The organism is Pseudomonas sp. Leaf58 (genome assembly GCF_003627215.1).
GTDB lineage: Bacteria > Pseudomonadota > Gammaproteobacteria > Pseudomonadales > Pseudomonadaceae > Aquipseudomonas.
Genome location: NZ_CP032678.1, coordinates 1 through 57,671 on the forward strand (window position 1 = coordinate 1; position 57,671 = coordinate 57,671).

Consider the following 57,671-nt stretch of genomic DNA (forward strand, 5'->3'; position numbering starts at 1 on the left):
ATGAAGCAAACGATGGTAATAAGCCTGGTGAACCATAAAGGTGGTGTTGGTAAATCCACCAGCTCGATCAACTTAGGGGCGGCCCTGGCATTCGCCAATAAGTCAGTGGTGATCATCGATGCGGATCCGCAGATGAACACTACAACGCATCTGTTGCCGCACCTGGTCGGCCTTGAAAGCACCGTGACCCTGTCGATGCTGCTCTTCAACCCCAGCGTTGAAATTCAAGATGCCGTCCAGGAAACAAACGTGCCGAACCTATACATGATCATGGCGGATCGTGATTTAGAAATGCTGCTGGAATCCAACAAGCACCGCTGGATGAAGCCCTTTGAACTCCTGAGCGATCGCATCGCGCTGCTCGACGGAGAAGTTGACTTCATCATTATTGACTGTCCACCGAACTTGGGGCTGGCAGTCGAAAACGCGCTAGTTGCTTCAACCCATTTCATCACGCCAATCGACGACTCGGCCTATTCCGAACTGGGTCTAATCCCGCTTGAAGACAACATGCTCAGGAAGGTGTCCCAGGTCAACAAGGGGCTATCGTGCCTTGGCGTGTTGCCAGTGATGATGAAGAAAGGTACTGCGCTCGACAGCAACATCCAGGATAAGGTGACATTTGGCAACATGAAGATGCCGAAAATGGATATTTCCATCCCATTTCGCCAACAAGTACGCAACAACACCCATACGGGCGAGCTGGTCGCCAGCGCCGTGGCCAGGACGGACATCGCCAAAGCCTACAAGGCCTTGGCCAACTTTGTCATTGCCAGTAAGGAGAAATGGTTGAACCAAGCAGGGGAGGGGGTCGCATGACCATGAACTTGAAGGATAAATTGACTGCCAAGAGTGCTGATCTGATCGGCAGGATTGCCGAGGTATCGAGCAATCTCCATGAAGAGCCTAAGCAATGGGAGAAAATCCATACCCTGGACTGCTCGCGGATCCTGCCTAACCCCTATCAGTATCGATTGTACTTCTCCGAGGAAAAAATCGAAGAGCTGATGGAGGCCTTCGACAAGGATGGTCAGCTTCAGCCGATTGGTGTTCGCCGCGTTGGAGACAACTACCAGATCATCTTTGGCGAGCATCGCTGGCGGGCCGCCACCCGGCGAAATGGGAAGGTTTTGGCCATCATCAGAGAAGTCACTGATGAGCAAATGGCCTCGATGTGCTTTGGTGAAAACAAGCAGCGCTCGAACCCTTCGGCTTACGAAGATTACCGGGCCATTGTCATCCAACGACAGATGGGTAAGACGCCGAAAGAGATCATGGCATCCCTGCAGCTGAGGAACCAGGATTACTACAAGCTCGATGCCTTCTCTAAATTTCCTGAACCAGTCATCCAGTATATCGAAAAAAACCTGACGGTCATTGGGAAGACCGAAGCAGAGGCCCTCAGCCAGTTTTTGACTGATGACAAGGGTCGTTATGATTCAGGAAAATTCACGGAAGTTGTCCTGGATGCCATGGACAGGTTTGTTCACGGCAACATCAAAACCAGAAAGCAGTTGATTTCTTACGTTGAGGCCAATCTCAAAATCAAGACCGAAAAGCCCGCGAGGACTTCGCCTAAAAGAGTTGATTTGGAACCAAAGTCAGAACCCGTCAGCTTTGAGGGTAAACCGGTTGGGACACTGACACACTCATCGACAACACTAACCTTGTCGTTGAACAAGGAGGAGTTGCCGCAAGACAAAATTCAGGAATTCCACGATTTCGTCGAAAAATTCCTGAAGTCCTGAAGCAGGGCCGCTTAGGCGGCCTTTCTCCGCTTCGAATCGGCGGCAACTGCCAGTGCCAGGGCATCAATCATCTCCGCGCCATAGCGCGCACGGAGGAGGGTGAAGGCATGGTGCTGCCCATTGTTGCCGTACGCTTCAGCGAATCTCATCCGCAGGGATCTGGCCTTACCACATTGGCGTGAGAAATACGCCTTTGACTTCATCAACGCATGGTTGACACGTCCAAACCAATCCTTCATCTCGTTCGCCCTGGACGCATTCAGCGCCATCTGGTTCAGCATTGACGATTGATCCTGGAAGGACGATTCGAGCTTGCGGTAACAAGTCTCAATCGACTGAAGAATGACGGCAGGGCAGTCGTAGCCTTCGACCTTAAAGGCTTGGCCTGCCAATTCATGCTGAAACTCAGCATTCATTTCCGGGTGGAGGAGGGCAAATGCCTCCAAAACCCGAGTTTCGAAATGGAGTTGTTTTCGAGCCTTGGTGACCGCTTCAGCATCCATGATCCGGTAGCGAAGCATGGCTCTAGCAAAACGAAGCTCTTCAAGCCTCAGGTGGGCGCCAGGGCCAGAATTAGCGAGGGTGGAGCCAGCCTGCAGAAACTCGGCAATTTCGGATTCTACCTCCTGTTCCTGGGCGATAAGCTGCCCCTGAAGCCTGATCAACGAGGAAAATGGAGAGTTCAGCAAATCCATGGAGAGCATCCTGTGTCAATATACGCTTAAATTAAATCGCAATTCTCACCAATATACAAGTAAATCGTGTTGAAACGGCTAAAGCTCCCTGCCAATCTGTAGCTGAAATCTCGCACGCAGGGGGACATAATAATGGATAGCCCTAGACTAGACGCCACCCAGCTCAATATTGGGCCTGATAATGGCGCGATTATGGTTACCCACAAGCCTAAATTTTTCTGGGTTGATCTTACAACTCGGCCTGGTATCGCGCTGACTTATGCGATTGATACCAAGGATTGCTGGGGCCCAAAAGGCTTTGATCCGGGCAAAGCTGTACTGGACAAGCAAATGCCACGACCGCTGTCCATGAAGACGTTTGCTGACGAATTCATGGTGTCTGATATCGATGATGCAGGGAAATCCGGCGTCTATTACATCCAGACAGGAGTGCGATACGCCGTGCGGATGGGCTGCGATTTCTGCGTGCACAATTTTGACCACACCGAATGGCCCAGTGGCAATAAGGGTGATTGGCTGGTCACCAACGGCGAGATGAAAATGCCCGTCTCCGCCAAATCGTTCGAGCAGAAATTCGTCAGGGTGGATTCGTTCAACGCCATGCTGAAAATGGATGGGCCAAGCTGGGCGCGTGATGATTTTGGGTTGCCGATGAAAGATCAGCGCCGGATGCCTGCTCCGGACAACGTGGTGCCTTTCAGGCGCAGGGAAAGCGCGGTATCGCAGCTAGGGCTCTAACAACCCCGGCTGCGACGGAGAGAAGGCTTAGAACTTGTCTTTGAAGGCCTTCAGCGGTTTTGCGCTCGGAACGATCTTTTCAGGGATCTGGATCGCTGCACCGGTCGCGGGGTTTTTGCCGGTGCGGGCCTTACGGGTGACCAGTTTAACGGTGGCAATGCCTGGCAGAGTGACAGCTTGATCGTCACTGGCCTTGATTTGTGCCACCAGCACATCCGGCAGGCTTTTCAGCACAGCCTTGATGGAGGCTTTCGGCAGAGAAGTCGCTTGGGCGAGATCGTCAATCAATTGTTGTTGGCTCATATTACATCCTCATTGGTCATGCGCAGAGTGCGCTTTTCATGGCTGCCAGGGAAAGCTTGGCAGTTTTATCAAAATCGTATCGGCTGATGTCATGATCGGTAAGGTAGTTCGAGGCACCGTCGTACACCTGATGTTCGCCAATTTTTATGAGTAAAGCAGCTTTTCCGAGGGCTGGCAATCGCTCAAAGGCCTGGCCCACGCGCTGGATTTCGGTTTGCATGATAACCAGATCCTCGACGCTATGACCATGGTTTTCACTCACCGTGTCCAGAGGCAAGACATCCGTCATCTCAAATAGACTTGTGGCGAGGGTAAGGTCGATATCCAGGCTTTCGCTGATCGCCTCCAAGCTGTATTTCTGGGAAAGCCCGCGCACCTTCCAGGCCAGATCGCGCATCCGGGTCGGCATGGACAGCTTGATCAGGGAGCTTCGCAAAAAACGCTCGATGTAGGCGCGTATCCAGGGCACAGCATAGGTCGAGAAGCTGAAGCCCAGTTCCACATTGAATTTCTCCAGTGCACGATACATACCCATCAGACCTTCCTGGACGATGTCATCATGCTCAGAGGACAGCCTCGGGTTGCAAAGGTAGCATTGAGCGATTTTGGTAACCAGTAGTCGGTTCTGAATCAGGAAGATATTCTGGCTACGGCGACAGCCCTGCTTCGCTGCCATGAAAATTTCCGGCTTGCTACGGGTTCCGAATGCACTCATGACCATCCATCCTTTCGATCAGTTTTTTCGAATATAATGTAAATTGACAAACTGTCAAGGCCTGGATATATTTTTCTCGTTGTATCCCCCCTTTCTTCTAATTCATAGTGAAGAAAAGAAATAATTTGAAGTGGTCAAAAAATGGCTCGCGAAAAATCCAAACACCGAAAAGCGGCAGCGGCTACAGAGCTTGTCTATGGTTTTCCTGGAAACCTGTTGTCGAAATGGGAAGCGGAGCTCATTGATGAGAACCAGGGCCTCTACAAGGTGCACCGTAAGAACGGAAGCACCCGCATGGTCAAGCTCGATCAAAGCATCGAAACGCTGAACGGATCCACCATCGTGTCAAAAAACCCTAACGGCACCCTGATCGTTGGCGAGCACAGTGTGCTGATCGGGCGGAATCTCAAGCATGGGTTTCAGGCACGGGCCATGGGCAGGGGTAGCGTGACGTTCCTGCTCAAAAGTGACGACGATAAAACCCTGGGGAAGGTGACTGTCGGTCAATCCTTCAACGGAGTGCCGGTGACCTTGATTGCCCCACATCTGCTCAAAGTAGGTGAGGACATCTATCCTGTTACACCGAAACTGCAGGAAACCAAGCTGCTGGTGTATAAGACACCGCTGGAGAATGGCTACCTGTCTTATATCAACGTGATAGAGCCAGACAACCCTAGGAACGGCGACGATGGCACGCCGGGCACCTTTGTACCCCCTGCGTCGCCACAAGACCCTGGTATGTTCTATGAGGAATTTGCTGGCCAGAAAGTCCTGACTGGCCAGTTCTGGCTAGAGAAGGGCGATCAGCGACTGACCTTTCACGGTCGCGATGGCGCTACGGCCCTGGAGGAAATTCGGGTCAAGAAAACCATGCAGGCAGCGCTGGAAATGGCGGTCTCCGTGGGCATCGACCCCATGGAGTACCACGAATACAAGGAAGCCCACGATCAACTTAAGGTGCTGCAGGAGCGCTGGATTAAAAAATCTATGTATGTGCTCGATGGGGCCGAAATCTTCAAACCCCACGACATGCGTGCCGTCATCCAGTCTGGCATGGGCTTCTGAAGCCTTGGGGCTAAGCCAAGCCCCTTTTCGCCAGGAAGCCTGCGAGGCCCTTCGGTTTCTTCCCTGGCGCCTGTGGAGGTGCTGCAGGCTCCATCTTATCCACGATGACTTCTGGCTGCTCCAGCCCATCAGCCTCAGCGCCAGAAGTCAGCATTTGTGGCTCCAATTCGGGCTCAAATTCAAGCGCAGGCGAGGGTTCTGATACCAGCGCCGGCTCACCCACGCCCAAAAGCTCCATGACAGGAGCAGAAACTGGTGGTACAGCAGGAGTGCCGCCCTCTGGCACTGCCATTTCAGCTTCCGCAGGCACCATGGTAGCATTGCCTGATTCGATTGGGGTGGGCTGCATTTCCGATTCCGGGGTCAATACAGGCTCGTCATCGCTGCCAAAAGCCCAGGATGCATCCGGCTCATCCAACGCGACTTCCGAAGGATGGTCGTTAACAGGATCCAGGGCGGGCTCATCATCCATTACCATGATCATGACACCACCGTCCTCACACGCTGTGGCCTGCTCACTTGGCGACTCCACGATAATTGCAGCGACTGGCGCTGGAAGCTGTGCTGGGGCAGGTTTGTTGTCAAAATCAAACGCCTGATCGGCAACGGATTCGCTTGAGGCGGGCATAGCGGAGCTGAGCTCCGGCACCAAGCTTGGAGGCTCGCTGTCAACGCCGGGGGAGGGCGAGACTTCAGTGATGTCATCGACAATCACCAGTTCGTCGAGCATTTCCGGGTCAGTGGCAAATGTGAAGGTGCCAGCATCAAGCGCCGTAGTCTCCTGCGGGGCATCTGGATCAGATTCTTCGACCGTCAGGTCATGCAGCATCGGAAGGTCATTCTCATCGATCAGCACCCTGGTCGGTTCAAACCAGCTTGGGAAGAACATCGGAGCCTTGAAATTAAGCCCAGCAACGATCTTTTCTACCACTTCGCCTGGTTCATCGCCCGCCTCGCCAACAACCTGCGCCAGGAAGTCCCCATGCTCATTGAGCTTCATTGCTGGCCCCATGGGGCCGCCCAAAGGGTGAACCCTAAGCAGCAAGGGGCTGCCATCGTGCAAACTTTGAGAGGCCGCCAACAGTGAAAGCTCAGCGCGCCCGCCAGGGTAGTACTGCTGCTTCAGCTTTTGGAAATTCTTGGGCTCGCCATAGAACTTCTTGAAAACCTGGCCGGCGATATGGCATTCAACGGGCATGATCACCAGGCTCACGTCGTCGCCGATACCTGCAAGCTCTGGAATCAATTTGTGCAGCCAAGAGACGATTTCTGCGCCGTTTTGATAGCGCCTGTCTCTTGGGTTCCAGATGGGAATCAGCTCCGCGTCAATTTCGGGCAGGTACTTACCGCTGCTCAGTCTTGCTCGTACAAAAACACCGGTCACAGTGCTGTTGGTACCGCCCGTGTTGATGACATCAATGATCCACTGCTCCCAAGCTTTGGTGTCTGCGCTTGGAAACATCCGGGTGCGGGCATATTGGTAAAGTCGAAGAGAGTAGGCGAACCGCGTGGCGTCATTGAGGTCTTGTTCAAGCCTGACCACTCGGGCTTCCCAGCCAATCGGCTTGGCTTGCTGCAGGGCCTCGATGTCTGTACGGATGCCACGATTACGTGATGTTTCTTCGGCAACATGAATGCGACCGATGCCGATAATAGGGGCAGGAGAGTCACCATCAGCCACCAGGCGGTACGCCCAGCGTGCAATATAGCTGGTAATGCCTTTTCGGTTTTCCCCGTCAGGTTCGCAGCCTGTAAACAGAAGGATGCCCTGTCGATTTGTCGGAGAATTGTCGGGGGTGGCAATGCACGCATTCTTGGCCCCATAGTCTTCCCGCGCAAACTCTGCGATGCTCGGCGTGCCATCGCGACTGGCATATTTGCTGGCCACGCGCAGCTTTACGTTGACCTCCTCGCCGTCTGCAGTGACCCCTTGCACCGAATGCAGAGACTCGTCCCCGCGCTTGTTGTAGCTATGGGGGTACAGGATGATGTTCTCAGGGGATGACGTATTGCTAGGCATCGGTTGTCAATTTCCGTTTAAATCGTTAGACTGCGAGCCCATTTAGGCCTTTCCAATATTCTATGCAGTACAGGGTGAAAAATCCATGCGCATTCCTGATGAGATTGCTTCGCTGATCAGAGATCAGTTCCCGGCCTTCGATCAACGGGCAGTAGCACGGGAGCTCATTGACCTGATGCTGATGGCCCAGACGCCGGGCGAAATACCGTTCCAAAGCCAGGAATTGTCGCGCTCATGGGGCGTGGACGAGGCGCTGATCTGGGATGTGGTGAATGCCCTGACCGTGAAAGGGGTGATAGAGGTCGGCCAGGGAGTGGTTTCCAATGTGCTCATCTGCGTCGGCTTGAAGTCCTCGGCCAGCGCCGTGAAAAAACGCTCCAAGCGCCTGGACATGGATTCGGTCAAGAAAAAAGCGATCCAAGCACGAGCTGCCGACCTCAAGCTCAAGGATGTCGGGCCTGCGGCCATCACGGAAATTTCGCGCCGAATCCCCTTTGAAGAGCGCAACATCGAACTGGACATGGGCTTTCAGGGGTGGCTGCCAACCGCGCTGTACGGCCTGGATGGGGCCATCTTCATCATCACCCCGGATCAACGCCAGCAGCTGGAGCTGGAACACCCGACCGTGGACATGCAAGCCGCTTTCGCGCTGATGTACGATGATCTCAGGTCGGAGCGTCAATCCAGACCCACCGTGCCGAATGCCCCTTACTGGATTCGGGAGTGGATCAAGAAGCACGGTGCAAACCTGGCCCGGCAGCAGGACGATGAAGCGCCTAACCTTGAAGACATGGTAATCGAGGCAGAATATTGATGAAAATCACCATTCCCCAGGAGTTGGCGGCGGAGTGCCGCACACTCGCAATGCAGGTCGAGCGTCGCTACGGAACCCCCATGTTCCGAAAAATGTACGGGGAAAGTACCGCCTACGCCAACGATTGCGCGCTTGGCTTCATGCGCTCGAACATCGATGCTCAATGTGTAAAAAATATCCGCAGTTGGCTGCTTCAGGGTTTGAAGCCATTTGCTGAATACCCGCCGAATCTTGAAATGCTGATCCAGATAGGTCGTGTCCTGAAAATCTGTCCTGTCACCGATGGGCAAGTTCAATATGCCGAGTTCTGGTACAAGCTCGATGCCCACTTCTGCCAGGGGTATGGTCGCTTCTGGCGATTGGACAGCACCATTGAAAGCCTCCAGCGTGAACGTGTCTGGCTGGCAGAATTCGAAAACGTTCAGGCATCCATCGGCGAGCTGGAGCAGGCCCTGAAAAAAATCCAGGCAAGCACAGTCTTCCGAAGCTTCCCGCCATCCCTGGAGCAGTTCAAGGGAGCGCTACTGTCGCATCGAAAGGGCGGGGCACCGCTGGTCGAAGATGCCTGGCTGTTGGCGCTTAGTGTTCGCCCTGGTCAACCGCTGCACCCATTGATCGTCAAGGCCCGCGCCAGGATCAGTGCCTTTGACCTGAACACCAATGGGAAGAGTCGTGAAAACGAGCAGCGTTTCAAGGATGCCTACTTGAGCCTGTTGGTATCGGTGGAAGACAATGAACACTGGGATTTGTCAGGGGTGGTGCAGGAAGAAGAGGTTATTGAGTATGCCTCTACTGAAGACCTGCTAAGTACACTGCGCCAGTTAGGCAGCTAGACCACCCAGGCCGGCAAGGGTCGGATGTCGTCCGACCTACAGACGCAATGTCACTGCTGGCCTGCATCCTTCACACCCAAATGCCGTTTCAGTCGCGCCACTCCAGCCGCTTCCAGTTGACGCACCCTTGAAATAACCACGCCCAGCATCGCAGCAAGCTCCGCCAGGGTCTTTTTGGGGTCTTCCAGGTGCCTGGCAATGACAATGAGGCGCTCGCGCTCAGGTAAGCTGGCAATGCCTTGTTCCAGGGCCTGGTATTGGCTCTCGCTGTACTGAGGGTCTTCATCCGGCACGCAGGCTTCCTCCAGCACATCGAGACTGCTGGCGCTCAACGCGGTGCTGCTGGCATACCAGTAGGCGATCAATTGGCACAACCTGAACCGGGTGATCCCCGATTCTTCGCTTAGCAAGTCCAGCAGCTTGCAGGAGATCAGTTCGCCTGCGCGTAGATGCTTTTTGAGGTCGCGCAGTACCGAGGTTTCTTTGCGCGATAGGCGGGGCTTGTCAACAGCCGTTTGAGTCAGATAGGTGAGCAGCCGTCTGCGCATACATAACCAAGCATAGTGCGCAAATTTTTCCTGCATGTCCTCACGCCATTCGAACGTGGCTTCCCACAACCCAAGCTTGACCTCCTGCAGTGCATCTTCGGTCAGATCAGCGTTGTAGCAATAGTCTCTCACGAGGTCGGCGGTAAGGTGCAGATGAGCCTGCCAGAGGCGCGTTTGATGGCCAGAATCGATCAAGAGAACATCCCAAATGCATCGTTTGACTCAATATACGGTTAAATGTATGCTCTCACGACCTCGCAATGCTGGCAATCACCAATTTACGCCTAAAGGAGCCGAGCCATGTTCTTCAAGAACCTTAATATTTACCGAATGGGCGAAAAGGTCGACCGTGAGCGTTTGGCCGGATTCCTGGACGCAAACCCCTTCAATCCGTGCCACAAATCCCAGGAAAGAAGCGCAGGCTTCACCGAGGTGGTGGGGTTGAACGAACGCGTCTTCACTGTCAGTGGCTACCACCTGTTTTGCCTGATGGTCGAGGAAAAAAAGGTTCCCCCGGCAGGATCAAAACCGCCTTGAACAAGGAGGTGCAGGAGCGCGAGAAAAAGGAGGGTCGGAAACTCAAGCGAGACGAAAAGAAAGCCTTGAAAGAAGAAATCAAGGCTCGCTTGCTGGTGAATTGCCCACCTCAGGCCAAAGAAACCTGGGCCTACGTTGATACCAACACCCGACTGCTGGTGATCAACTCCTCGTCCAGAAAGACAGGGGACGCAATTGCCCAGGCAATTCGCGGGGCAATGGAATCCAACGTGTTGTATCCCGTTCGTCCGCAACACGAAGTGTCCAAAATGCTCACCTTGTGGGTCAGTGAGGACAAGGCGCCACAGCCGTTTGACCTTGGTCACAAATGCACGATTGGCGACGGTGATGGCACCATCGGATATCGCAATCGTGATCTTGCTGACGAAAAGCTCCAGGAGTACTTGCGCAACAACCTGTTTGTCTCGGAGCTGGCGCTGACCATGGGTGAGCGCAATTCTTTCACCTTGACCGAAGACTTCATGATCAAGGAGTTCACCCTGAGCGAGATCGCTATGGCGGATCACGACTCAGGTGGCGGCGAACCTATGGAAATTCTACAGGCCGACGTCATTCTGATGGCTGCCGAGGTGAATGCTTTGCTGGAACACCTGCTTAACTCGCTCGGTGGTGAGGCAAGCGGCGAAGAAACCCAGCTTGAAATGGATCAAGAATCGCAACTGGACGAGGAGTGAAATCTCGTTCACGCACCTCGCTTTACTTGGATATTGGCATAAAGTTGTTTAAGATAGCTTGAAATGACCAACACCCAAGGTTCAGTCCAAACGACGTGCAATGGCACCTGTGGCTGCTGTGACCATGATGAGGCTGGAAATCCTCGTGGTTCCTAGACTGATGTCGATGGATATCGCTGAGGTTCATCGCCATGAGCATCATACAATCGCGTTTTCCTTGCGGTGGGTTGAATTTCCAGGAGCGCTTTACAAATGAGTCTCGATTTAGATAGAAATTGTGAAAACCCAGAGCGTGCCAACGACAGTACCAGCGCCATCAAGATTCGTATGGCCTTGCGTGAAGCGGAGCATTCCGAGTTGGATGTCACGTTTGTCCGGGCGTCGGCGGAAGGGTCAAGACTCTCAGGATTTGTCAGCTCCTGGCTTGCCGATCCTCGCAATCACCACGAAGGCAAGTTCCTGCTGATGGGCAGGCCAGGTTTGGACAACGACGGGTTCAGAAATCACCCTGAATTCAAGTTCACAGAACTGTCGGATTCCGTAAAGATCAAGGACTTCTCAGAATTTTTGCTGCTTGGCAAAGAGGTGCTGATCGTCGATATGCGTGGCGAAATCAGCATCCATCGGATCAAGCAGCATGTCGACCTGGGGGTGAAGGCGGTTAAGACTTTGCGCCGCATCGGCCTTCTCGAAGCACAAAGGGCGAATTGAAATGAAGAACCAGCTCTTTCTTCTGATGATATTGGCGGCATCTGCTCATGCACAAGCCGAACAGAACCCGTTCCTGCCACCGCAAATGCGCCAGGTGACTGTTACATCAGAAGGGGGCTACCCATCCTCTCCTTCGGGCGTTCCAGGCGTTTCCCGCGCAGGTAGTCCGATCGTAGATCCCGTCGCCCAGCGCAAAATGAATGATCTCGCAGGGGCGAGGATGGTGGCGATCATTGATCGACAGGAGGTCTGGTACAAACCGGAACAGGGCCTCTATGTTCGCTATCCGGCTGACGGCACATCGATCAGCACTCTTGAAGCCCCCAAGCCTTCGGACGATATCCAGCAAATCAAGCAAGCCATCGCGCCTCAAGCGGGCAAACCGACAACAAAAAAAGACGCCAAAGGTAAAACATGGTAATCCACAAATGCTTCAAGCTGACGGCCTTGGCTATCGTGATGGCCCTGACTGGCTGCTCCGGCAACAGGATCCCAGAAAGCTCGGAAATGCCATCGCGGGGCGCGTTGACCGACGATATGCGCAAAGCCTGGGCTACCGAAACCCCAGCCATTCGCACCGTTGGCCTGGGGCATGGGTTTACCATTGAGGCGCCGCAGTCCATCCCCACGGCAGTGGCGAACAAGAAAGTTGAAGTCATGTTCAGCAAGGACTCCACCCTCGACGATCTGGGCGCAGTCATGAGTCATATGGGCTTCTACCTGGTTGTGCCCGACGACGCCCTTCGTCAGAAAAAAATCGTGATCTTCAATTTCCAGGGGCGGTTTGGTGATTTCCTCAACGCCATATCCATCGCCCACGGCCTGTCCTTCAGCTGGCTGCCCGGCAACATCCTGATGGTAACCGAAAGCAAGCCGTACATTCTGCAGATCCCGCAGAATGCGGGTGTGGCAAAAGCGATCGAGGACAATATCACCGGACTTGGCGCAACGGATGTCAAGGTGTCGATACAAGCAGGCACCATCCAATATTCGGCGAACCACCAGAATCAGCAGCGCATCGCAGAAATGATCGAGAAAATGGGGATCAACGCCTCTCTGGTCTCGATGCAAGTGGCGATCCTGAACACCGCGATCGACAAGGAGCGCAACACCGGTTTTGACTGGAGCTCGCTAAAAGCAGGACTCGGTGCCCTTGGGCTAGCCAATGACGAATCGGACGCCAGCGGTGGCACTGGTTCGGGCAATGGCCTCACCAATGGCAATAGCTCCGTAGTTGGCAGCACTACCACCGACACCGATGGCTCCGATGGCTCCTCCAGCAGCCCCAGTGGGCGCACAAGCGGCTTGTACCTGGGGCTTGGAAAAGATGGCTTGCAGGTCAATATCGGCTCGGGCAATTTCAGCTTCCTGTCGGCGTTCAACCTCCTCTCGACCTATGGCGAGACCAAGACAACCCAGTCTGTCTCCATGGACACCATTTCGGGTGAAGAGGTTTCAATCAAGTCGGGGCAGAAGATCCCCTATATCGACTCGATTGGCGTCAATACCGGCAATGGGTACAACAGCAACAACAGCAATGGCTACTCAAATAACAGCCTGGGGTCAACCAGCGTCAAGGACGTGGATATCGGCCTTGAGTTGAAACTCAACCCTTACTTCGACTACCGAACCCGGCTGGTTTCGATCAAGGTTGATTTGAAATTGAGCTCACTGCTGCGTTTTGTCGAACTTTCGGCGGGCAACCAGATCGGCACCCTGAGCCGACCACAAACCCAAGAACAGGCCTTTACCGACAACGTGAAGGTCAGGGCCGGTGAAAGCCTGATCATTGGTGGTTTGACTTACGATCAAATCACCGACACCCGCAGCAACCTGGCGGTAATGGACACGAAGGACACCGCTTCAAAAGAATACAAGATATCGCGAACCGCCATGTTCATTCTGATTCGCCCTACTGTGACCGTCTTCTTGGCCAAAGGAGCTAAATATGATTGATAAGCGCCTGGAGCCAGGTTTCCCCCTGGGGGAGGATGAGCTCATCGAGGTATCACCACGTATTTCGGGAAGATTCGGTGGATTAAACATTGATCAGGGGATCAGCGAAGATTTTCAGACGCGCTTGGCGCAAGCGACTGAGGCAGATTTTACTGAAGAGCTTCCTCAGTCAGCGTCAAGGCAAGAGGGGTTCCCAGCAGCAACCAATTTGAAAGGGCGGCACATGGGTCGCACCAGGGGTATGATGGAGCGGTTCATGCGCTGGGCAGACCCCCTGAACCACCCTGTGGAACCTGAATCGCCTGAAGACCCTGCGAATTGGCCGAAAAAGCTTCACATGGGATTCATGTCCGAAGTGAAGCGCAAAGACCTGCTGCGCTACATTGGCGAGTGGGTCATCGACAACGCCGAGTCGAAGACGGCCTGTTTCTATCAAATTGTTCCATGGTCAGGCGGCTTTGCCTATGAAGTTCAGGAGGGGGGTGCCGGCTTTGGCGTCCTCCGCTCGGCCTTGGAAGCTCTCGATACCCAAGGTGAGGTTACGCTGCCGGCCAATGACAGAAATGTCCAGCTGGTGCGCAAGGCGGTCGGTTTTGCAACCTACATGCCGAACGAGCTGGAGGAGCAGGTGATCAGTCCAAATCTTTTCTTCAGCGATCCGCTCAAGCCTGTGTATTCGCGCCACCATGGCCTGATGGTGTCTGGAGTGCTGGCATCCCTGTTTGGCGTGGTGGCTTTCCTCAGTGCATGGTTTGTCGTTTATCAGATTTATGGCAAGGACAAGGTTCCTGTCTACTCCCAATCTGCACATGAACTTCCATGGCAGCAACTTGGGAAAGTTGAGTCCGTGCTGCAAAAACCGGAAGCGTACCTTCACAAACTCACCTATCAAAACGGTGCCTGGAGGGTTGAGGAGAAGAAGGTTGTCCAGGAACAACCTACAGCCGCTCCAGCGCCCCCTATCAACCAGCCTGCAACGAGTGTCGATGCGGCAAGCCAGCGCATTGAGCGTGCGAACATCCTCAATGAGTTGGAAAAAACCATTTCGGAGAGCAAGTGATGAAGCGCACCAATGCACTCTACAACGCCTTGGTCGGGATTGGGGGGCTGATGGCATGCGCCATTTTACTGGTGTCTGCCACAGCACTACTGCTGAGCCCACGCCAACAAATTGCCCTGCAAGATCTGAAGACGAAAAACATTCAGGCCTGCACTACGGCCATGAAGTCTTCAGGTTTTGAGGTGATTCGCGAGGGCAACAGCCTTCAAGCCAAAATGCCTGGACTGAAGGACTACAAAAACAAGTTACTGCAAGGCTCTCTGGCAATCAGTGCCTGCGATAATCTGAAGCTGGTTAGTTACTGCATGGGCACCTGCAAAGACCCTTCCGACCCTAAGGGTGGATCTGTCAATGGGACGTTCCTGAGAATGTCGTATCTGGATCCTGTCCTTCAATAGCCCTGCAAAGCGGACAAAGCCCTCGAATGAGGGCTTTTTTGTGTCAGCAGGGGGAGCTTGCAGCAGGATGACCAAAAATTACCTGCTGTATATCGCAAACAAAACCACTGTCAATATTGATGTAAAGGAGAATCTTGATAAGATGATGACATTCAGAGACGAAAACCAAATAAAAACAACAAGAAAGAGGTTTTGCCCCCATGTTTGCACTGATTATCGCCATCATCGCCATCGCACTGACCGTCTACCTCGCCGTATCCACCCTGTTCTACGGCGGTGATGGCCTGTCCAACGGCTCGGCGCGTGCCATCGCTTCGACCTTCATCAACCAGGGTCAGCAGATCAACGGCGCCCACGTGCTGTACAAGAACGACAACGCTGGCGCTTCGCTGAGCGCAGCCGATGAAACCGCCTCGGGCGCCACCGCTGTCAGCACCGAGCTGACCAAGCTGGTCACCCAGAAGTACCTGTCCAGCGTGCCGACCCCGCCAAAAGGCAACGCCTACCGCATCTCCGACAACCTGTCGGCCACTGTTCCTGAGGCCACTGGCGTGACCGCGAAGGTGATCTACGACACCAGCGACGCTATTCCGGAAGAAGTCTGCACCATCATCGCCGACCAGGCCGCCAACAGCACCGGCACCTTCGGCTGCGTGACCGGCGCCGACGCCAACACCGTCTGGTACCGCCTGTAACACCAAGCAAAGAGAAACCCGCTCAGGCGGGTTTTTCTTCGTCCTGAATATTTCTCAATAACAGGAATTGACGATATAAAAATCCTAAAAACCCAATGCAAACAAGTTTGATGTCAATATTTACATAACGCGACTTCGTGTTACTATACGATTGTCGCCGCAAACGACCTAATAACAATAACAATAAAGGGCCTCCCCATGTTTGCACTGATTATCGCCATCATCGCCATCGCACTGACCGTCTACCTCGCCGTATCCACCCTGTTCTACGGCGGTGATGGCCTGTCCAACGGCTCGGCGCGTGCCATCGCTTCGACCTTCATCAACCAGGGTCAGCAGATCAACGGCGCCCACGTGCTGTACAAGAACGACAACGCTGGCGCTTCGCTGAGCGCAGCCGATGAAACCGCCTCGGGCGCCACCGCTGTCAGCACCGAGCTGACCAAGCTGGTCACCCAGAAGTACCTGTCCAGCGTGCCGACCCCGCCAAAAGGCAACGCCTACCGCATCTCCGACAACCTGTCGGCCACTGTTCCTGAGGCCACTGGCGTGACCGCGAAGGTGATCTACGACACCAGCGACGCTATTCCGGAAGAAGTCTGCACCATCATCGCCGACCAGGCCGCCAACAGCACCGGCACCTTCGGCTGCGTGACCGGCGCCGACGCCAACACCGTCTGGTACCGCCTGTAATTCACCCGGCTTTGCAAAGAACCCGCTACGGCGGGTTTTTTGCTTAGGGTTTCCATGGACGGGTGATAAAGGTATTTCGATTTCATGATATATTGACGCATCCAGCCCGTTATCTGGGCATACAACAGAAAGGCATTGCTCATGCACCCAGCACAGCTCATCAAACTCACAAAGCACCCCGTGATCGTCTGGTTTGACCGCATCGCGCCCGTCATCTGCCTGGCCCTGGCCCTTTATTACGGCGTGCAGGGCAGTTACACCTCGGCTGCCATTTGGGGGGCTACGGCAGTGCTGGCACTGGTACTGTCCGTCTGCAACCTCACCAAGATCATGCAGAAGGTACTGACCAAGGTCGTCGCCCGCAGGGGGTTCTGATGGTACACCTGATCGTTGTCATCATGGCTATTGTGCTCATGAGCTACATGCTGGTGAGTGGTATTTCCTACACCAATCCAGAAGTCCATGATGCCCGTGAGAAGGTTGAGCATTGGTCAGTGCAAAATATGGCCCTGTCCGCCGCCTGGAGCAAGTACCGCCTACTGTATGGCCGAAACCCCAGTACCCCTGAACAATTGTCATCTGAACTGGCACTGCCACTCGTGGTGCCTGATGGCTTGACACTCAGCCGGCTGACCTCCGCGTTCAGCGGATGGTGCTTTGCAGGCGAAGTCTCAGGCAGTGGGTTGGCGGCGCTCAAAAGCATTAGTACTCGCTTTCCCACGCAGTACGGACTTTCTGATCAATGTGGGTACGAGGGCGGCATTTCTCCTTCCTGGGCCCCAGCCCTTGATGGGCCTGAACCGGTGCCCGTTGTCCTGACTTTCAAGTTTTCTCGATAAAGGGTTATTACCATGCTCGTGATGTTTATTCTGGGCTTGATCTTGATTGCGATGCTAGCCGTTGCCGCGCAATCGCTTTCCGGGATGTATTCCGTGCTCAATGACCTTGAGGTGGCTCGCCAGGAGCGTCAAGTAGAGATGCTTTGGGAGGCCAGTCTTTCGAGTCTGCTGGTGCAGGCGGGCCCCAACGGCGAGTTTGTTGCACCACTAGGAGCGGCGCTGACCGACGTCAATGGTGTGGTGATTGGCCAGGGCCTCCCAAGCGCCGTAACCGGGCCCAAGGTAAACGCACGGGGCTACAATCCTTTGTATTGCGCACTGGGGCGTGCGGATCTTGACGGAATTGGCGACACCCAGGACATCACCCTTGAACCAGGTCTGAGCTATACCGTGCAGACCGTTACGGTTGGCACGCAAGCCTATGTGACCAGATCTTCAGCCATTTCGGCTATGGAGCGAGGATCTACCAGCATTGCCGCATTCATCATCTCGCCATTTGAAGCGGTCGATCGGCTTTCCTGCGCTGATATTCGTTATGACCAAGTCACTGGACAGCATACTGTTGCCGGCATCAGAGCCAAAGTCATTCCGATTTTTGGTGCCAATGGCGGTACATTGAGCAGTGCAGAGGCGGTCAATCGTTCGAGCAATCAGTTCATTGACGCCAGCGCCTATGACAGCATCAACGATGCCCTCGCCCCCTACCTCTCGAATCCCCCTGCGCGGCTGACCCTCAATCTTCCAGCCCGAACAGGTGGCTATCAGTTGACCCAAAGCATTGTTTTGGGGACAAAAACCGGGGGTGTACAAAGCCACCTGGTTATTGCAGGCCCTGCTGAAGGCGTCATCATAAATGGCGCGCAGACCCTTGCGGTGAAAAACGCCAGCCTCACGCTGCAAAATGTCACCCTGGATGGCAATCTCCACCTCGACAATGCCAGCGCGGCGTTCTCTGGATCGACCATTATGGGCATCACAGCGGTTTCCAGTCGTCTTTCGTTTGTTGATGTCAATGCCGTGGACGGGCCGATCTCCCTTGACGCAAGTGAGGTGTACCAGTCAGGCGCACTTTCGCTCAACTATGGCACTTCAAGCCAAGGCCCGCTTACGCTGACCACCTCCCAGTGGAAGACCAGTGCCGGCACCTTGAGCCTGACCTCGGGCAATTCGCTGTACGGCATTTGGATCGACCAGGCCAGTCGGTTTGTTGCAGCGGGATCGGCACTGACCTTTGGTTCGGGATATTCGCAAGCGATCAGGGTTGCCTCCGACTCGATTTTCACGAGTATTGGTTCGAACTTGGTATTGCAGGGCCAGGCCACAACCTTCCTGGATGTCAAGGGCAGGGCAGACATCCAGTCCGGTACCGCCAGTGCAGCAGGGGCCGTTGCCTACGGGGCGGTTTTACGTGACGGCGGTGAACTGATCATGGATAATGGCCAGCAATGGTTTAATGGCGGCACAGCTCCAGCAGTCGGTGTTTCCGACAAAGGCGGACTTGGCGTTGCAGGTTCAGTGGCGCAGATTGGCGGCCAGGTATGCTGGGACGGCTACCTGTTTGAGGATTCAACCGCTGGCCAGGTAACCATCAATGATAATAAGAACTTGAGTGGGAGGACGACGGCCTCCTGGAGCTGCAGCCCATGAGTTTGCTAAAAGCCCGTGCGATCGAGATGACGCCTAAAGAGCGTCTGCTGGAGAGGGTTCTTCTGGAGCGAAATCTCGCCAACGTTCAGAAGATCACTGCCGCCAAGATGCAAAGTGCGGTCACCAATGAATCCATTGGCACCATTCTGGTCAACGATGGGTTTTTGCGTCAAAGCGACCTGACCAGCGCCCTATTGTCGATCAACCCGGATTCCCTGGTTGATGAAGAGTTGATCTTGCCGCATGTCCCCCTGGATCTGCTGATAAACAACAAGATCATGCTGGCGGCGGAGACCATTGAGTGCATTTACGTAGCGTGCCTTTGCCCCACGCCGCAAGCTAAAAACCTGCTGGTCAAGTATTTTCCCAACCAAAAAATCGTCTTCATCCCCGCCTCGGTTGACCGGGTGCGTGGTTATGTTGAAAAGCTGCGCATCATTCACGACAGCGATTCTTCGATTCTTGAACTGCTGCTCAGGGAAGCCATCCTGAACGGGGCTTCCGACATCCATATCGAACCTCAGCGCAATACCTACAGCGTCCTGATGCGCTACCTCGGGGTGCGAACACTTGTCCACGTCAGTGATCTGGATGAGTACCTGGTGCTTGCTGCAAAAATTAAAGACCGCTCCAAGATGGACTTGGCCGAACGAAGAATTCCGCAGGGCGGTGGATTCTCCATCGAGTACAACGGTCGAATGATCGATCTGCGGGTTGAGTCTGTGCCAGGGGTTTTTGGTGAAAAGATCGTTATCCGAATTCTTGACCAGGAGCGTGTTCAGTTCAATCTTGATACGCTGGGCATTTCAGCGATTGAGCAGTGGAAAAAGGGGATCAGTCGATCGGATGGACTATGCCTGATTTGCGGCCCTACCGGTTCGGGAAAAACCACCACGCTCAACGCGACCAATCGCCACTTGGATCGATTCGGGCAAGCTATCTACACCGTTGAGGATCCGGTTGAATACAACACTCCCTACACCACCCAGGTCAATATCAACGAAGCGGTCGGACTGAACTTCCCCCGTGCGCTGCGCAGCTTCATGCGCGCCGACCCGGACGTCATCATTGTCGGGGAGGTGCGCGACGAGGATACGGCGCGCATTGCGATCAAGGCTGCAGAAACAGGGCACCTGGTGTTTGCCACGCTGCACACAGGCTCCATCCAGGCCTCTATTCAGCGTTTGAAAGACCTGGGTATTGATCCACACGAACTCAAGTACATCTTGCGCGCAATCATGGTTCAGCGCCTGGTACGCACCCTGTGTCCGGTGTGTCATGGCCAAGACTGAAGCCACGCATCTGTGCCCACTGTGGTGGACGCCGCTACGCGGGCCGCAGCATTGTCTCTGAGTGCAGTTATTTCCCAGGCATGAAAGACGTCAATGAATTGCTGACCAGCAATGATGTGAGGTGGAAAACCATGCTGGAAGATGCCTACGACAAGTACAAGGCAGGCATGACCGACGAAACCGAGTTTGTTCGCGTCTTCGGTGCCGAGGCGCAGGACATGATCAATCAGCATCGGGGTGGGAAATGAACGCTTGGGCCGTGGTGTACGAAGATCCGGTAAAACGCAAGGTGGTGGAGACCGAGGTCTATGCTGAAAATGCCAAAGAGGCAGAAAACAAGGTTCGACGGCGTGGCCGTGTGCTATCCGTCAAGAAAAAGCGCTCGTTTTCGCTAATCAAGGTTGGGCTCACTCAGGATGAAAGGCAGATACTCCTTCAGCGGTTGGGCACCATGTTGGAATGCCGCATGGGGGCCTCGGCGGCGCTGAACCTGATTGAGCGCACCTTCAAAGGCGCCATCAAGTCAATCGCCGGACGCATGCTGAAATATGTCGAGCAAGGCGATGATATTCCAACTGCCATGGAGCATATTGGCGAGCCCAATTTCCCCCGGCAAATGATTGCCCTGGTGAAAGCCGGGTCGAAAGCTGGTAATACTGGCAAAGCCCTGCTTCACGCGGCTGCCTTTGAAATGGAAATTGATCAGGTCAAGCGTAACAACGTCTGGGCCATGTGGTTTTCCATTATTGGCTTTCTCTTCGCGGCCCTGGTCATCTTTACCACCAAATACTACTTTGCGCCCAAGATCCTGGAGTCCGAGCTGATCAAAATGGCCGGCGACGCCGTAGATACCTCGGGAGCCTTGAGGCTCATGGATTTTTCAGTGGTGCTTATGGGGGTCTTTGGCCTGGGCTTTGTGCTGCTGCTGATTCTCGGAACCTTTGGGCGGCTGGTGCTGCCCTCCGAGTCTGACAAGATTGTAGTCAAAATTCCCTTTTACAAAGACCTGGTGCTGTCGCGCAATAACTACATCACCCTGTACGGCCTGAGCCTGCTGGTGTCCAGTGGCGTGCCAATGGAGCAAAGCCTGAGCCTTTCGGCTGAAGGTACGCCCAAGGGTTTGATGAGGGATGACCTCAACAGCGCCGTTGAGGCAGTCAGGCGAGGTCGGAACTGGGCAGAAGCCATGCGCTACCTGCACCCCACCGACCGTGCATCGCTTGCCTCGGTGCAAGACCGCGAACAGGCAGGGAAATCCTTGAAGGCGCTGTCAGACCAATACAGGACTATTTACGGACAACGGGTGAAAGCCACCACGCCCATTTTGATGTTGCTTGCGGCAGGTTTTCTCACCCTGTCTGGCCTGATTTTGTATAAACTGGGCGTTGAGCCAATTCTTCAGGTGGCGGCCAAGGGCGCCATATAAAAAAAATGATTGGAGTTCCCATGAAAAAAACCATCCTCCTGGCTTCATTGCTGGCAGCCTCCTCATCGGCTTTTGCGGATATTGAATCGCTGCAGATGCCTGAGCTGCAAGTGCCGCAGTTTCTGGTCAATCCCTTTGTCCGTTCTGACGTGCATGCCTTGGCTGCAGACCCTGGTAACGAGCAGGCGGCCCTGAGTGTGCAGGAGCGGGTGATTGAGTCGCCGGAATCAGCACGTACGGCGTTTCGCGTGTGGTCGGAAGATGAAAAGCAGGATCAGTATGCCACCTGGCCCGAAGTCGGCATGAACATGCTTCGTTGGTTGGAACCGGCCCGTGGTTTTGACTGGAAGCATGGCACACGAGCACCAGGTGCCAGCCAGGTCATCTATCAACAAGATTCCTTGGTCGACCTGGAAAGGGCCATGGCTGTTAACGTCACAAGTCCCATCAGTGTTGATGAGGGCTATGGCTATCAGGTGTATGACCCACTCAAGGGCAAGGCAAGAATCCCTGGCATTAGCCGCACCCTGCTGGCTCAAGGCTACGCCCCCATTGGCCCTGATAACATCCCCGTGCAGGTGTGCAGGATTGGCATGGGCAGCCAGGCGCCCTTCGTGGAGCTGAGTCAAACCCAGCGCCTGCGGTTTCAAGTGGCTACCGGGCTCAAGTTCACTGTATGCCTGAACGGTGGCCAGGCGCAAACGTACTGGAAATCGCGCTACGCCGACTTCATGGACAGTTACCATGACATCACAGATCGTCATCAGCCGGCAGGATCCTACTGATGAGCAAGGATCGGCGCAATCAAAACAGGCTGGGGCTGTTCTACGAAGAGGCTCAGCAGGCGCTCTGCGAGCTTGCTGAGCGTCACGGGGTTGAAATCCCCAGGGGGATGGCCACAATTGAGGGCCAGTGCCTACATTGGCGCCTCAGTGTGTACGCTGACTCAGGGAAACAATACTGGGATGAGCTGTGGAGGAGCAAAGTCGAATTGCTTGGCCTGCCCACCCATATCCTTCCCGGCGACGATGTCATCGATCCTGATGGCGAGTCCTGGTTGTTGCTGGGGCTTGATCCGATGTCCGAGCAAATGCCGGTTCGGCTGAAGAGCCCTGTGGGCGTGGATCACTTTTGCTCGATTGGCCAAGCGCAGTTGTTGCAGAAGGTTTAGGGGGAGGGGGCAACCCCTCCTCGGTCAAATCGACGGCTCGCTGACCTCTTTGGCTTTCGCTAGCTGAACGAACAGATCTTCCACGCCCTTGCCGAATTTCTTGATCCACAGTGTCGTAAAACCAGCCTCTACCAACGAAGCTGTGCTGTGATCTGTCAAACGTGCGAGCTTCAGAAGCTTGGCCTCGGTGGCGATTTCTGATTCAGAAATGTCCTCCTGGTAGGCCGTGTGCTTGCGCCAGCGCTTGAGCGCTGTCAGCACACTGGCTGACACTTCCTGTTTCACAGCCTCCGGAGTTTGGTCAGAGTCATGAAGCGACAGGGTCACTTTGCCACTGATCCAAGCTTCACCCCGACTGGTGATGCCATGACTCGCATCAATGAGCGATTCCTTGATCAGTAAATCGCGCCACCGCTCAAGATCGCCTACAGCGTAGTTGGTAAATCGCCCTGCAACCTCCACCTCAAGATTGCTCAGTGCAGCCGTAGGCGTCATGCCAAGCAGCACCTGCTTCCAGTGCACTGTGCCCGCCTTCGCAAGTCGATCAAGGGACTGGGCCAGGTTGATCAGGGTGATGGGGCGAATGTAGCGATGCGCGCCTTTGACCTGGTCTTTGGAAAAGGCTTCTGCCATACAGGTGTCGCATTTTCCACACCGGACATGAGCCTCACGGCGGCCAAAGTATTTAAGCACTGACCAGCGCCGGCACAAGCTGGTCTCGCACCACGCCTGCATGGCATTAACCTTTTGCCAGTTATTGCGCCGGATTTCATCCACCCACAGGTAATCCTCACCCGGCTTCCATTCGCCCAGGGAGTAAACGGTTTCACGCCGCGTCAGTTCCCCTTGGCCGACCAGCAGATTCAGCACAGCTGAGACTTGTGCCGGGGTAATTGCTTCGCGGCAAATGGTTGCCAGCCACCCCACGTTAAGCTCCTCAGGGCCAGAGCTCAGCGTGCGATAAATGATGTCCTTGATTGCCCGAATGGCCTTGGGTTCGGGCGAGGCCATGCCAATGAAGAATTGGTGGATGCCACGATCACCCGCGTTGTAGAACAGAATAGCCCTGGCTGGCAGACCGTCACGTCCAGCGCGCCCAGCCTCCTGAACAAAAGCTTCGAGTGATCCAGGCATTTGAGCGTGGATAACCAGGCGCACATTGGGCTTGTCTACACCCATACCAAACGCAGAGGTCGCCACCATCACCTGAATATCATCGGCCAGGAAGGCCTCCTGTACACGATTCTTTTCCTCGCTCTCCAGCTTCCCGTGGTAGCGTCCCACTTTCAACCCTGCGGTCAGCAGGTGGTGATAGATGCGCTCAACCTCCTTGACCGTCACACAGTAAACGATGACGCAGACACCAGGATTTTCCCGAAGGGTATTTTCAATGTCCTGGCTGCGATCCTTGTTGGCATTCACCACGGCATAGACCAGATTGTCCCGGTCAAAATCCTGCAAATGCACCTGGGCATTGCGCAAACCAAGCAGGTTGACAATGTCCGTCTGAACTTTTTCGGTTGCCGTGGCCGTAACGGCGATCCGCTGGATCGGGCGGCCAATTCTCAGCTCAACCGCGTCGATCGCGTGGCCAAGGCGCGAATAATCCGGCCTGAAGGCATGCCCCCATTGAGACGCACAGTGCGCCTCATCCACGGTGACCATTTGAAGGTTGGTTGCGCACAATGCGGCCAAGAAGTTTTCATCCTGGAAGCGCTCAGGGGACACATAGAACAACTTGTATCCGCCTGTCGAGAGGCGATTGTAACGCTGGCGAATTTCGTCCCCTGAAAGATCAGAGTTGACGAACGCTGCGCTGATACCCAGGCGCTCCAGGGCATCAACCTGATCTTTCATTAGGGAGATCAGCGGACTGACAACCAACGTGGTGCCTGCTCGGTGCAGGGTCGGAAGCTGGAAGCATAAGCTTTTGCCACCGGAGGTCTTCAGGATGGAGAGGCTGTCCTCACCTCGCATGATCGAATCAATGATCGGCACCTGGCCTGGGCGCAGGCCATCAAATCCAAAATAGCGCTTAAGGGTGTCCTGCAGCCGGGGTTGATCGCCACTCATTCGAGTATTACCTATATTGACAGTTTCGCCAATTCATTATATACCTATTGCAGTATTTATCACAGTGTCACCGGAGCACAGTAATGGATAACTCTAATAATACGGCAGTCGTTCACAGCTTCACTGAAAAGCGAAAAACCACTCAGGCTCACGTTGATCTGGATGGTGCCCGCCGCCTGTTGTCCATGCCTACCTTCAGCTGGAGCATGGCTGTACAGCAAATCCTGATGGTCGCAGGCCTGGATGTTTCCGAGGCGCTGCTGGTCGATGAGCCTCCGACCACCCTGACCAGCTCAGCCTATCAGCTCGGTCACAAAAACCTCAAATCGCTGATCACCACCGCAGAGGCCGAAGATGGCCTGGGCATGTCCTGGGACGAATTCCGCGAGAAATTGACCGCTGCGGTCTACAAGAAAAAATACCAGATTTCCGAAAACGATTTCCGTGAAATCAATGCGCTGGTCAGCGATGCCACCGATATTTTGGGGCGCGCTCCGATCGACATTGGCGAATTCCATGCCGCCAAAGAAAAAGCGCTGACCGATCGCATCAGCGCCATGTCCCGCGAGCATGATGCACGGGTGCGAGATCTGACCGAACGCCAGCAGGGCTTGGTGCGCGACCTGACCAAACGCCAACAAGAGCTCGACGGTGTCCGCAGCGACAATGAGCGACTTTCCCAGGAAGTCGTTCAGCGCATCAACGAAATGCGCCGCGAAACGGCTGAAAGCCAAGATCGCATCGAGCGCCAGGCTGATCTGCGCGTTGCCCAAGAAGTGGAGCGCATTGGCCGCGAACGTGACGTTGCTCTGCAGCAGCAGCGTGAAGCAATCAGTGCCGAGGTGCACCAGATCACCGAGCTTCGTAACGTCGCGGAAAACGCCCTGAGCGATATCAAAGCGCAGATTGCCAGCGGCATGTATGTCGAAGCGAGCGTGGTTCGTGGTCTGGAAGACCGCCTGCAGAAGGTCAACCTGGCAGAAGTGGAGCTGAACAACCAGCTGCTGTCCCTGAATGAGCAATTGATCCGGGAGCAGCAGGAAGGCCTGGCCCTGCGCAACCAGCTGGAAGCACTGACGCTGTCGACCGCAGGCGACAAGGAGCAGATTCGGGCGCTGGAGCAACGCTTGCGTGACGTGGTCGAAGAACGTCTGGACGGTTCGACCGAGTTCATGATTCTCCAGGAACGCCTGACCATCAGCCGCAACGAACGAGCCGCGCTGGAAGAGAGCAATGTGCAGCTACAGGACGCCAACCTGGTGCTTGAGCGCAAGCTGAGTGAAGTCAGGGGGGCACATGAGAACCTGAAAGTGCAAGGTCGTGAGTACTGCAATCACCTGCGCTCCATGAACGCCGAAGCGACCGAAACCAACAAGTCGTTGGTCAAACAGCTCGGCCAGGCCAAGCTCACGCTCGGTGTGGTGCTGGTCTCCGGGGTGGGGGCAGCCATTGCGCTGACCTTGTCGATGACCGGAGTTATCTGAGCGGGTTGATTGAAAAAAGGCCGAACCCAGTTCGGCTTTTTTAATGGGGGAGCAATGAATAAAAAAATAATGCCACACTGCCTTGCAATAGTCCTCATGTGCAACGCGATGATTTTCCTAGGTTTCTTTCTCGGCAGGTCGATTCAGGCGGGCGTGCTGGATTGGCAGCGCATGCTGCCCTGCCTGTTATTCGCGGTAGCGGCTGCAGTCTGGAGCACCTGGCTTTACCTCGACGTCAACGACACCAATCAAGCGCTGAGGCGTGAACTGTTTGATACCAAAGACGAACTGATGAAGGCCTTGAGGAAAACCGTGAAACCTTCAACTGTTGTCTCGGCCAGCGCCAGTTCAAAGGATCGACCGCGCAAGACAAGCTGGAGAGCTAACTGACCAAAGATCGACCATCCATCAGCCTAATGGGCTTGCCCTTAATCCAGTTCCAGGCCTCTTTGGTAAAACCCGAGAGGCCCACTACGAACACGCCATGAAAGTGCTCGGCGTGCATCACGCCATACATCTCCCTGACCACGCCCACGCCCACGCGGCCTTTCCAGTGCTTGCATTGCACAAGGTATTTCTTTCCTTGGCGACGAAGCACCAAATCCATCCCACCATCCGCTCCACCCAGGCCCTTAAGCTCCACGTGATAGCCCTGTCTGGAAAAGTACCCGGCACACACGTGCTCGAAATCCTGCCAGCTTAGCGATTCAAGGTATTCGATACCCCGATGGCGAGTGCGTTTATACAATCGTTGCCCGCGCTTTCTGCCCAACAAAAGCTCGATACCCGGCTCAATCAGCAGGAGCAGGGGCGCTAGGCCGATAAAGTAGGGGAGACTCGCACCGTCAATCATCAATTTATTCCTTAACCGCTAGAACGGTACGTCAATATCGGCAGCACTGACCCGGCTGGATGCTTGAGGCCTGAGGCGTGGCTTCTGAGTTACCAGTTCTTTGAAGCGTTCACTGGACAGACCGTGGGTGTGTTGCTCGGCCATGAAGAACGAGAGATGGGTCTGCCGTTCCATTTCCCAGGTGCTTTCCAGTGCCTTCTGCAGGGTTTTCGGGTTGCCCACAAAAAACACATGCTCCTTGCCACGGGTCATCGCCGTGAAAATCAGTCGCTTGGTCAGCATGTTCAAATGGTCATCCGGCAGCACGAAAATCACGCAGGGGTATTCTGAGCCCTGGCTCTTGTGCACCGTGGATGCCCATGAGTGGGTCATGTCCAGGTAGTTGCTAAACGGCAGGCACACCTCGCGATCATCCAATGACAGCACAATCTCCTGTTTGCGCTCGTTGAAATCCACGATGGTGCCGGTTTCCCCATTCTGGATGTCCTTGTCATAGCGGTTTCTCAACTGCATGACACGATCGCCCACATGGTAAAAATTGTTGCCCAGTCGCCGCCCTCTGGCCTTTTGCGTAGCAGCCATGGGGTTGAACACCGGCTTGAGCAGCCTGTTCAGCTCATTGATGCCTGCCTGACCTTTGCGCATGGAAGCCAGAATCTGGATATCTTCCCGCTGAATACCATAAGCCTTGGGAATCAGGGATTCGACGAGTTCACGAACTTTCTGCGCAATTTCTGCCGGGGAGTTGGCATTCACCAGATGCAGATCGCCGCCCTTGTCGCGAAACTCCGGCATCCGCCCCTCCAGAACAGCATAAGCCCCGGAGACAATCAGGCTGGCTTGCCCCTGGCGACGAACTTCGGTCAGTTCCGAAACCGGGTAGTGACGCGACTGGATAATGTCGCGAAACACGGCGCCGGCATCCACTGATTCCAGCTGATCCTTGTCGCCCATGAGAATCAGTCGGCCACGGTTCTTCATGTGCCGGCACGCGTTGGCCAACAGGGTTTGGTCGCACATGGTGGACTCATCAACAATCAGCGTGTCATGTTCGCCAAAACCGGTCAGCATGGACGCCGTGTTCGGCGCCATTCCCAGCAAGCGGTGCATTGTCTGGCAGGGCAGGCGAGTAAGCTCCGCGAGCCTTTTAGCGGCTTTGCCAGTTGGCGCGCCCAACAAAATGCGCCCATGCGGATGAATATGCCTCAGCTGCATGACGAGGGCATTGGCCGTGGTACTTTTACCCGTGCCAGGCCCCCCAGTGATGACAGACGTTCTATGGATCAGTGCACTGTAGATCGCCGTATTTTGTTCCCAGCTAAGCTCAATTGGCCTTCCGTCTGGACGAATACCACCGTTATAGTGCTCATGAACAATACCAGGACTGTGAAACCCAGAGCGAATGGATAACTCGCGTGCCAGCGACTGATCATTGCGCAGCAGCTTCCCCAGCGAGATCGAGTCTTCCCCACTAATGTGCTTGAAATCCGCCCGCCCGCCTTTGATCATCTCCAGAAACTTCGTCTCCACCAGTGCCCGCTTGACCTTGAGTGCCGAGGATGTCTCCGCGATGGCTTTGTGGAAATTGATGGCGGTATGACCGTTCTTGCCGACAATCGCATCCAGGTAGTCCGCAATCACGTTTTCCATGTCGATATGCACGCGATCAAGTACACCGGTTGCGCGGAAGTAATTGGTCTCCACATCGCTGCTCAGCGTGATGTTTCGCAACACCCGAAACGGATGCCGATCCATCGTTGAATCCTTGTTTTCGCGATAGGCGTCCACAAGCAGGTCAACGTACTTCATCTCGATGTTGTGGCGCAGCAGCATCCGGATTTCATGCCAGGTGTCGCGCAGGTTGCCCCATTCGTTTTTAAGGCGCATGAACGCATGGTCACTCAGCGCCAGCAATGATTGCACCGCCGCTTCGTCATGATCGAGCTTCATGAAAGCATATTCGCCGAAGGCGTCATACCACAGCTGGCGTTTTTCCTTGAGAAAGCCGAAGCGCCACGATTGCATGGTTTTCTCAACTATCCGGGTCACCCCAAAATCCCTAGAGGGGATCATCGAGTCAATCATAAGCCAGGGATTGCTGGGATCGAATCGATCAGTCACCCGGAACAGGCAGATATAGGCCTGATGGGTATTAACCTCACCCTTGAAGTTCAAGTGCCCCATCACCATGCCACGCGTCAGGCTTTCCCTGATCGTCGAAGGAAATGCCTCGTCGACAGGGCCAGGCATCATCATGAGCTGGCTGTCGCCGATCCGCGTCTGGGGAACAAACACGTGCTCAAAATGCTCGCTCGTGTAGCGGGCAAGGTTGCCAAGATCAAGCGGGGCTGTGAATACACCTGGCGGTTTCTGAGACATACGCGTAAAACCTTCAATAAACACTTTAACCGTTAAGGTTGTGTTTTTGTTATTATCAATATACCCATAATAGCCTGAGGAGACATCATGCTGAAAGTACTCAGTTTTCTCATGGCGGCAATGCTACCAACCATCGTTTGCGCTAATATGGCTACGAGTGACAGAGGAGCATGGCGGCCATTCGCAGACGAATTCATATTCGAAGGCACCGTGATTGAGGCGGACAAGGATCTGACCTTCTGGGTTGAGCCAGACCCCAGGTTCACCGATCTTGTGCGCAAGAAAGCCGATGAGATGTCAACCGCCTACGTCGTGAGAAGGCCGTTGCTCCTGCGCATAAAGCTTGCCGGCATCGAGTCGGGCGAGGAGGGTGGGATCGCATTGTCCCACGACGAATTCGACGAAAGTGCGCGGGCTGATATCCGTCAAACCCTGCTCAATGGCAATTACCAGCTCAGGTGCTATGGCAATTACGCCAATTACGTAATCCCATTTTGTTCCGCCATCGACCTGCAGGGCCACTCCATGGCTGTACAACTCATTGAAAAAGGGTTGGTCAGGCGCGAGGAGAGCTTCCTTGGCATCACCGAACTGGAGCACCAGATGATGAGGACGCCCAGAAGGCTGCCCAGGATCAAGGAGTCGGCATCTGGAAGCCCTTCCGGGTTATGTTCAGAGGGCTCAAATAAGCTACCCGCCACCTCGGTTTTGATGTAAATTGACAACCCTCCCAAGGCACGTGTTAGCGTGAAGCATGGGGTAAGCAGAACCCCCACCACATTCGAAACCGCCCCGGCAAAGCCGGGGCTCAGCATCTAAGCAGGTAAGATCATGACAGCTGTAATCAAGCGCACTGGTATCAAAATGCCTTTTGATGGCGAGCGCATTCGCAACGCCGTGGCCGCCACCTTCGAAGCCACGTTGGGCACTGACTTCAAAAAATCCTCACGCCTGCAGGACATCGCCACCCGTATTGTCGAGGGTGTGCAAAAGGCCGCTGAAAACCGCCCGACCATTGGCGTTGAAGAAATTCAGGATCTGGTTGAGAAGGGGTTGATGGCCCTGGGCGAACACGAAACTTGCCGCGCTTATATCTTGTACCGAGAAGAACGCAGTCGTCGTCGCCAGCTGTCGCCGGTTCTGACCATCAATTATGTTGATGCCAAGGGCAATCCGGGTACCCTGACCACCGATATTCTGGAAGCCTATCTGGCCGGCGCCTGCCAAAACCTGCCGGGTGTGTCCGCGCAGTACCTGGCCAAGGAAGCCATCAAGAACCTGTTCGAAAATGCTGAGTGGGGTGATGTGCTCAAGGCACTGGTCATGACGACCCGCACCATGATCGAGCGTGAGCCCGAGTACTCCTATGTCGCGGCGCGCCTGCTGGGGATGGAGCTTGAGGTTGAAAGCCGCCAGTGCATGGGCATCCCGGAGGGTAGCAGCTACGCTGATGATCTCGCCGCCGCGCTGGAGTTTGGTGTCAAAGTCGAACGCCTTGATCCACGGTTGATTGACGGTCGTTTCAACATCGAATTCCTGGGTAACCTGATCCGCCCTGAAGGCGACCTGCAGTTCACCTACCTGGGCTTCCAAACCCTGTACGACCGCTACTTCCTGCACCATGAGAACCAGCGCTTCGAACGCGCCCAGGTGTTCTTCATGCGTGTGGCCATGGGCCTGGCGCTGGAGGAAGACAGTCCAACCGTGCGTGCCGCTGAGTTCTACGAGCTGCTGTCTTCGTTCGACTACATGGCCTCGACGCCAACCCTGTTCAATGCCGGCACCTTGCGCCCTCAGCTGTCCTCCTGCTACCTGACCACCGTCCCGGATGACCTGTCGGGGATCTACCACGCGATCCACGACAACGCCATGCTTTCAAAATTCGCGGGCGGCCTGGGCAACGACTGGACGCCTGTCAGATCCCTGGGTTCGTACATCAAGGGTACCAACGGCAAGTCGCAAGGGGTGGTGCCGTTCCTCAAGGTCGTCAACGACACAGCGGTGGCGGTTAACCAGGGTGGCAAGCGCAAAGGTGCTGTCTGCGCCTACCTGGAAACCTGGCACCTGGACATTGAGGAATTTCTGGAGCTGCGCAAAAACACGGGTGACGATCGCCGTCGCACCCATGACATGAACAGTGCGAACTGGATTCCAGACCTGTTCATGAAACGGGTTATTGAAGACGGTTTCTGGACATTGTTCAGTCCTTCGGATGTGCCTGATCTGCATGACCTGACCGGCAAGGCATTCGAGGCACGGTATCAGGAGTATGAGCAGCAGACCGGCGAGCACGGCACGATCACACACTACCGCACGATCAAAGCCAATGATCTGTGGCGCAAAATGCTGTCGATGCTGTTTGAAACTGGTCACCCGTGGCTGACCTTCAAGGATCCGTGCAACATCCGATCGCCGCAGCAACACGTGGGCGTGGTACACAGCTCGAACCTGTGCACCGAGATCACTCTGAACACCAACAAGGACGAAATCGCGGTCTGCAACCTGGGCTCGATCAACCTGCCGAACCACATCGTTGATGGCAAGCTGGACACCGCCAAGCTGCAACGCACCATCAATACCGCCGTGCGCATGCTCGACAACGTGATCGACATCAACTACTACTCGGTGCCGCAAGCAAGTAACTCTAACCTCAAGCACCGCCCTGTCGGCCTGGGCATCATGGGCTTCCAGGATGCCCTGTACAAGCTCAAGCGTCCTTATGCCTCTGAGGCTGCCGTGCAATTTGCTGATGAGTCGATGGAGGCCATCAGCTACTTTGCCATCATCGCCTCTCACAACCTGGCACTGGAACGCGGCTCCTACCCAACATTCGAAGGCTCGCTGTGGTCGCAAGGCATTCTCCCGATCGACTCGATTGCCATGCTCCGTGAGGAGCGCGGGGCCCGGTACCTCGACCAGGATGAAAGCTTCACCCTCGACTGGGCGCCCGTGCGCGAGATGGTCAAGAAGGGCATTCGCAACTCCAATATCATGGCCATCGCACCGACCGCGACCATCGCCAACATCACCGGCGTATCGCAGTCCATCGAACCGACGTACCAGAACCTCTACGTGAAATCCAACCTCTCCGGCGAATTCACCCTCATCAACGCCTACCTGGTGAACGACCTCAAGGCGCGGGGGCTGTGGGACGATGCCATGATCCACGATCTGAAGTTCTACGACGGGTCGCTGCAAAACATCGACCGTGTTCCGGACGATCTGAAAGAGCTTTACCGCACCGCCTTTGAAGTCGAACCGCGTTGGCTGGTCGACTCGGCAAGCCGCCGTCAGAAGTGGATTGATCAGGCGCAGTCGCTCAACCTCTACATTGCCGGCGCTTCCGGCAAGAAACTGAACCTCACCTACCGGATGGCGTGGCTCAAAGGCTTGAAGACCACCTACTACCTCCGCGCCCTGGCCGCCACCAGCACGGAGAAGTCCACCATCACGACCGGTGCGCTGAACGCCGTGTCGGCATGATCGAGGCCTGAGGCAAATGTCGCCCCGCCCTTGTGGTGGGGCTTCGTTATATTGAATAATGAATATATTGAGAACAGGAAATTATCGTCCATGAGCCTTGGTATCAAGCCGATTTTGGAGCGTCCGCCGCAAACGGATGCTCAAATCCATCCGAACCCTCTAATTAACCGGATATTGCAGAACCGGGGCATTCAGAGCATGGATGAAATGAAATACCCGCTAAAAGGACTCATCAATCCGAGCGAAATGCACAACATGCAGCAGGCGGTGGAGCTGCTGGAAGAGCATATTCGCCGTGGCAGTCGCATCGTGGTTGTGGGCGACTTCGATTGTGATGGCGCAACTAGCACCTCGATTGCCGTAGAAGGCCTGCAGCTGCTGGGCGCCAAGGATGTGAAGTACATCATTCCAGATCGAATGGTGCATGGTTATGGGCTTTCCCCACCCGTGGCCAAGCTGGCAGGCGAGCTGGCGCCGGATTTGATAGTCACGGTCGACAACGGCATTGCCAGCCACGAGGGTGCCGAAGCGGTACGCCGTCTGGGCGAAGATACCGTATGCCCGGATGGTACCGTCATCCCAGGACATCCCTGCGACCTGCTGATCACCGACCATCACCTGCCCAGCGACAAGGGCCTGCCTGAACACGCCAACGTGATCATCAACCCAAGCCAGCCACTCTGCAACTTCCCAAGTCCAAGCATTGCCGGCTGCGGGGTGATGTTCTACGTCATCATGGCCTTGCGCGCACACCTGCGGGACAAGGGGTTTTTCGCCGAACAGGGCAAAGAGGTGCCAAACATCGCCCCCCTGCTTGACCTGGTGGCGCTGGGCACCGTCGCGGATGTCGTGGCGCTGGATCGCAACAACCGCATACTGATCAGCGCAGGCTTGCGCCGAATCAGGGAGGGCCTGGCGCGACCGGGCATCAAGGCACTGCTGCAGATCGGTAAGCGCGATGCGTCCAAGATTGTAGCTTCTGACATGGGGTTTGCCGTAGGCCCACGGATTAATGCCGCAGGTCGCCTGGATGACATGACCGTGGGCATTCAGTGCCTGCTGGAAAAGGACGAAGCCAAGGCTCATGAAATCGCCTCTCGCCTGAATGACCTGAACCTTCAGCGACGCGACATCGAACAGCACCATGTTTTCGATGCTGGTGTACTGATTGATGAGCACAAGCTCCTCGATCGCATGGGGGTGGTCTTGCACAATCCGACCTGGCATGCCGGCGTGGTGGGCATCGTAGCCTCCCGCATCAAAGAGAAAATCAACCGCCCCATCATCTGCATGACCGACAGTGCGGCGGCGGCAGAGGAGCGGGAAGCACTGAATCAGCTCATTCTCGCAAATGCCCCTGCTGAAAGAATCGCAGCTCAGGAAGAAATCCTGATGAGCAAGGACGCCAAGGGGAGCTGCCGTTCGGTTCCTGGCGTGCACCTTAAGCACATCCTCGACAAGATCAACAAGATGCACCCGGAGATCCTTGGTAAGTTTGGGGGCCATGCAATGGCTGCCGGCGTATCGGTGCCACTGAAGCACCTTGCCCAGTTCACACAAATCTTTGATGCCGAAGTAGCCAAGGAGCTTACCCAGGAGCAGATCATCGGCAGCCTGCATGTCGATATCAAAGACGTCAGTCCCCAACACATGACCATGGATTTTTGTCGGCAAATCGAAGAGCTGGGGCCTTGGGGGCAGCATTTCCCTGAGCCTGAATTCCATGCCAAATTCAGGTTGATCCGCGATGAACGCCGTAAATCACCCTGGCCGCTGCAGGAAAAGCACCTGAAGATGCTGGTTGAGTTCGAAGATCATCCCGGTGTTGAGTTCCCGGCCATTTGCTTTAACTGCATCGAAGATGGCCAGATCCCTGTGGGCGATCGTTTCGAAGGCACCTTTGCGCTGTCGATCAACGAGTTTCCTGCTGGTCGCTTTACCCTGCAAATTCAATTCAAAGCCCTGCAGGATCCTGATCTGACGCTACGCCTGGATCAAGCGGCAGAGGCCGCGAAACAACTGGCCATGAAGTCCGCTCGCACCCAAGGCCTCCCCAAACAGGATCTGAGTAGTCCCATTGGGCGGTTCAGGGCTGAATTTGGAAGCACTCTGGCCATGCTGGATGAAACCGTCACCACCCCCAAAAACCACCCTTCAACAGACCCCGCTCCATTCTGAGCCCAAGCAGAGGAAACCCACAATGAGCATGATCGTCACACTCAGCGGAATGAGCACCAGTGGCAAAACCACCTTTGCCAAGGCCATGGGGGATCACCCACAATTTCGAAAGCCGGTGAGTGTAACAACCCGAGCCATGCGTGAAGGCGAGGTGGATGGTGTCGACTATCACTTTGTCACCCCGGAAACCTTCAACGCCATGATTGCCAATGATGAGCTGCTGGAGTATGAAGCCTCGCATACCGCGATGTATGGCACCTCTGCCGCCGAAGTCGAACGCATCCTGAGCCAGGGAATGTCTGTCCTGCCGATTCTGGAGCCAGAAGGGGTCATCTCGATGCAGGCGATCGCGGCCAAGCGCAACCTGCCGTTTGTCTCGGTCTACATTGATGCCGACATGCCGGTGATCATGTCGCGTTTCTTTGGTCGGCTCGATGAAGAGAAGGCCAAGAAAGGCGAGGTGAACTACCTGCCTCATGCCAATCGGCTGAAAGTGATGCTGGAGCAGGAAATGCTTTGGCCTGAGCGCACTACCTGGGGCTTGGTGCTGTCCAATCTTCAGGCGCCTGGTCGCCTGGAGCAAGCCATTCGCACCCTTGAGTCCATCAGCGCCACAGGGGTGATACCACCCACCGAACAACCCGTGAAGCGTACCGCCATCACCCAATGGTCTGCTCAAGACCTGGCAAGCCTGCTCGAACAGCACTACGTGAATGCCTCCTCAGGGGCCAAGTTCTGGGCGCTCTTGAGTGCATCCACGCAGTTGGCCAAGGATCCAGAGCCCGACAGTCATGTCATCCACATCTAAAAAATTGGGGCCCGCAGGCCCCATTTTCTTAACGTCCCGATCCAGGTGAATCGTAGTCCTGCTGACCCTGGCGGGCATTGAGTCTGGCCTGGCCGCGAAACTTCTGAAAATCCTGGTGTGTCATAGATCCCACAGCATTGAGCACCTCCTGATCAAGGCAGTTGACGATCTCGGCGGGACTAGCCCCCTTCAGATCCTTGCGCTTGAGCACTTGCACAAATGCCTTGCAGGCCATCGAAACCCTCTTGCAGCTGTCGCGCATCCCTTTGAAGTAGCGGTAGACATGGCTCAAGGGGCCATGGTCACCCGTGCAGCGGACAATGGCATTGGCCACCGGCTTGAGGATATTCCGGGTAATTTTGCCTGCCAGCGCGTCGGCAGCAAACCCGATGTTCTTGAATTTCTGCATGTCACCACGAAACTCCGTGGCCCTGGCCAAGGCCAGCACAAAGCCCGCCGCACCCAAGGTGGGAATCTGATAGTGTTCAGGAACCAGCTCAAAGAGATTCTTGATCGTAGGGTTCACCTCCACGTCAGCCAGGCTCAGCAGAACACCGGAGTAGCTGAGGGTATCCACCAGGATGCCAATCAAGTCCGAACGAGCCTGTTTGGCCTTGCCCTGTTTCTCCTCCGTCAGGTTTTCCTCTTGAGCCGCGAGCCATTTTTCAGCCTTCTTGACCAACGGATGCGTTTCTCTGAGCACACCTTGGCTGGCATGCGACAGGGCTTCGCTTTGATCCAGGAACTGCTCAGTTTTCTCGCGATCACCCTTGAACACCCACTCGCTGAGCAGGCTAATGTTCATGGAGTAGAACAGTTCCTCGCTGGAATCAATGTCCGAGCGCTGAATGATGATGTCCAGTGGGGTGTTGCCGTTATTGTCCGGAATGGCCAGCGACCCACCCTCAGCCAGCAGGTCGAACAAAATCCGTTGAGGCGCATCACCGAGCACCCCCGTGAACTGATGTGCGGCATAATGCACGGCGCTGTACCCATGGCCGTTGGTGATGTTGATGTCCGCACCAGACTTGATCAAGGCGGTGACCGCCGCGTGATCCACGGCTTTGACCGCCAGAATCAGCGGTGTATGGGCGTCACTGGTTGCTTCATGCTGATTGACGCCTTCGCTGCTGTAGGCCAGGTACTGAGCCAATGCACCCCAGTGATGTTTACCTGCTGCTACGAGCGGCACGCGGTACCTGGGGCCATCGGCAACACCTTGTTTAAGCCCTGGGTCGATGTTTGCCGCCTTGATGTCGTACTCCAGGTAGGCTTTCACCAGTTCGGTATGGCCATGGTAGGCTGCGATGTTCAGCGGGGTTCGACCATTGTGGGTCACCCATTCGAGCAAGGCGCCCATCTTGATCAACGCCTGGTTGACCTCAACGCGGTTGAACTGCGACGCCACGTGAAGGGCTGTTTCATCATTGGTGTTGTCGGGGGTGTTGATGTCGATTCGGTCATTGAACCAGGAGAAAATGTCGACGAACGTTTCATCTTTAAGTCGCTCTTCCCGCATTCTCATGGCAAGGATATGAAGCGCCGTTTTGCCATATGGATCCGAGGCCGAGAGGTAGCGCTGGTACAAACTGGCGGATTCGTCGCCAAGGTTTTTACTTTCAATCAGGCATTGAGAAAACGCCTGGATGACGGCCAGGCTTGGCTCAGGCGCCTTTTTCAGGTAGCTGAAGAGGTAGTTGTAGCCTTGCTTGTTGAAATAGAAAGGGTCAATAAGTGGTACATCGTTCGCCCGACAGGTAAGGCTGTTCATCAGCCCCACCTCGCCCTGGATCATGGCTTGAACAAACAACGTCACCTGCTGGCTATCACGCATGCCTTTGTGCAACTCCGGGCTGGCCTTGGCGGCGTCCAGCGCCCCTTGAACGTTCCCTGCTACCAAAGCCATCTTGCCGATCGAGCCGTCTGGGAATACATCCATCCTGCGCTGCGAAACCGCCTTCTCGAACACTTTGGCAACAAAGGCCATGCGCTCCCCAGTGCTGGATTTGACTGCACGTTCGAGGGGAGTGGTCGAGTCATCAAGCACTGGTTTGGTCAGCGATTCCACCAGAATGTCGAAGGACGCCGAAGCAGTTTCGCTGTTGAAAACATTGCTGAACACCAGGCCCCAGGCTTCCTGCGCAGAAAGGCCGGCGGTCAAGCGTGACTGCACCTCATTTGAGGGCAGGGTTTCAGTGTCCAAAGCGCTGTCTGCAACCTGCAGGGTGTTTGTCTGTGGCATCTCACAATCCCGGTTCGTTATTGTTATCGTGGCTAGGCCTTGCGGCAGGTTTGTTCTTGGCTATTTCAACGAGCAGGGCGCTGCGAGCAAAGGCGAATTTCTTGTCATCAATGCCCAGTTCGCGGGGCTGAATGCTCTGCAAGACGCTCTTGATGTGGCCACTCAGATTTTCGTGAGCCTCGTCTTTAGGCTGTTTGATCACTGCTGTCAGATAGCCGAGCTGGTAGCGGTACAGCGCACTCGCGATGTTTGAATAATCGGGTGAATCGCTGGCCAATTCGTGGCGCAACACCTGCTCGACCAGGCGCTGCAAAGAACCTTCGGCGAGGAATTCGCGCAGCAGGCTCTTGTGTCGCTCGCGCATCACCAGATACATATCTGAAGGCGTCTCGACCTCAGCCTTTTTGGTCTCCTCGAAACCGACAAACTCATAGCTCTTAAGCGATTTATCGATCGTTTCAGCCATCCATACAGCGAAGTTGTCACCATGGTCTGCTTGAGCTTTATCCAGCGCTTCCGGTGCATATTTCTGCATGGCAGTGACGATCATGCCTGGAATTTCCTGGAGGGTGTTGTTTCCAGACTCCAGTGGGGTGCCATGTCGCGAAGCACAATAGAACATCAGGTCAAGCAGTCGCCGCATGTCAGTGCGCGGCCCCATGACCGAATACTCCCGGCTGGTGATCGACAAGGCGAAATTGTGCCGTGAGTGTGGCGACAACTCGAAATCAACGATGGATTTGGCATGGCGCTCCATGAAGCTGTCCATGCGCTGGTTGACGGTTTGTGGAAGGGCGTCGTAGTGCGCCACCATGTTCCCTGAAAAATGGCGTTTGGCCCTGGACTGAGCCAGGGGCAGCGTGCCCAGGGTGCGCGAGGTGAGCGGGGAGATGCGCACCTTTTTGGCCACGTCCCTGCCCAGGGCCAGAATGTCCTGCTCGGTAATGGCCTTGCCCTTCTGGTGAAAGGATTTTGGCGCAATATTGGAGGCCGACGAGTGGCTGGGGTAGTAGTAAAAGCGCGAAGGGTTGCAGCACGAAGGATCCAGGTCGATCCTGGATTTCAACGCCTCAAAGCAGGCAGGCCAGTTTGCGACCTCAATTGGCTGCGCCAAGCGCACGATCATGCGGTATTTCCACGGCGTTTCCGGGGTGAAGTTGTGCGTGGAGTGCACGATGTACTCGTAGCCCTCGAAGATTTGTTCACCGGTTTCCAGTGCGCCAGGCTCGTCAATGTCGATCACCAGCACCGTCAGCGCTTCGGTGTTGATATCGGCACGGTAGTGCTTGGTGCCTTTTTGCGACACCTGCAGCACCCAATCTTCCTTGAGCTTCATCATGACAGGAATGTAGCCAGGGCCATCCTTACGATCCCGGATCCGGTGGCGCATCACTTCGGCCTTGAATTCCTCCCATGAGGGCTCGTTGATGCCCATCTCGACATCAACGTCACGGGAACTTCCCAGGTCGACCAGGTAGAGGGATTCACTGACATCTTGCTGCATGGCATTCACGTTCAAAAGAGGCTATGTCACCATCATAGGCGCTGAGCAGCTGGTGACTCAATATTATCAATATGGCCAGGCAAGCCCAGATTGAAGCTCGACTAGCATTATGCTATATATTGATTCCTTTTGGAGGAGCTCTGATGAAAAAGCCTTTTGCCATCGATGTTGACGACGTGCTGGGAAACCTCTCTGAAGTCATGAACCCTGTATTGAACAGGCGATTCAACAAGCAAATCCCGGTCGCGGCCTGGTCGACCTTCAACATCTCCGGGCTCTATGGCATCACCGTGGAGCAATTCCTTGAGGTTATCATCGAAGAAAAGCTCCTGGAGCAAATGCAGCCCTACCCCGGCGTGAAAGAGGCCCTAAGACGAATCAAGACCTCTGGTCTGACGTGGTGCTGGTGACCTCTCGCGGTTATCACCCGGTTGGCCAGAAACTTACGGAGACGTGGCTCAATCAACACGACCTGTATTCCGATGGTCTCATTATCGTGCCTGAAGGGCTTTCCAAAGCGCAGGCCGTGGTGGGTCGCTACCCGAAAGGCTTTGAAATCATGGTGGACGATTATCCGCCCAACCTGGACAAAATGAAAGCCGCAGGCCTGGTCGATGAAGTCTATCTGATCGACAAGCCTTGGAACCAGGATCGCCCAGAGTTTGTCATGGGTCACAATCGCTTTCTCTCGCTGGTCGACGCGCTGCGCCACCACTTCCATCTCGAAAAAGGTCTTGACTTCGCCGTCGCCTAAACAGCCGCGAAGCCAGTATCAAATATAGCGCTTTAGCTGTATATTGACTGTTATCAACACTACGCAGGGTTTTGCCTCATGCAACCGAAATCTCTGGATAAAGAGCCGGACAATACCGCACAAAAAGCACCTCGCGGCCAACTGATGAATGACCTCGCCAAAGGGGCGTTCATTGTCTTGTGCCTGGCGGCCACTTACAAATTCATGTTCGCGGATGCAAGCAACGTGGCGCCAGCTGCAGCCCAGGTGCAAACCACCCCACTGCCAGTGACCCCAGCCAAGGCCGAGCAGGCGGGGGCGCCACAAGCGCCTGGGCAGATCGACGAGGCACGCCTCGGGCAATTAATCAAAGAACGACAAGCCGTGGTTGCAGCCCAGGGCAAAGTCGTGTTCGCTGCGAATAAGCCCGCGACCCCTGCAGCGACCCCGTCTGCCCCGACATCCGTGCCGCCCACTCCGACAGGCGCCGCTGCTGCGCCCGCTGTGCCCGCTGCGCCCATGGCAGGGCGGCTTGCACCGCCAGGCTACATGGCCAAAGTGGGCTTCAACAATGACGGAACAGCCATGCCAGCAGACCAGAAGCGTGAGCAAATCGCCAACGCACTGTCGAAAATCCCGGACAGCTTTACCGTCAACTGGAAAGCGCCCCAGGAAAAAACCGCCATCTACGTGTTTACAGACCCGACCTGCCCGTACTGCCAAAAACTGCATGCCGCGATCCCTCAGCTTAACGCTGCGGGCATCACCGTCCACTACCTGCTCTACCCTCGGGACATGGCAAGGCTCAATGGCAATGGTAGCAAAAGCGTGACACAACAAAACCTCGATAACGTGTGGTGCTCACTGGATCAACAAGCGGCGATGAATGATGCCTATGCAGGCTTCAGGGTGCCTGTAGCCGACTGCGCTGCCCTGCCGGCTGAACTCAAACGCATGGACTCACCGGTCGCTACGCATTACGAGCTGGGCAATGTCTTCAATGTTCAAGGCACTCCGAATGTCTTCACCAAGGATGGCAAAGACCTGCCTGGCTTCCAATCGGCAGAAAAACTCATCTCGGAAGTATTTAATTAATAACTAAAAATTGTAAGGGCTTGGTAACTAAAAACTCAAACTGCAGGGTTTTGACATTACCAAGCGTGTGTGAAAAAATCGATTTATAAAAAACAATAAGAAGGGTAAAACCCATGCTCCAGATCATCATCATCCTGATTGCTATTGTCCTGACTGTTCTGATCACCTTCGGCACCATCCATTATATGGGGGAAAGCGGTGATAGTGCGGCAAAGTCCCAGGCCACCAAATACATCCAGGAGGCTGCCCAAATTCGCGGCGCCATCCTGATTGCCCGTAATGATGGCCTGTACATGGACACCGAGACCAACCTCGAAGTCCTCGTGCCCAAGTACCTTGCTACGATTCCGCAGGACGGCGCGAACTGGTCTACCCGTGAAAACGAAGTGTTCAAGACCGGAGTCGGGGATAATGTCTGCGTGGCAGCCAACAAGTCCCTGGGCATTTCCTTTGTAGCGGGCGATTCGAACGTACGCGAAAGCGCGGATAATCCGGGCGAGTACATCCCATACTGCGCCAAGGATGACATGAACCCTAACACGCCTTGCTGCGACAATTCCGATGCGGGTGAAGTTGAAATCAACTGACCAGCAATTACCGGCATCAAAAAACCGCACCAGTGTGCGGTTTTTTTGTTGCCCCTTATAATCAAAAGCCAAATTCGATGCAGCTACCACCCGAGCTCTTTCTGATCCGCGCCTGCATGGCGGCATGAGCCTCACGATCAACGTCTGAAGGTTGGGCGATTACCAGTTCGCCCGCAGGGATTTGCAGACGGGCAGGGGTCAGTTTTGGCCCCGATTTGGTCAACGAGCGCTCGTTGAATTCCAGGCCTTTCTGATCGACGGTCATGATCAGGTAGACCTGAGAAAGCAGCCGGGCATCCAGCAATGCGCCGTGAAGCTCACGCTCGTAGTTGTCTTTGCCCACCAGGCGATTGAGCAGGGCATCCAGGCTGTTGCGCTGCCCAGGGTACAGGCGCTGGGCAATAGCCAAGCTGTCAATGATGCCTTCGCAATAACTCGCCAGAGGATTCAGACCTGCCACCTTGAATTCCATGTCAAAGAAGCGAGTGTCGAATTTGGCGTTGTGAGCAACCAGCTTGGCCCCGCGAATAAAATCGATGATCTCTTGGGCTCGATCAGCAAAGACGCGTTTACCGGACAGCCTCACCAGGTCATCGCGGGAGTGACCATGGACTTCCTTGGCTTCATCGGGCACATCGCGTTTGGGATCAAAATACAGGTGCAGATACCTGCCGGTGGGCTTGCGGTCGATGATTTCATAAAAACCGGCCTCCACCATTTTATCGCCTTCGTCCGGATGCAGACCAGTGGTCTCGCAGTCGAACGTTACGTGACGTGACGAAGCATTTACATCAACCCCGTCATGGGTGTTTTCATCAATGTTCATGGCAGGTCTCTGTTTTTTTCCATTATTCCACTTATGCCAATATATGGTCAAACCGCCATGTTAAAAGGGAATGTCCGGATAAGGCTGCTGTGGATCAAGCGGCAGTTCCTGACCTGAAGAGTCCACGGTTGGAGTACCCTCAGCGGCTTGCTGACCATGGTGGGAGGCCAAGCTGGTGGACTCCTTATCATGCTTCACCCGTTCGGTGCGTGACACCTTCGGCAGTGTGGTTGGCTGACCACCTCCCTGGTCGATGGTTTCAAAACGCGACTGGCCATTGGCAAAGCCCAGGCGAACCGTGCCCAGCGGGCCGTTGCGCTGCTTGCCAATGATGATTTCCGCGACACCCTTGTCCTCTGTTTCCGGGTTGTACACCTCATCCCGGTACACAAAGAGGATCAGGTCGGCATCCTGCTCGATCGAGCCGGAACTGCGCAAGTCGGAGTTCATCGGACGCTTATCAGGGCGTCGCTCCAGCTCACGCGACAGCTGGGACAGCACGACGATAGGGATTTTGAGATCACGGGCCAATTGTTTCAGGCCACGGCTGATCTCACCGATCCCTTCGTTGAGGTTGGCCAGGAAATGCTTTGAAACCGTCATCAATTGCAAGTAGTCGATCAGGATAATCCCGATATTGTGGTCGCGCTTGGCCTTAGTAGCGCGAGCCACTACCTGGTTGAGGCTCAGCGCCGGCTGGTCGTCGATGTACAGTGGGGCGGCGTCGAGTTTTTCGGTGGCGATGCGCAGCTTTTCCGTGTCGCCAGCCTTGAGTCGGCCCAGGCGCAGGTTTTCGAAGTCAATACCACCGATGCTGGCAATGGTGCGTTCATACAAGTCTTCCTTGGGCATTTCCATGGAAAACACCAGCGCGGGAATACCCTGGTTGACGGCGATGTCTTCGATCGAGTTCATCGAAAAGGTGGTTTTGCCCATTGATGGGCGACCACCCACGATGATCAGGTTTTCCTTGTGGTACCCTGTGGTTTTCTGGTCGAGATCCCGGAAACCGGTAGAAATACCTGGAATGCCACCCTTTTCCGCACGCTCCGCCAAGCGCGCCCGCCACGCCTTGCCCACTTCTTTGTAACTCTGGTTGGATTCGCCGCCCGCATTCAGACGCACATTGGTCTGATTCAGACTTTTGCTTAACACGGCGATTTCTTGATCCACCGGCAATTGCCCGTGCAGCAGCTTCTGACTCGACTCCCGTAGCATCTCGATCATGCTGAAACGCATGCTGAGGTCACGCAATTCTTCGGCATGACGCCGGATTGAATCCTGGCTTGGGAAGACCGTTCCCACCTCGATCAGATAGCTCGACAGCCGTGGGGTCTGGGAGAAATGACTCATGGCCAACGAAATGTCGATGCTCCGACCCCGCTTGCTTTCATAGACGATCCAGGCAAAGATTTGCCGCGCCGAATCGTTGATGAAGTCCTCAGGCTCGATGATCTCGGCAATGCCATTATACAGCTCGGGGCTGTCCAGCAGGGTGGACAGCAATGCCTTTTCAAGCGGCTCTGCGCTGCCATTGAAATTGATGGCGGGTGGGGATTGGTAGTCAGGGGTAGCTTGCACGGGCGAGGAACTCCAAATACGTCGTATCGGTTTCGGAGTATATTGGTTGCGTCGGGAAAGTCAATTAATGCTAAAATCGATTATTGCCGGGGCTAAGCAAGCCGCCCAAATGACAGCGCCAGGAGTTGCCACGTGAGTTTTGTCCACCTTTCCGTTCATTCAGAATATGCCCTGCATGACTCCCTGGTGCGGGTCAAACCATTGATGGCAAGGGTCAAAGAGCTTGGGCAGCCGGCCATCGCCATCACTGACCCGAGCAACCTGTTTGCCACCGTCAAGGCCTACTTGCTCTCGATGGAAAAAGGGGTCAAACCCATCGTTGCCGCCGAGATCAAGGTTTCCACGCCGCGCTACCCGTCCTCGACGCTGAGCCTGTACTGCCGCAACGGCGAAGGATACCGTGCCCTGTGTGAAATCATTTCCCGTGGCTATACCGAAGCACCCCGTGACAAGGACAACCATCCAGTCATACCGCTGGAGTGGCTCGATGGCAAAACCGACCATCTGATTGCCCTCTCTGGAGGCAGGGAAGGCGAAGTGGGCCGTCTGCTGATGAGTCAGCGCATGCCTGCCGTCAAAGAGGCCCTGGCCGACTATCAGCTGCTCTTCCAGAACAACTTCTTCATCGAGTTGCAGCGGATCGGTCACGTCGCTGACGATCGCTATGTGCGTGAGGCCGTCAACCTAGCCATTGAACACGCCTTGCCGGTGGTCGCGACCAACCCGACCCGATTCCTCGACACCGCCGATTTCGGTACCCATGAGGTGCGTCTGGCGATTGCCCAGGGTCGTACGGTGCGGGCACTGCGGGATGACCTGAATGCCCCTTGTACGCCACACCAGTACCTCAAGTCATCTGAAGACATGATTGAGTTGTTTTCCGACATTCCGGAGGCGATCACCAACACGCTGAAGATTGCCGGGATGTGCAACGTGGACTTGACCCTGGGCAAGAGCTTCCTGCCGGCGTTTCCAGCGCCGAACAAGATGACCGAGGCGGACTACCTGCGAAAGTCCTCCATCGAAGGCCTTGAGGTGCGCCTGCGGTACAACTTCAAGACCCCCGAAGCTATCGCCGAGAAACGACAGACCTATGAGGATCGCCTGAATTTCGAACTCAAGGTCATCAACGACATGGGCTTCCCCGGCTACTTCCTGATTGTGGCCGACTTTATTCGCTGGGCGAAGGAAAACGACATTCCAGTGGGCCCAGGTCGCGGATCGGGTGCTGGTAGCCTGGTCGCCTACGCTCTGGGCATTACCGACCTTGATCCTTTGCCTTACGACCTGCTGTTCGAACGCTTCCTGAACCCCGAGCGGGTTTCGATGCCCGATTTCGACGTCGACTTCTGCATGGACAAACGCGACCAGGTTATCAAGTATGTCTCCAATGCCTATGGCCATGATTCGGTGTCGCAGATCGTGACCTTCGGCAGCATGGCAGCCAAGATGGTGGTGCGGGACGTTGCCAGGGCCCTCGGCTACCCCTATCGGGTTGGCAACACCTTGGCCAACCTCATTCCCAAGGAGCCTGACATCACCCTCGAAAAGGCCCTCGCTCGCGACATGACCCTCAAGGTGCTACTGGAGACCGACCAGGAGTCGCAAAACGTCTGGTTCCATGCTACCAAGCTCGAAGGTGTTACCCGGCAAACCGGCAAGCACGCAGGCGGCGTGGTCATTGCCCCGACGAAGCTGTCCGACTACACCCCGGTGCTCTGCGAGCCGGACGGCTCAGGCCTGGTCTCCCAGTATGACAAGGATGATGTCGAGAAGGTGGGCATGGTGAAGTTCGACTTTCTTGGCCTTCGCAACCTGACCATCATAGACCATGCGATGAAAAGCATTAATGCCCGACGCCGCCAAGAAGGGGTTGATGCACTCGACATCAATGCCATCGACCTTGCCGACAAAGCCACCTATGAAATGATCCAGCGCTGCGAGACCACGGCGGTCTTCCAGCTAGAGTCGAGTGGCATGAAGAATCTGATCAAGCGTCTTCAGCCCGACTGCTTTGAAGATCTGATCGCCCTCGTGGCGCTGTTTCGTCCTGGCCCGCTGCAATCGGGCATGGTGGATGACTTCATTGACCGCAAGCACGGGCGAGCCGAACTGTCCTATCCGCACCCTAACTATCAGTACCAAGGGCTCAAGCCAGTGCTGGAGCCAACCTACGGCATCATTCTATACCAGGAACAGGTGATGCAGATCGCCCAGGTAATGGCTGGCTATACCCTGGGTGGCGCGGACATGCTGCGTCGGGCCATGGGCAAGAAAAAGCCCGAGGAAATGGCCAAACAACGCGGAGGGTTCATTGAAGGCTCCGTCAAGAATGGTATCAGTGAGTACCTGGCTGGCAACATCTTCGACCTGGTGGAAAAGTTCGCAGGCTACGGCTTCAACAAATCGCACTCTGCCGCGTATGCCTTGATCGCTTACCAGACCGCCTATCTGAAAACCCACTATCCAGCGGAATTCATGGCCGCCGTACTGTCTTCAGACATGGACAACACGGACAAAGTCGTGCGCTTTCTCCACGAATCGAAAAAGATGGGACTCACTATCCGCACCCCGGACATCAACAAGTCCGAGTGGAGCTTCACCACCCATGACGGTGAGATCGTCTATGGCATGGGGGCGATCAAGGGGTTTGGCGATTCGGCTGCCAAAACTATCCTGGATGACCGAAAGAAGAACGGCCCGTTCCACAACCTCATTGACTTCAACCAGCGTAACAAGGTCGGCTCTGCCGCCGTGAACGCCTGTATCCACGCCGGCATGTTTGACTACACCGACATAGCGCGTCAGGAACTGTTGGAGATCGCGCCGCTGGCTATGGCTGCCGGCAAGCAGGTGCGCAAGAATACCAATCAGGGGATGTTGTTCGACATGGAAATCCCCGTGATGCCACGGGCGGAGTTCATCCCGGTGGATGACGAAGTCCGCTTGGCTGGGGAGCGCAAAGTACTTGGACTTTACCTCACCGGGCATCCCTACGATCGGTACCGCGAGAGCCTCAAGAACTCGCTCACGGCGCAACTCATCGAGATCGCCGAAAGCGCCGAGCAGGACACCGTTGAAAATCCCCAGGCTCGCAACAAGTACAAACACGTGAGCGTGGCAGGCTTGATCAGCGATATCGACCCGCGCAGCAATTCCAAGGGCACCTATGCGTTCTTCAAACTCGATGATGGTACAGCCCAGCTGGACTGCATGATCTTCAACAAGCCTTACCACGAGTACCAGGCCTTCATGACCCCGGACAACCTGGTGGTCATGCATGGTGTGGTGCGCATCAACCCGAAAACCAACGGTGCGTCGCTGATCATTGACCGCGTACAGCCGCTGGAATCGTTCGTGGACACTCAGCCTGGCACCATCATCGTCGAGCAAACCAGCATCGCCTCCGTGCTCGGCCTGATGTCTGCGCACGACTCCAATGGCGAGGAGGGTAACCTGCAGGTAGCCGTGCGCAATGCCGAGGGTGACCTGATCGATGTGCCAGCACTGCCGATCAGCCGCAAATCCAAAACCTTGGCCATGATCCAGAAGCGTTTTGGGGATAAAGTCAGCATCTCCTACAGCAAATCCATGGGTCGCGCCATGCCGCGCAAGGACGCAGTCGACATCGAGGCCGAAACCGAAATCGAAGATCTCTCCAGCCATCTCTCTGAGCTTCGTGAGAAGCTGGAGCGCAGCCTCAGTGCCGCGAAGGCGGCAATGACCGATTCGATGGAAATGTCCTGATGGATGCCCTGCGAAACTACCGGGTGCACGATCCGCAGGACAAGGCGCGCTACTGCAAGGAAGGTGAGCTTCGGGAACAACGGTTTATCAAGATGATGAACGAGCAAAGCCACCTGACCCTGTGGGCCAACCCGGAAAAGACGGCGACGCCCAAAGGCAAATACGCCGCTGACTTGTGGGTGCCTGGTTATGGTTATTGCGACCTCAAAACCCAAGAAACCCCCTTTTTCAGATCGAAATCAAAATCCGGCATCCCGCCCGAAAAAGCCGTCACCTTCAATTCCAAGGATCTCGCCCGGTACCAAGAAATCTACGAAAATATCGGGATCTTCTTTTGGGTCAATTGGGTCAATAACGTGCATGACAGGTTTGGCACCTGCCCGTACCGATGGGGCGTGTATTTTATCCGGCTCCATGAGATCTACGAAATCATCAATTCCAATGCCACGGCAAGCCATGCTTATCTAGGCAGGCAGGAAACCGACAGCGATCACTTCCTGGCAACCAAGGGCATGAACCGTGAGGGCAATGCCCTGGACAGCTGGTTGTTGAATGTCGACTGGATGGAGCCGATCCTGGTCAGTCAGCATAACCCTTGGAATTAACAGCGTTATTTATACCGTATATTGACATAAGTGCGCAGTGCTTGTAGATTTTATGCAATGACTGGCAAAAGCCGGCATCCATAATAATAAGAAAAAACGAGCCCGCCATGACCTCCTTTCGCGCCGAGATGCACAATCTTTTCCTGGCTGCCATTCCTGCAGACCAGCTGAATAATCGCAATATCAACATCACATTCCAGCATTACGGCTGGGATGGGAAAGGTGGGCGCAGCATGCAGGATGTGGGTGAAGAATATTTCCTGACCCGTGAGCGTGTCAGACAGGTCGCCACAAAATGCTCCAGGCAAATGGCCGAACAGGCTGATAAGCACCTTTCCACGTTACCCGGAATGCTGTCCATCATCAACCAAATGGCGCCGGCTAAAGCCGAACGCATTGAAGCGCATTTGCGCGCACATGGCCTGGGCGATGATGCGCTGGAGGGTGTGCTCAACGCGGCGAAACAGTTCAATCGGGTTGGCAAACACTTGCGGGTAGCCACCGAGTTCAACCAGCGCTTTGTGATTCTGCCTGACATGGAGGGCTCCGCAGCCAAGGTGCTGGCCAAGGCCAGAAAGCTGACCAGCAACGTCGGCATGACCGCTGTTCGTGACCTGCTTCCCTATGTTCCGGGCATACCTGAGCGCCAGGCACTGGACTACATCCGCGATGTCATCGCCATTCGCGAAGATGCCGTCTGGCTGGATGAGGGCAAGAACTGGGTATGGTTCAGTGAAACGCCAAGAAATCGTCTGATTACCTGCCTGCACCGTATGCTCAGCACCTTCTCCAGCGTAACCCTGGAAGGCATACGCCAAGGTGCCAATCGCTACTACCGCAAAGGTGCAAAGACGCCTGCCGAGCTGTTGGCGCCACCGGCAGTGATCAAGAGCTTCCTGCTCTCCTGGGGTCAGGCCACCTGCTCCGATGCCGGCATCGTTCGCAAAAGTCCGAACTTCAACCCAAGCAAGGAGGTTCTGGATTTCGAGCGCCTGATTGTCGACTACATCATCAGCCGACCAGGCAAGGTGGCCAGGGAGAAGGAGTTGGAAAACATGCTGGTACCCGAAGCCGAAGACAAGACTCCCCACCCCAAAAAGCGCAATTTCTCCAATGCGCTAAACTACTCCCCCCTGATCAGCAAAGGCCGAAATCGTGGCGAGTACATCGCCAACGGCGCCATCTAGTCCCCCAAGGGCAAGCCCTGCTGGCCTTTGGTCAGCAGGAAGCGTCGATTCTCTCTGGAGCAGCATGCGCCCAGGCGATACGCGCATTTTTACAGGTCGTGGAGAACTCGTAAAAGGAGCCCTCCAGCCGAAGCTCCACGATCTGCTTAAGCTCGGTCGCCAGCAGGCGAAGTTCGAGCAACGGCTCCTTCTGTTCATGTGCACCACTTGCCTGGAAGGCGTCTTCAGCTTGAGCAAAGGCTTGGCGGACGGCGAAGGGATTGGGGTGACCGCTGATGACATCATCGAGCACATTCAAAACTGAACAGAATCGCCCATCATTGACGTGAATGAAGACCTCCATGGCTTTCACCAGCTGTCGAAGCTCCTTGCCACTCAGCGACACGAGATGGCCCGACAGCCGCCTCACCGGGGCCTGTGCTGGACTCAATTGCCCCCAGAGCGCCTGGATGGCGGTTGTTTGCTCCACATGAGGGCAGCGCAGCCAGATCTGCGGATGACCGGACTGCAGGTCAGAGAGCCTGTCCAGGCAGTGTTGCAATGTCGGCACGATCGACGGATTGAATTCGATTTTGAACATAACGCCCGCCAGAAATTCAGTAATGGATGGCTGAATGAGGTTGAAGAATACAGCCGGCCAGGCCGGCAGCGGGCCGGCCTTGTCGTTTTGTCAATAAATTGGTTGTGCGGATGATAGGAGGCTGGACAGCGCAGTGTCAATATATTATAAAAACGATCTTGAAAATCCAGGTTCACATGCCATGACGACTCCCAATGGTGGGGCCAAGCGGCCTCTCGATCGCATTCCTCAGACTGTCCTCGATGACATCGTCGATCAGAACGACTTGCTCGAAATCATCGGAAGACACATTCCCCTGAAGAAGCAGGGCAAGGACTACGTGTCCCTTTGCCCCTTCCATAAGGAGCATTCGCCGTCATTTTCGGTGTCCCCAGGTCGCCAGTTCTATTACTGCTTCGGCTGTGGCGCCAGTGGCAATGCCCTGGATTTCATGATGGCCTTTACCGGTCGATCGTTTATCGCGGTCGCCCAGGACTTGGCTGAAGACGTTGGAATTGACCTCAAGCCGTACCTTCGCTCAGCCAAGAAAGAGCAGCTGGACTTCCAGATGCTGCCGGCCATGAAGGCTGCCAATGATTATTTCGTTCAAGAGCTGTCTCGACCCGGTGACCATGCCCGCACCGCCCTGGAGTACCTGGCGTCACGGAGCATACCCCTTGAAATGATCGAGCGCTTTTCCCTTGGGTTTGCCGGATATGGCAAACACACCGTGGACAATCTAGTCGAGCACCAGGCGGCGCTGATTGAGGGCGGCGTGCTGGAGCAGAGCGAACGAGGCGTGTTCTCATTGTTCCGCGATCGACTGGTGATGCCGGTGCGGGACATGAAAGGCAAGCCCATCGGACTCTCCGGGCGCACCCTGCGGGCGGATGCGAAGCCCAAGTACCGCAACTCCAAGGAAAGCGCGCTGTTCTCCCGCAATAGCGTACTGTACGGGCTGTACGAGTCACTCAAGGCCTTTGGCAATCAGAATCGCCTTGAGCGCCTATTCATCGTGGAGGGGCAGTTCGATGTAATCGCCCATCACCTGATCAACCTGGCTGCCGCTGCCGCCATGGGCTCGTCGATGTCAGTCCATCAGCTGCGCTTGCTCTTGCGTTACACCAAGCATGTGACCTTCATTTTTGATGGTGATGCTGCAGGCATCAAAGCCTTGGTGCAGGTCGGCTCCTTGCTGCTGGAGAACATCACCGATCACGAAGTGGTCTTCGATGTGATCCTGCTGCCCGAGGGGGAGGATCCGCACAGCCTGGTCATCAAGGATCCCGAGGCGTACCAGGGTATCCTGGCACAGCCATTGGACTGGCTGGATGCCATGCTGCACAACTTGCCTGAAGCCAAGGATCTGGTCAGCGACCGAGGCCGCGCCGAATTCGCCAGCAAGGCCATTGAGCTGATCCATGAGACGCGAGACCCACTCCTCCGGCACCAGGCTCTGGAGCGCGCTGCTTCGATCTGTGGGATGCCTGTTGAAGCCCTGAGGGAGCGTCTGGTGTCGATGCCAACGGCCCGCAGCGCCTACGTCAAGCCGGAGAATGTCCTCAACGACAATGCCCTTCGACTGACACGAATCCTCTGGGATGAGCCGTTGTGGGCAGAAGACATGATCCATGATGAGCTGTGGAAAGCCGAAGGCGACGAGCTGATCCAGACACTGGTGGACTGGAAGGTGGAAATGCTCAAGGGTGAGCTGGATCTGTTGCCCAGCCATGAAGACCATTTGAAATTGGAAGAGAATCCCTACTACGCTCCGAAACTGGAAGTGCAGTGCCGCCAGCGCGGCGCGGCGGCCTCATTGGGTCGACGCTTGGGTGGACTGCAAAATCCGGCGATGATGGCCGCGCTGATGCGTGATGAGCCGGAGACCAGTCGCAGCACTGCTCAACATCTGATCCAGCACATTACGGGTGTGTTTGCCGCCCAGGCGATGCAAAAGCTGTCAAATAAGGCTGCACTGACGGGCCTGACCAGTGATGATCAGATGGTATTTGCCAATTTACACAAAATCCGAAGAGAATCTGTGATTCGGACGAAAAATGCATAACCCGTTTTAAGCAATATGTGTCTAAAATAGGGGATGGAAAAGGGTAGGTTACGATAATGACTGATGCATTTAAGAAGATGATGTGGCGCCTCAACACCCTCGACATCGAGGAGCCTTGGGAGCTGCTGATCAATTTGCCTCAATATTATGATGACTTCACCGTTCCCCTGAAAAGCATTCCAGCGGTAATGCGCCTGGATCTTGGGGCGACCTTCTACGCCGCCCTGAAGCTGGTGGGCGTCAAGCATTCGGACACCATCCGCGCTGAAAAACTCGCGAAGGGAATGCTGGCGCCGGAGCCCAAGCGTGAATACATGCGCATCGATTTGAGCGATGGCATGCGCTCCATTTCGGTGTTTACCTTCAGCAAGCTCAAGGAATGGGAGTATGCCCAAACGGGCTCGATCGGCCAGATCATCCATGTGTCCGGAAAGGTAACGCTGGATAAGCGCGATGAAAGCAAAACCCTGGGCAACCTTGAGCTTGTCCCGGTAGGTGATCGAAACCGCATCGTGGCACGGTACCGAGGCAAGCCAGGCGTCATTCAGCCCTCCAAGGTTGCAGAGCTGACGAAAATTGCCGCCCTGAATTACCCGCAGGAGGCTGTCGAGCACATGCTCGATGAGCTGGGGGTGGATGAGATGACCGTCCTGACCCATTGCCGCATTCCCTTCAACAGCCTCAAGCACCTGTTGATGACCTTGCACAATCCGCGACTGCCGGATGACCTGGAGAAGGCCATGCAGGCTGCGCGGCGACTCAATGCCTACTATGGCATTCGCAAGGCGATGGCGGCCACCAAGCGCGCTCCCAATCCGGATGCAGCCCTACCTGTCGATCGGGCGCTGATCAAGGCGCTGGTCGAGCAGCACCCCTACACACCAACACCTGATCAGCGCCGGGCAATCTGGGACGTCATCCAGGACTTTTCCCAAGAAACGCCAATGGATCGACTGCTCTCGGCGGACGTGGGCAATGGCAAAACACTCGCTTACGGCATTCCCTCTGCCTACGCGTGCTCGCTGGGCAAGAACGTGGTGATCATGTTGCCGACAGAGCCGTTGGCTGACCAGGTGGCCAAGAACATCCGCAAATGGTACCCCTCCCTCAACATTCACCTGGTTACGGCAGGTTTCAACGCGGAGGTTGCTGAGGGGTCGATGTTGATCGGTACAACAGCGATCCTCTCTTGGTTGAAGAAAAATCCGCACTGGAAGGTGTTCTTTGCAGTGACTGACGAGCAGCAGAAAATGGGTACTGTGCAGCGTGAGTCGATCAGCAGTCTGGGCACGCACGTGCTGGAAGCCACGGCAACCCCGATTCCGCGCACCATGGCGCAAACGATGTTTGGCAACAAAAAGATTACCGTGATCAAGGATTGTCCCGTCAAGAAGTCAATTCAGACGCAATTGATCGGCAACACGATTCCGGAAAAGCGGATTGTCATGGATCTGCTGTACAAGCGCGTGGCGGCAGGTGACCGGGTGGCCCTGATCTACCCCCTAGTGGCCGAGCAGAAAGCCTTCTTCTATCACGTGAAAAGCGATGACCTGAAGGAGGCGGAAAAGATCTGTGCGGTGTTGAAGAAGAAATCCGGATTCTCGGTGAAAAACCTGACAGTCCACACAGAATCCTCGGAAATGTTGGCTGGCATCGACCGGACAATTTCGGAAGGCTATGTGGTGGAGCTGCACGGTGAGGACGATGCCCACAATCGACTGACCAAGCGCTTCATGCAAAAACTGGGCGAAGTGGCAGTTTCCCTCGAATACCTGGGATCGCAAGTCGATGAAGACCTGACCTTGCGTAACCAGAAAACCATCCTTCAGGGTGCTGCCAAGTGGGAAAAACTCAAGCCCAACCGTGTCGCCGTGATTCACGGTCGATCCAAGCGCGATGAAAAAACCACCATTATTGACCTAATGAACGCCGGGGAAGCGGATGTCCTGCTGGCCACGACCCTGATTGAGATCGGGGTGGATATCGCCGACCTCAGAGCATTAGGGGTTATTGATGCCGATCACCTAGGGGCATTTACCCTGCACCAGCTGAGAGGGCGGGTGGCCCGTAATGGCGGCGAAGGCGATTTCTTCATGATCGCCAGTTCACCACTGGATGATTTGGATCCGGTGGCGTTGAACCGATTGAACTTATTGGTCAAATACACGTCTGGCGATGACATTGCCCTGTACGACATGGAGCAAAGAGGCTTTGGCAACCTGGCTTCGGGCGGCAAGTCGCAGAAAGGATTCGAGAACGGTCTGTTCCCGCAGCTCAAGCTTTCCCCATCCGAATTGGATCAATTCCTGCGGGAGATGGAGCGTGACCTGCGTCAAGCGAGGGCGCAGAAAGAGGGCGCTCTCGCCCCCTAAGGGGCGCAGTAGAGCGGCTAGCCTACTCCAATAGTGCCATTACTATGACGTCGTTCACTTGACTGTCAGATCCTTCGGGTTTCTATCAAATTGTGCTTGACGAACCCCTCACTTAACGGTATAAATTGATCCAAGTGAAGGCGAATTGCCAAAACGGCAAGGGTTACGCGAAGTGACTCACGCATTTTAAAAGGTCTTACCCCAATCGATTAAGAGTCTGTCATCCATCTGTTGAGACGCCCGTTGATGACAGGGGTCTGGAAGACAAAGGCTCGATGGATTGTAAATCGGAGGCATCATGAACACTCGCACTGATAGCAAATCGAATACCCTGGAATCCCGTGAGGCCTTGATCGCCCAGCTGGACGCCCTGGAGCCCGTTTGCGCGGATCTTTTGGCGGTCATGCCAGCCAGCGGCAAAGAACTCGCGGCCAAAGACATCCAATTTGTGCGTCGTGACCTCCTGAAGGCTCACAACAAAGTTGTGGAGCTGGAGACCCTGTATGTCGAGACCCTGGGTCTGGACTTTGTTTCTGAGGATGAAGCCCCGTTCATCACACAGGTTGCCGATGATCGCAAGGTCGCCACCGACGACTACTTCCGTGCCTTGCAACTGGAGTCCAAGCTGCAGAGCGCCTACCGCGAATTCTCGTCGCAGATGACGCCCGCCTCGCTGGCGCCGCTGAGCAGCAAGCTGGAGGACATCAAGGTGATTCGCCAAGGGCTGTTCGCCCTGTACTGGGCGCTCCCGGATCTGGGCATGACCTATGACGAGTGGAATTCTCTGAGCCCACTTGCCCGTCGCGGCTTGCGCCCAATGGGGCGTCCAGCGCTGCCCCTGGAGTGCAAGATCACCCAGGCTCACTTGGAGCGTGACGCCCTGCTGGCGGAAGTGGATCGCCAGTCCGGTGGTGAGCTGAACACATTGGAAAAGGCTGTGGAGGGTGTCGTACTGTCGGCAGCAGGACGCCCGTCCATCAGTCCGATTGGCAAGGATGAGCGTGCCATTGGCAAGCTCAAGCGTGACCTCGCCGCACTGAAGCCAGAAGACTTCCCAAGCCCCGAGGAAGTGGCAAAACAGCCCCGGTTGGGTGACACCTATGATATGCGTGTTACCCGCATTAAGGGCAAGATTGCCGATCTGGAGGCGCGTGTTCGGGCAGCCGAAGACGAACTGACCGGTGTTGATAAGCTTCGTCGGCAATTCGAAAAGCTGCGTGCTCGTCACCGTGATCTGGTTCTGGCCGAGGCAAACACTAGCGGCAAAGAGCAGGCCAGCTTGCTGCTGGAAACATTGCAGAACGAATACAGCCAGCAGGTGGTGTTCGAGCAGATCCATCAGCTGGATCCGAATGCGAAGGAAACCTTGACCCACAAGGTCAACCCTCGCGAAACCAAGAGCCGCATTGCTCGACTGAAGATGAATGGCCAGCTTGATCGCGCTGAGCAGCTCATTCTTCAGCAGATCGCCGAGAAGATCGTCGGCAATCGCCGCAGCGCTTAAGGGGTGAGTCAGGCCTGCCTTGCAAGAGGCAGGTCTTTTTTATGCGTATTGATCAGCTTTTGATCTGGGGTGGGCGACGACTGGTGACGCGCAGGTTGTGGTCAGGCTGTTTCCACAGGTAGACCTGGCACCAGAAGGTTTTGGAAAAGATCACTGCCCACGGGGATGTCGCATCCTTGAGTCGGATGAGGGTGGCCCCCAGCCAGGCTGAAAGGCAGCTTAGCGCGCCGGCAGCGATGCTGATCCATAGCGGGAAGACCTCGATGCGGCCTTTGGCCAGCAGGTTGATGCCGATGGTCTGCAGTTCCTTGTTCCAGCCACCTGCGTTCGCTTCCTGCAGCCAGAGCAGGGGTAGGGTGGACTTCAAGACGATGGGGTAAGCGGCAAACGCCATGATCAGCAGCGCCAGGACAATCAGCCCCGAGCCGGTAATCACGCGCCACAGAGCCCTGCGCTTCAGTGCATATTCGTATTCAAGCTGCTCGCTGGATACAGCGCGTGCCGAACGTCCAGAGACATTTCCCATGTATTCACCTGTTCAATAGAAGACTGTAAATGATTGATTTCGATACTGCACAGCAGGCTTTGATGCTCATACTGAGCACCATGGGCCGTGCAGGAGGATCCGGTTACGATAATTCTGTTATGGCGTACATGATGGGTTGCTGCTGGTTTTTCCAGCGAAAATGCCGCGATGTTCTGGTGCACCCCTGGTGCAGGTCGCTGCGCACCCCCAGGAATCATGCCCAGGCACCTGAGCGTGTCAATGCGGCTCATAAACAGCTGCAAGCCCTGGGCGGAATTGGCGCTCTTCAAAAGCTCGCTGCGCGTATGTTCCCAAGGAATATCCTCGCGCATTGGTCTGTTACTAAAGACTATAAGGCCTTCCTCGGTCGACCACTCCAGGGCGACAGGCGCGCCCGCAAGGGCTCGCTGGAGCATTGCCTTTTCGTCACGACTCATGGCACCCAGCCATTGCCCGATCAGGGTGCCTTCGGCGGAATGGCTGCCCCGGTTCAGGCGATCCAGCACATGGGCTTCATTCGGCCCAAGCACCGCCTCCAGCCATGGTTGAGAAAGGTAGTAGTGAGCCTGGCGCGACGACGCGGCATAGCCTAGGAAATTCCCGAGTAGAACGACCTTGTCCAATTGTGGCTTAAAGGCAACCTGACGCATCCAGAAACCCAGCGCAGGGAAGTGGCCGAAA

At 55.3% G+C, this 57,671-nt stretch carries 53 protein-coding genes and 1 pseudogene (1 of these 54 running past the window's edge); 39 read left to right on the top strand and 15 right to left on the bottom strand.

The features are described 5' to 3' along the window. Together DV532_RS25185 and DV532_RS25190 are read left to right on the top strand one after the other, a co-directional pair. Window positions 1–819, top strand: coding sequence for a ParA family protein (locus DV532_RS25185; RefSeq protein WP_082476775.1), 819 nt, complete (start codon window positions 1–3; stop codon window positions 817–819). Beyond that, window positions 816–1,748 carry a ParB/RepB/Spo0J family partition protein gene (locus DV532_RS25190; RefSeq protein WP_056797629.1) on the top strand — a complete coding sequence of 311 codons (933 nt, stop codon included), beginning with the start codon at window positions 816–818 and terminating at the stop codon, window positions 1,746–1,748. Before DV532_RS25185 ends, DV532_RS25190 begins: the two co-directional genes overlap by 4 nt. Before the next feature lie 11 nt (window positions 1,749–1,759). Here DV532_RS25190 and DV532_RS25195 read toward each other — a convergent pair whose 3' ends face one another. Beyond that, the gene (locus DV532_RS25195; RefSeq protein ID WP_056797626.1) at window positions 1,760–2,443 is read right to left on the bottom strand and encodes a hypothetical protein; all 684 of its coding nucleotides are present in this window, start codon (window positions 2,441–2,443) and stop codon (window positions 1,760–1,762) included. 132 nt (window positions 2,444–2,575) lie between these two features. On the opposite strand from DV532_RS25195, the gene DV532_RS25200 reads away from it, so the two are divergent. Continuing rightward, entirely contained in the window at window positions 2,576–3,181 is a 606-nt protein-coding gene (locus tag DV532_RS25200; RefSeq protein ID WP_056797624.1) for a hypothetical protein, read from the top strand. 27 nt (window positions 3,182–3,208) lie between these two features. On the opposite strand, the gene DV532_RS25205 is transcribed toward DV532_RS25200, so the two are convergent. Continuing rightward, on the bottom strand, window positions 3,209–3,484 hold the full coding sequence (locus tag DV532_RS25205) for an HU family DNA-binding protein (RefSeq protein ID WP_056797621.1): 276 nt from the start codon (window positions 3,482–3,484) through the stop codon (window positions 3,209–3,211). 16 nt (window positions 3,485–3,500) lie between these two features. After that, window positions 3,501–4,199 carry a sigma-70 family RNA polymerase sigma factor gene (locus DV532_RS25210; protein ID WP_056797620.1) on the bottom strand — a complete coding sequence of 233 codons (699 nt, stop codon included), beginning with the start codon at window positions 4,197–4,199 and terminating at the stop codon, window positions 3,501–3,503. Between the two features lie 141 nt (window positions 4,200–4,340). On the opposite strand from DV532_RS25210, the gene DV532_RS25215 reads away from it, so the two are divergent. After that, complete coding sequence (locus DV532_RS25215) at window positions 4,341–5,264, top strand: hypothetical protein (protein ID WP_056797617.1); 924 nt, start codon at window positions 4,341–4,343, stop codon at window positions 5,262–5,264. Window positions 5,265–5,274: 10 nt separating this feature from the next. Here DV532_RS25215 and DV532_RS25220 read toward each other — a convergent pair whose 3' ends face one another. Further along, window positions 5,275–7,284 carry a hypothetical protein gene (locus DV532_RS25220; protein ID WP_056797615.1) on the bottom strand — a complete coding sequence of 670 codons (2,010 nt, stop codon included), beginning with the start codon at window positions 7,282–7,284 and terminating at the stop codon, window positions 5,275–5,277. A gap of 85 nt (window positions 7,285–7,369) precedes the next feature. Between DV532_RS25220 and DV532_RS25225 the strand changes: the two genes are divergently transcribed. Both DV532_RS25225 and DV532_RS25230 read left to right on the top strand, forming a co-directional pair. Next, window positions 7,370–8,098 carry a hypothetical protein gene (locus DV532_RS25225; RefSeq protein WP_056797612.1) on the top strand — a complete coding sequence of 243 codons (729 nt, stop codon included), beginning with the start codon at window positions 7,370–7,372 and terminating at the stop codon, window positions 8,096–8,098. After that, the gene (locus DV532_RS25230) at window positions 8,098–8,931 is read left to right on the top strand and encodes a hypothetical protein (protein ID WP_056797610.1); all 834 of its coding nucleotides are present in this window, start codon (window positions 8,098–8,100) and stop codon (window positions 8,929–8,931) included. The genes DV532_RS25225 and DV532_RS25230 overlap by 1 nt, the downstream gene beginning before the upstream one ends. A 50-nt stretch (window positions 8,932–8,981) precedes the next feature. Here DV532_RS25230 and DV532_RS25235 read toward each other — a convergent pair whose 3' ends face one another. Next, window positions 8,982–9,674, bottom strand: a complete 693-nt coding sequence (locus tag DV532_RS25235; protein WP_056797608.1) for a sigma-70 family RNA polymerase sigma factor — start codon at window positions 9,672–9,674, stop codon at window positions 8,982–8,984. A gap of 105 nt (window positions 9,675–9,779) precedes the next feature. Here DV532_RS25235 and rdgC point away from each other — a divergent pair, with 105 nt between their 5' ends. From rdgC to DV532_RS25315, 17 genes are all read left to right on the top strand, one after another. After that, window positions 9,780–10,016, top strand: coding sequence for a recombination-associated protein RdgC (gene rdgC / locus DV532_RS25240; RefSeq protein ID WP_120715396.1), 237 nt, complete (start codon window positions 9,780–9,782; stop codon window positions 10,014–10,016). After that, on the top strand, window positions 10,013–10,711 hold the full coding sequence (locus tag DV532_RS25245; RefSeq protein WP_162948986.1) for a recombination-associated protein RdgC: 699 nt from the start codon (window positions 10,013–10,015) through the stop codon (window positions 10,709–10,711). The genes rdgC and DV532_RS25245 overlap by 4 nt, the downstream gene beginning before the upstream one ends. Before the next feature lie 252 nt (window positions 10,712–10,963). After that, complete coding sequence (locus tag DV532_RS25250; protein ID WP_056797599.1) at window positions 10,964–11,422, top strand: hypothetical protein; 459 nt, start codon at window positions 10,964–10,966, stop codon at window positions 11,420–11,422. Window position 11,423: 1 nt separating this feature from the next. Continuing rightward, window positions 11,424–11,843: a hypothetical protein gene (locus DV532_RS25255; protein ID WP_056797597.1), complete on the top strand. Its 420-nt coding sequence runs from the start codon at window positions 11,424–11,426 to the stop codon at window positions 11,841–11,843. Then, the gene (locus DV532_RS25260) at window positions 11,837–13,378 is read left to right on the top strand and encodes a type II secretion system protein GspD (RefSeq protein WP_056797595.1); all 1,542 of its coding nucleotides are present in this window, start codon (window positions 11,837–11,839) and stop codon (window positions 13,376–13,378) included. The genes DV532_RS25255 and DV532_RS25260 overlap by 7 nt, the downstream gene beginning before the upstream one ends. Next, on the top strand, window positions 13,371–14,438 hold the full coding sequence (locus tag DV532_RS25265) for a hypothetical protein (protein ID WP_056797591.1): 1,068 nt from the start codon (window positions 13,371–13,373) through the stop codon (window positions 14,436–14,438). Before DV532_RS25260 ends, DV532_RS25265 begins: the two co-directional genes overlap by 8 nt. After that, window positions 14,438–14,836 (top strand): hypothetical protein, encoded by a 399-nt coding sequence (locus DV532_RS25270; protein ID WP_056797588.1) that lies wholly within the window; start codon window positions 14,438–14,440, stop codon window positions 14,834–14,836. The genes DV532_RS25265 and DV532_RS25270 overlap by 1 nt, the downstream gene beginning before the upstream one ends. 200 nt (window positions 14,837–15,036) lie before the next feature. Continuing rightward, window positions 15,037–15,531 carry a hypothetical protein gene (locus tag DV532_RS25275; RefSeq protein ID WP_082476951.1) on the top strand — a complete coding sequence of 165 codons (495 nt, stop codon included), beginning with the start codon at window positions 15,037–15,039 and terminating at the stop codon, window positions 15,529–15,531. Between the two features lie 198 nt (window positions 15,532–15,729). After that, on the top strand, window positions 15,730–16,224 hold the full coding sequence (locus tag DV532_RS25280) for a hypothetical protein (protein WP_082476951.1): 495 nt from the start codon (window positions 15,730–15,732) through the stop codon (window positions 16,222–16,224). Window positions 16,225–16,365: 141 nt separating this feature from the next. Next, window positions 16,366–16,599 carry a hypothetical protein gene (locus DV532_RS25285; protein WP_056800060.1) on the top strand — a complete coding sequence of 78 codons (234 nt, stop codon included), beginning with the start codon at window positions 16,366–16,368 and terminating at the stop codon, window positions 16,597–16,599. Beyond that, a complete protein-coding gene (locus tag DV532_RS25290) occupies window positions 16,599–17,063 on the top strand; it encodes a hypothetical protein (RefSeq protein WP_056800057.1) in 465 nt (154 codons plus the stop codon). Before DV532_RS25285 ends, DV532_RS25290 begins: the two co-directional genes overlap by 1 nt. Window positions 17,064–17,075: 12 nt before the next feature. Then, the gene (locus DV532_RS25295) at window positions 17,076–18,710 is read left to right on the top strand and encodes a hypothetical protein (RefSeq protein ID WP_056800055.1); all 1,635 of its coding nucleotides are present in this window, start codon (window positions 17,076–17,078) and stop codon (window positions 18,708–18,710) included. Next, a complete protein-coding gene (locus tag DV532_RS25300; RefSeq protein WP_256659161.1) occupies window positions 18,707–20,002 on the top strand; it encodes a GspE/PulE family protein in 1,296 nt (431 codons plus the stop codon). Before DV532_RS25295 ends, DV532_RS25300 begins: the two co-directional genes overlap by 4 nt. Window positions 20,003–20,082: 80 nt before the next feature. After that, window positions 20,083–20,250, top strand: coding sequence for a hypothetical protein (locus tag DV532_RS31010; protein ID WP_256659162.1), 168 nt, complete (start codon window positions 20,083–20,085; stop codon window positions 20,248–20,250). Next, window positions 20,247–21,428, top strand: a complete 1,182-nt coding sequence (locus DV532_RS25305) for a type II secretion system F family protein (RefSeq protein ID WP_056800052.1) — start codon at window positions 20,247–20,249, stop codon at window positions 21,426–21,428. The genes DV532_RS31010 and DV532_RS25305 overlap by 4 nt, the downstream gene beginning before the upstream one ends. A 20-nt stretch (window positions 21,429–21,448) precedes the next feature. Continuing rightward, the gene (locus DV532_RS25310; protein WP_056800049.1) at window positions 21,449–22,213 is read left to right on the top strand and encodes a hypothetical protein; all 765 of its coding nucleotides are present in this window, start codon (window positions 21,449–21,451) and stop codon (window positions 22,211–22,213) included. Continuing rightward, on the top strand, window positions 22,213–22,599 hold the full coding sequence (locus DV532_RS25315) for a hypothetical protein (RefSeq protein WP_056800046.1): 387 nt from the start codon (window positions 22,213–22,215) through the stop codon (window positions 22,597–22,599). The genes DV532_RS25310 and DV532_RS25315 overlap by 1 nt, the downstream gene beginning before the upstream one ends. Window positions 22,600–22,623: 24 nt before the next feature. Here the strand turns inward: DV532_RS25315 and DV532_RS25320 are convergent, their stop codons facing one another. After that, complete coding sequence (locus tag DV532_RS25320; protein ID WP_056800043.1) at window positions 22,624–24,672, bottom strand: ATP-dependent DNA helicase RecQ; 2,049 nt, start codon at window positions 24,670–24,672, stop codon at window positions 22,624–22,626. 83 nt (window positions 24,673–24,755) lie between these two features. On the opposite strand from DV532_RS25320, the gene DV532_RS25325 reads away from it, so the two are divergent. Both DV532_RS25325 and DV532_RS25330 read left to right on the top strand, forming a co-directional pair. Beyond that, complete coding sequence (locus DV532_RS25325; protein ID WP_056800041.1) at window positions 24,756–26,156, top strand: hypothetical protein; 1,401 nt, start codon at window positions 24,756–24,758, stop codon at window positions 26,154–26,156. A 9-nt stretch (window positions 26,157–26,165) separates the two neighbouring features. Continuing rightward, window positions 26,166–26,546, top strand: coding sequence for a hypothetical protein (locus tag DV532_RS25330; RefSeq protein WP_156675984.1), 381 nt, complete (start codon window positions 26,166–26,168; stop codon window positions 26,544–26,546). On the opposite strand, the gene DV532_RS25335 is transcribed toward DV532_RS25330, so the two are convergent. Beyond that, the gene (locus DV532_RS25335) at window positions 26,539–27,009 is read right to left on the bottom strand and encodes a restriction endonuclease (protein WP_056800036.1); all 471 of its coding nucleotides are present in this window, start codon (window positions 27,007–27,009) and stop codon (window positions 26,539–26,541) included. The two genes, DV532_RS25330 and DV532_RS25335, sit on opposite strands and share 8 nt — an antisense overlap. A gap of 18 nt (window positions 27,010–27,027) precedes the next feature. Next, entirely contained in the window at window positions 27,028–29,388 is a 2,361-nt protein-coding gene (locus tag DV532_RS25340) for an ATP-dependent RecD-like DNA helicase (RefSeq protein ID WP_056800032.1), read from the bottom strand. Between the two features lie 87 nt (window positions 29,389–29,475). Between DV532_RS25340 and DV532_RS25345 the strand changes: the two genes are divergently transcribed. The 4 genes and pseudogenes from DV532_RS25345 to DV532_RS25360 all read left to right on the top strand — a co-directional run bounded on the left by DV532_RS25345 (window position 29,476) and on the right by DV532_RS25360 (window position 35,857). Further along, the gene (locus DV532_RS25345) at window positions 29,476–30,105 is read left to right on the top strand and encodes a hypothetical protein (RefSeq protein ID WP_120715398.1); all 630 of its coding nucleotides are present in this window, start codon (window positions 29,476–29,478) and stop codon (window positions 30,103–30,105) included. A 114-nt stretch (window positions 30,106–30,219) separates the two neighbouring features. Next, window positions 30,220–32,868: pseudogene (locus DV532_RS25350) on the top strand (ribonucleoside-diphosphate reductase subunit alpha); the annotation flags it as partial. Between the two features lie 93 nt (window positions 32,869–32,961). Further along, a complete protein-coding gene (locus DV532_RS25355) occupies window positions 32,962–35,049 on the top strand; it encodes a DHH family phosphoesterase (protein ID WP_082476867.1) in 2,088 nt (695 codons plus the stop codon). Window positions 35,050–35,071: 22 nt separating this feature from the next. Beyond that, a complete protein-coding gene (locus DV532_RS25360; protein WP_056800023.1) occupies window positions 35,072–35,857 on the top strand; it encodes a guanylate kinase in 786 nt (261 codons plus the stop codon). Window positions 35,858–35,885: 28 nt separating this feature from the next. Here DV532_RS25360 and DV532_RS25365 read toward each other — a convergent pair whose 3' ends face one another. Beyond that, a complete protein-coding gene (locus DV532_RS25365) occupies window positions 35,886–38,099 on the bottom strand; it encodes an ankyrin repeat domain-containing protein (protein WP_056800020.1) in 2,214 nt (737 codons plus the stop codon). 1 nt (window position 38,100) lies between these two features. Beyond that, entirely contained in the window at window positions 38,101–39,603 is a 1,503-nt protein-coding gene (locus tag DV532_RS25370) for a hypothetical protein (RefSeq protein WP_056800017.1), read from the bottom strand. A gap of 143 nt (window positions 39,604–39,746) precedes the next feature. Here DV532_RS25370 and DV532_RS25375 point away from each other — a divergent pair, with 143 nt between their 5' ends. The 4 genes from DV532_RS25375 to DV532_RS25390 all read left to right on the top strand — a co-directional run bounded on the left by DV532_RS25375 (window position 39,747) and on the right by DV532_RS25390 (window position 42,018). Then, a complete protein-coding gene (locus DV532_RS25375; protein ID WP_120715399.1) occupies window positions 39,747–40,013 on the top strand; it encodes a hypothetical protein in 267 nt (88 codons plus the stop codon). Beyond that, window positions 40,004–40,357 carry a hypothetical protein gene (locus tag DV532_RS25380; RefSeq protein ID WP_162948987.1) on the top strand — a complete coding sequence of 118 codons (354 nt, stop codon included), beginning with the start codon at window positions 40,004–40,006 and terminating at the stop codon, window positions 40,355–40,357. Before DV532_RS25375 ends, DV532_RS25380 begins: the two co-directional genes overlap by 10 nt. A 78-nt stretch (window positions 40,358–40,435) precedes the next feature. Next, on the top strand, window positions 40,436–41,431 hold the full coding sequence (locus tag DV532_RS25385; protein WP_056800006.1) for a thioredoxin fold domain-containing protein: 996 nt from the start codon (window positions 40,436–40,438) through the stop codon (window positions 41,429–41,431). Between the two features lie 113 nt (window positions 41,432–41,544). After that, window positions 41,545–42,018 (top strand): hypothetical protein, encoded by a 474-nt coding sequence (locus DV532_RS25390; RefSeq protein WP_056800004.1) that lies wholly within the window; start codon window positions 41,545–41,547, stop codon window positions 42,016–42,018. A 61-nt stretch (window positions 42,019–42,079) separates the two neighbouring features. On the opposite strand, the gene dnaQ is transcribed toward DV532_RS25390, so the two are convergent. Then, complete coding sequence (gene dnaQ, locus DV532_RS25395) at window positions 42,080–42,844, bottom strand: DNA polymerase III subunit epsilon (RefSeq protein WP_056800001.1); 765 nt, start codon at window positions 42,842–42,844, stop codon at window positions 42,080–42,082. A 60-nt stretch (window positions 42,845–42,904) separates the two neighbouring features. Next, entirely contained in the window at window positions 42,905–44,425 is a 1,521-nt protein-coding gene (gene dnaB, locus DV532_RS25400; protein ID WP_056799999.1) for a replicative DNA helicase, read from the bottom strand. 132 nt (window positions 44,426–44,557) lie between these two features. Here dnaB and dnaE point away from each other — a divergent pair, with 132 nt between their 5' ends. From dnaE to DV532_RS25415, 3 genes are all read left to right on the top strand, one after another. Further along, entirely contained in the window at window positions 44,558–48,172 is a 3,615-nt protein-coding gene (gene dnaE, locus DV532_RS25405) for a DNA polymerase III subunit alpha (protein WP_056799996.1), read from the top strand. Next, window positions 48,172–48,777: a hypothetical protein gene (locus tag DV532_RS25410; protein ID WP_056799993.1), complete on the top strand. Its 606-nt coding sequence runs from the start codon at window positions 48,172–48,174 to the stop codon at window positions 48,775–48,777. The genes dnaE and DV532_RS25410 overlap by 1 nt, the downstream gene beginning before the upstream one ends. 107 nt (window positions 48,778–48,884) lie before the next feature. After that, on the top strand, window positions 48,885–49,964 hold the full coding sequence (locus tag DV532_RS25415) for a hypothetical protein (RefSeq protein ID WP_056799991.1): 1,080 nt from the start codon (window positions 48,885–48,887) through the stop codon (window positions 49,962–49,964). Between the two features lie 31 nt (window positions 49,965–49,995). Here DV532_RS25415 and DV532_RS25420 read toward each other — a convergent pair whose 3' ends face one another. Beyond that, window positions 49,996–50,544, bottom strand: coding sequence for a hypothetical protein (locus DV532_RS25420; protein WP_056799990.1), 549 nt, complete (start codon window positions 50,542–50,544; stop codon window positions 49,996–49,998). Between the two features lie 181 nt (window positions 50,545–50,725). On the opposite strand from DV532_RS25420, the gene dnaG reads away from it, so the two are divergent. The 3 genes from dnaG to DV532_RS25435 all read left to right on the top strand — a co-directional run bounded on the left by dnaG (window position 50,726) and on the right by DV532_RS25435 (window position 56,464). Next, window positions 50,726–52,588: a DNA primase gene (gene dnaG / locus DV532_RS25425; RefSeq protein ID WP_082476863.1), complete on the top strand. Its 1,863-nt coding sequence runs from the start codon at window positions 50,726–50,728 to the stop codon at window positions 52,586–52,588. Window positions 52,589–52,644: 56 nt separating this feature from the next. Continuing rightward, window positions 52,645–54,960, top strand: a complete 2,316-nt coding sequence (locus DV532_RS25430; protein ID WP_056799985.1) for a DEAD/DEAH box helicase — start codon at window positions 52,645–52,647, stop codon at window positions 54,958–54,960. Between the two features lie 298 nt (window positions 54,961–55,258). Then, window positions 55,259–56,464, top strand: coding sequence for a hypothetical protein (locus DV532_RS25435; RefSeq protein ID WP_056799975.1), 1,206 nt, complete (start codon window positions 55,259–55,261; stop codon window positions 56,462–56,464). Window positions 56,465–56,516: 52 nt separating this feature from the next. Here the strand turns inward: DV532_RS25435 and DV532_RS25440 are convergent, their stop codons facing one another. Then, window positions 56,517–56,990, bottom strand: coding sequence for a hypothetical protein (locus DV532_RS25440; RefSeq protein ID WP_256659163.1), 474 nt, complete (start codon window positions 56,988–56,990; stop codon window positions 56,517–56,519). Further along, window positions 56,921–57,671 carry the 3' portion of a hypothetical protein gene (locus DV532_RS25445; protein ID WP_056799970.1) on the bottom strand. It continues 59 nt past the right edge of the window, so 751 of the gene's 810 nt are visible here — the last part of the coding sequence; its start codon lies off the right edge, out of view; it ends in the stop codon at window positions 56,921–56,923. Before DV532_RS25445 ends, DV532_RS25440 begins: the two co-directional genes overlap by 70 nt.

Excerpts from the sequence above, each read along its gene's own strand:
- DV532_RS25185 (WP_082476775.1), top strand. The coding sequence starts at position 1 with ATGAAGCAAACGATGGTAATAAGCCTGGTGAACCATAAAGGTGGTGTT.
- DV532_RS25190 (WP_056797629.1), top strand. The coding sequence starts at position 816 with ATGACCATGAACTTGAAGGATAAATTGACTGCCAAGAGTGCTGATCTG.
- DV532_RS25195 (WP_056797626.1), bottom strand. The coding sequence starts at position 2,443 with ATGGATTTGCTGAACTCTCCATTTTCCTCGTTGATCAGGCTTCAGGGG.
- DV532_RS25200 (WP_056797624.1), top strand. The coding sequence starts at position 2,576 with ATGGATAGCCCTAGACTAGACGCCACCCAGCTCAATATTGGGCCTGAT.
- DV532_RS25205 (WP_056797621.1), bottom strand. The coding sequence starts at position 3,484 with ATGAGCCAACAACAATTGATTGACGATCTCGCCCAAGCGACTTCTCTG.
- DV532_RS25210 (WP_056797620.1), bottom strand. The coding sequence starts at position 4,199 with ATGAGTGCATTCGGAACCCGTAGCAAGCCGGAAATTTTCATGGCAGCG.
- DV532_RS25215 (WP_056797617.1), top strand. The coding sequence starts at position 4,341 with ATGGCTCGCGAAAAATCCAAACACCGAAAAGCGGCAGCGGCTACAGAG.
- DV532_RS25220 (WP_056797615.1), bottom strand. The coding sequence starts at position 7,284 with ATGCCTAGCAATACGTCATCCCCTGAGAACATCATCCTGTACCCCCAT.
- DV532_RS25225 (WP_056797612.1), top strand. The coding sequence starts at position 7,370 with ATGCGCATTCCTGATGAGATTGCTTCGCTGATCAGAGATCAGTTCCCG.
- DV532_RS25230 (WP_056797610.1), top strand. The coding sequence starts at position 8,098 with ATGAAAATCACCATTCCCCAGGAGTTGGCGGCGGAGTGCCGCACACTC.
- rdgC (WP_120715396.1), top strand. The coding sequence starts at position 9,780 with ATGTTCTTCAAGAACCTTAATATTTACCGAATGGGCGAAAAGGTCGAC.
- DV532_RS25250 (WP_056797599.1), top strand. The coding sequence starts at position 10,964 with ATGAGTCTCGATTTAGATAGAAATTGTGAAAACCCAGAGCGTGCCAAC.
- DV532_RS25255 (WP_056797597.1), top strand. The coding sequence starts at position 11,424 with ATGAAGAACCAGCTCTTTCTTCTGATGATATTGGCGGCATCTGCTCAT.
- DV532_RS25260 (WP_056797595.1), top strand. The coding sequence starts at position 11,837 with ATGGTAATCCACAAATGCTTCAAGCTGACGGCCTTGGCTATCGTGATG.
- DV532_RS25265 (WP_056797591.1), top strand. The coding sequence starts at position 13,371 with ATGATTGATAAGCGCCTGGAGCCAGGTTTCCCCCTGGGGGAGGATGAG.
- DV532_RS25270 (WP_056797588.1), top strand. The coding sequence starts at position 14,438 with ATGAAGCGCACCAATGCACTCTACAACGCCTTGGTCGGGATTGGGGGG.
- DV532_RS25275 (WP_082476951.1), top strand. The coding sequence starts at position 15,037 with ATGTTTGCACTGATTATCGCCATCATCGCCATCGCACTGACCGTCTAC.
- DV532_RS25280 (WP_082476951.1), top strand. The coding sequence starts at position 15,730 with ATGTTTGCACTGATTATCGCCATCATCGCCATCGCACTGACCGTCTAC.
- DV532_RS25285 (WP_056800060.1), top strand. The coding sequence starts at position 16,366 with ATGCACCCAGCACAGCTCATCAAACTCACAAAGCACCCCGTGATCGTC.
- DV532_RS25290 (WP_056800057.1), top strand. The coding sequence starts at position 16,599 with ATGGTACACCTGATCGTTGTCATCATGGCTATTGTGCTCATGAGCTAC.
- DV532_RS25295 (WP_056800055.1), top strand. The coding sequence starts at position 17,076 with ATGCTCGTGATGTTTATTCTGGGCTTGATCTTGATTGCGATGCTAGCC.
- DV532_RS25300 (WP_256659161.1), top strand. The coding sequence starts at position 18,707 with ATGAGTTTGCTAAAAGCCCGTGCGATCGAGATGACGCCTAAAGAGCGT.
- DV532_RS31010 (WP_256659162.1), top strand. The coding sequence starts at position 20,083 with ATGAAAGACGTCAATGAATTGCTGACCAGCAATGATGTGAGGTGGAAA.
- DV532_RS25305 (WP_056800052.1), top strand. The coding sequence starts at position 20,247 with ATGAACGCTTGGGCCGTGGTGTACGAAGATCCGGTAAAACGCAAGGTG.
- DV532_RS25310 (WP_056800049.1), top strand. The coding sequence starts at position 21,449 with ATGAAAAAAACCATCCTCCTGGCTTCATTGCTGGCAGCCTCCTCATCG.
- DV532_RS25315 (WP_056800046.1), top strand. The coding sequence starts at position 22,213 with ATGAGCAAGGATCGGCGCAATCAAAACAGGCTGGGGCTGTTCTACGAA.
- DV532_RS25320 (WP_056800043.1), bottom strand. The coding sequence starts at position 24,672 with ATGAGTGGCGATCAACCCCGGCTGCAGGACACCCTTAAGCGCTATTTT.
- DV532_RS25325 (WP_056800041.1), top strand. The coding sequence starts at position 24,756 with ATGGATAACTCTAATAATACGGCAGTCGTTCACAGCTTCACTGAAAAG.
- DV532_RS25335 (WP_056800036.1), bottom strand. The coding sequence starts at position 27,009 with ATGATTGACGGTGCGAGTCTCCCCTACTTTATCGGCCTAGCGCCCCTG.
- DV532_RS25340 (WP_056800032.1), bottom strand. The coding sequence starts at position 29,388 with ATGTCTCAGAAACCGCCAGGTGTATTCACAGCCCCGCTTGATCTTGGC.
- DV532_RS25345 (WP_120715398.1), top strand. The coding sequence starts at position 29,476 with ATGCTGAAAGTACTCAGTTTTCTCATGGCGGCAATGCTACCAACCATC.
- DV532_RS25355 (WP_082476867.1), top strand. The coding sequence starts at position 32,962 with ATGAGCCTTGGTATCAAGCCGATTTTGGAGCGTCCGCCGCAAACGGAT.
- DV532_RS25360 (WP_056800023.1), top strand. The coding sequence starts at position 35,072 with ATGAGCATGATCGTCACACTCAGCGGAATGAGCACCAGTGGCAAAACC.
- DV532_RS25365 (WP_056800020.1), bottom strand. The coding sequence starts at position 38,099 with ATGCCACAGACAAACACCCTGCAGGTTGCAGACAGCGCTTTGGACACT.
- DV532_RS25370 (WP_056800017.1), bottom strand. The coding sequence starts at position 39,603 with ATGCAGCAAGATGTCAGTGAATCCCTCTACCTGGTCGACCTGGGAAGT.
- DV532_RS25375 (WP_120715399.1), top strand. The coding sequence starts at position 39,747 with ATGAAAAAGCCTTTTGCCATCGATGTTGACGACGTGCTGGGAAACCTC.
- DV532_RS25385 (WP_056800006.1), top strand. The coding sequence starts at position 40,436 with ATGCAACCGAAATCTCTGGATAAAGAGCCGGACAATACCGCACAAAAA.
- DV532_RS25390 (WP_056800004.1), top strand. The coding sequence starts at position 41,545 with ATGCTCCAGATCATCATCATCCTGATTGCTATTGTCCTGACTGTTCTG.
- dnaQ (WP_056800001.1), bottom strand. The coding sequence starts at position 42,844 with ATGAACATTGATGAAAACACCCATGACGGGGTTGATGTAAATGCTTCG.
- DV532_RS25410 (WP_056799993.1), top strand. The coding sequence starts at position 48,172 with ATGGATGCCCTGCGAAACTACCGGGTGCACGATCCGCAGGACAAGGCG.
- DV532_RS25415 (WP_056799991.1), top strand. The coding sequence starts at position 48,885 with ATGACCTCCTTTCGCGCCGAGATGCACAATCTTTTCCTGGCTGCCATT.
- DV532_RS25420 (WP_056799990.1), bottom strand. The coding sequence starts at position 50,544 with ATGTTCAAAATCGAATTCAATCCGTCGATCGTGCCGACATTGCAACAC.
- dnaG (WP_082476863.1), top strand. The coding sequence starts at position 50,726 with ATGACGACTCCCAATGGTGGGGCCAAGCGGCCTCTCGATCGCATTCCT.
- DV532_RS25430 (WP_056799985.1), top strand. The coding sequence starts at position 52,645 with ATGACTGATGCATTTAAGAAGATGATGTGGCGCCTCAACACCCTCGAC.
- DV532_RS25435 (WP_056799975.1), top strand. The coding sequence starts at position 55,259 with ATGAACACTCGCACTGATAGCAAATCGAATACCCTGGAATCCCGTGAG.
- DV532_RS25440 (WP_256659163.1), bottom strand. The coding sequence starts at position 56,990 with ATGGGAAATGTCTCTGGACGTTCGGCACGCGCTGTATCCAGCGAGCAG.